The sequence below is a fragment of the Eubacterium ramulus ATCC 29099 genome (assembly GCF_000469345.1).
Classification (GTDB): domain Bacteria; phylum Bacillota; class Clostridia; order Lachnospirales; family Lachnospiraceae; genus Eubacterium_I; species Eubacterium_I ramulus.
The window spans coordinates 1-46,020 of record NZ_KI271082.1; the positions used below are offsets into that span (position 1 = coordinate 1).

40 protein-coding genes and 1 riboswitch are annotated in these 46,020 nt (G+C 41.5%); of the genes, 10 read left to right on the forward strand and 30 right to left on the reverse strand.

Going from position 1 to position 46,020, the window contains the following annotated elements:
- Positions 1-442 precede the first annotated feature (442 nt).
- Complete coding sequence (locus tag HMPREF0373_RS01370; protein WP_021737752.1) at positions 443-1,942, forward strand: sigma-54 interaction domain-containing protein; 1,500 nt, start codon at positions 443-445, stop codon at positions 1,940-1,942.
- A gap of 141 nt (positions 1,943-2,083) precedes the next feature.
- Positions 2,084-3,691 (forward strand): AAA family ATPase, encoded by a 1,608-nt coding sequence (locus HMPREF0373_RS01375; RefSeq protein WP_044962548.1) that lies wholly within the window; start codon positions 2,084-2,086, stop codon positions 3,689-3,691.
- A gap of 171 nt (positions 3,692-3,862) precedes the next feature.
- On the opposite strand, the gene HMPREF0373_RS01380 is transcribed toward HMPREF0373_RS01375, so the two are convergent.
- Positions 3,863-5,275 (reverse strand): alanine/glycine:cation symporter family protein, encoded by a 1,413-nt coding sequence (locus tag HMPREF0373_RS01380; RefSeq protein WP_021737754.1) that lies wholly within the window; start codon positions 5,273-5,275, stop codon positions 3,863-3,865.
- A 76-nt stretch (positions 5,276-5,351) separates the two neighbouring features.
- A riboswitch (glycine riboswitch) is annotated at positions 5,352-5,495 on the reverse strand.
- A 283-nt stretch (positions 5,496-5,778) separates the two neighbouring features.
- On the opposite strand from HMPREF0373_RS01380, the gene HMPREF0373_RS01385 reads away from it, so the two are divergent.
- Both HMPREF0373_RS01385 and HMPREF0373_RS01390 read left to right on the forward strand, forming a co-directional pair.
- Positions 5,779-6,807 carry an aldo/keto reductase gene (locus HMPREF0373_RS01385; RefSeq protein ID WP_021737755.1) on the forward strand — a complete coding sequence of 343 codons (1,029 nt, stop codon included), beginning with the start codon at positions 5,779-5,781 and terminating at the stop codon, positions 6,805-6,807.
- A 281-nt stretch (positions 6,808-7,088) separates the two neighbouring features.
- Positions 7,089-8,465 carry an alanine/glycine:cation symporter family protein gene (locus HMPREF0373_RS01390; protein WP_154301493.1) on the forward strand — a complete coding sequence of 459 codons (1,377 nt, stop codon included), beginning with the start codon at positions 7,089-7,091 and terminating at the stop codon, positions 8,463-8,465.
- 293 nt (positions 8,466-8,758) lie between these two features.
- On the opposite strand, the gene HMPREF0373_RS01395 is transcribed toward HMPREF0373_RS01390, so the two are convergent.
- Genes HMPREF0373_RS01395 through HMPREF0373_RS01410 form a run of 4 tightly spaced genes read right to left on the reverse strand, consistent with a single transcriptional unit; the run spans position 8,759 to position 12,723 of the window.
- Complete coding sequence (locus tag HMPREF0373_RS01395; protein ID WP_044962555.1) at positions 8,759-10,105, reverse strand: LVIVD repeat-containing protein; 1,347 nt, start codon at positions 10,103-10,105, stop codon at positions 8,759-8,761.
- Positions 10,106-10,128: 23 nt separating this feature from the next.
- A complete protein-coding gene (locus HMPREF0373_RS01400) occupies positions 10,129-11,424 on the reverse strand; it encodes an MFS transporter (protein ID WP_021737758.1) in 1,296 nt (431 codons plus the stop codon).
- A 22-nt stretch (positions 11,425-11,446) separates the two neighbouring features.
- On the reverse strand, positions 11,447-12,205 hold the full coding sequence (locus tag HMPREF0373_RS01405) for an SDR family NAD(P)-dependent oxidoreductase (RefSeq protein WP_021737759.1): 759 nt from the start codon (positions 12,203-12,205) through the stop codon (positions 11,447-11,449).
- Between the two features lie 17 nt (positions 12,206-12,222).
- Positions 12,223-12,723: a VOC family protein gene (locus HMPREF0373_RS01410; protein ID WP_044962549.1), complete on the reverse strand. Its 501-nt coding sequence runs from the start codon at positions 12,721-12,723 to the stop codon at positions 12,223-12,225.
- Positions 12,724-12,827: 104 nt separating this feature from the next.
- Between HMPREF0373_RS01410 and HMPREF0373_RS01415 the strand changes: the two genes are divergently transcribed.
- Positions 12,828-13,784 (forward strand): LysR family transcriptional regulator, encoded by a 957-nt coding sequence (locus HMPREF0373_RS01415; RefSeq protein WP_081695169.1) that lies wholly within the window; start codon positions 12,828-12,830, stop codon positions 13,782-13,784.
- A gap of 181 nt (positions 13,785-13,965) precedes the next feature.
- Here the strand turns inward: HMPREF0373_RS01415 and HMPREF0373_RS01420 are convergent, their stop codons facing one another.
- Positions 13,966-15,555: a DEAD/DEAH box helicase gene (locus tag HMPREF0373_RS01420; RefSeq protein ID WP_021737762.1), complete on the reverse strand. Its 1,590-nt coding sequence runs from the start codon at positions 15,553-15,555 to the stop codon at positions 13,966-13,968.
- A 303-nt stretch (positions 15,556-15,858) separates the two neighbouring features.
- Complete coding sequence (locus HMPREF0373_RS01425; protein ID WP_044962556.1) at positions 15,859-17,211, reverse strand: MATE family efflux transporter; 1,353 nt, start codon at positions 17,209-17,211, stop codon at positions 15,859-15,861.
- Positions 17,212-17,530: 319 nt separating this feature from the next.
- Here HMPREF0373_RS01425 and HMPREF0373_RS01430 point away from each other — a divergent pair, with 319 nt between their 5' ends.
- The 3 genes from HMPREF0373_RS01430 (at position 17,531) to HMPREF0373_RS01440 (ending at position 20,118) form a co-directional block, all read left to right on the forward strand.
- Positions 17,531-18,256 carry a hypothetical protein gene (locus HMPREF0373_RS01430; RefSeq protein ID WP_021737764.1) on the forward strand — a complete coding sequence of 242 codons (726 nt, stop codon included), beginning with the start codon at positions 17,531-17,533 and terminating at the stop codon, positions 18,254-18,256.
- A 115-nt stretch (positions 18,257-18,371) separates the two neighbouring features.
- Positions 18,372-19,277, forward strand: a complete 906-nt coding sequence (locus tag HMPREF0373_RS01435) for a PocR ligand-binding domain-containing protein (protein ID WP_021737765.1) — start codon at positions 18,372-18,374, stop codon at positions 19,275-19,277.
- A gap of 169 nt (positions 19,278-19,446) precedes the next feature.
- Positions 19,447-20,118 (forward strand): helix-turn-helix domain-containing protein, encoded by a 672-nt coding sequence (locus HMPREF0373_RS01440; RefSeq protein WP_081695170.1) that lies wholly within the window; start codon positions 19,447-19,449, stop codon positions 20,116-20,118.
- A 608-nt stretch (positions 20,119-20,726) separates the two neighbouring features.
- On the opposite strand, the gene atpC is transcribed toward HMPREF0373_RS01440, so the two are convergent.
- From atpC to HMPREF0373_RS01480, 8 genes are read right to left on the reverse strand one after another with little or no spacing between them, the layout of a single operon-like run.
- Positions 20,727-21,140 carry an ATP synthase F1 subunit epsilon gene (gene atpC / locus HMPREF0373_RS01445; RefSeq protein ID WP_021737767.1) on the reverse strand — a complete coding sequence of 138 codons (414 nt, stop codon included), beginning with the start codon at positions 21,138-21,140 and terminating at the stop codon, positions 20,727-20,729.
- Positions 21,141-21,152: 12 nt separating this feature from the next.
- Positions 21,153-22,544 (reverse strand): F0F1 ATP synthase subunit beta, encoded by a 1,392-nt coding sequence (atpD, locus tag HMPREF0373_RS01450; RefSeq protein ID WP_021737768.1) that lies wholly within the window; start codon positions 22,542-22,544, stop codon positions 21,153-21,155.
- Positions 22,545-22,559: 15 nt separating this feature from the next.
- Positions 22,560-23,441 carry an ATP synthase F1 subunit gamma gene (atpG, locus tag HMPREF0373_RS01455; RefSeq protein WP_021737769.1) on the reverse strand — a complete coding sequence of 294 codons (882 nt, stop codon included), beginning with the start codon at positions 23,439-23,441 and terminating at the stop codon, positions 22,560-22,562.
- A 10-nt stretch (positions 23,442-23,451) separates the two neighbouring features.
- Entirely contained in the window at positions 23,452-24,951 is a 1,500-nt protein-coding gene (gene atpA, locus HMPREF0373_RS01460) for a F0F1 ATP synthase subunit alpha (RefSeq protein WP_021737770.1), read from the reverse strand.
- A gap of 46 nt (positions 24,952-24,997) precedes the next feature.
- Complete coding sequence (atpH, locus tag HMPREF0373_RS01465; protein ID WP_021737771.1) at positions 24,998-25,522, reverse strand: ATP synthase F1 subunit delta; 525 nt, start codon at positions 25,520-25,522, stop codon at positions 24,998-25,000.
- Positions 25,503-26,003 (reverse strand): F0F1 ATP synthase subunit B, encoded by a 501-nt coding sequence (atpF, locus tag HMPREF0373_RS01470; RefSeq protein WP_021737772.1) that lies wholly within the window; start codon positions 26,001-26,003, stop codon positions 25,503-25,505. The genes atpH and atpF overlap by 20 nt, the downstream gene beginning before the upstream one ends.
- 44 nt (positions 26,004-26,047) lie before the next feature.
- Positions 26,048-26,266, reverse strand: a complete 219-nt coding sequence (gene atpE / locus HMPREF0373_RS01475) for an ATP synthase F0 subunit C (protein ID WP_021737773.1) — start codon at positions 26,264-26,266, stop codon at positions 26,048-26,050.
- A 32-nt stretch (positions 26,267-26,298) separates the two neighbouring features.
- Complete coding sequence (locus HMPREF0373_RS01480; RefSeq protein ID WP_044962558.1) at positions 26,299-27,006, reverse strand: F0F1 ATP synthase subunit A; 708 nt, start codon at positions 27,004-27,006, stop codon at positions 26,299-26,301.
- Between the two features lie 604 nt (positions 27,007-27,610).
- On the opposite strand from HMPREF0373_RS01480, the gene HMPREF0373_RS01485 reads away from it, so the two are divergent.
- Positions 27,611-28,966, forward strand: coding sequence for an ArsB/NhaD family transporter (locus HMPREF0373_RS01485; RefSeq protein ID WP_044962550.1), 1,356 nt, complete (start codon positions 27,611-27,613; stop codon positions 28,964-28,966).
- Between the two features lie 223 nt (positions 28,967-29,189).
- On the opposite strand, the gene HMPREF0373_RS01490 is transcribed toward HMPREF0373_RS01485, so the two are convergent.
- The 6 genes from HMPREF0373_RS01490 to HMPREF0373_RS01515 all read right to left on the reverse strand — a co-directional run bounded on the left by HMPREF0373_RS01490 (position 29,190) and on the right by HMPREF0373_RS01515 (position 34,502).
- Positions 29,190-29,477 carry a helix-turn-helix domain-containing protein gene (locus tag HMPREF0373_RS01490; protein ID WP_021737778.1) on the reverse strand — a complete coding sequence of 96 codons (288 nt, stop codon included), beginning with the start codon at positions 29,475-29,477 and terminating at the stop codon, positions 29,190-29,192.
- Complete coding sequence (locus HMPREF0373_RS01495; RefSeq protein ID WP_021737779.1) at positions 29,474-29,656, reverse strand: hypothetical protein; 183 nt, start codon at positions 29,654-29,656, stop codon at positions 29,474-29,476. The genes HMPREF0373_RS01490 and HMPREF0373_RS01495 overlap by 4 nt, the downstream gene beginning before the upstream one ends.
- A gap of 306 nt (positions 29,657-29,962) precedes the next feature.
- Entirely contained in the window at positions 29,963-30,154 is a 192-nt protein-coding gene (locus tag HMPREF0373_RS01500) for a ferredoxin (protein WP_021737781.1), read from the reverse strand.
- Positions 30,155-30,287: 133 nt separating this feature from the next.
- Positions 30,288-31,817, reverse strand: a complete 1,530-nt coding sequence (locus HMPREF0373_RS01505) for an FAD-dependent oxidoreductase (protein ID WP_022035292.1) — start codon at positions 31,815-31,817, stop codon at positions 30,288-30,290.
- 223 nt (positions 31,818-32,040) lie between these two features.
- Positions 32,041-33,621, reverse strand: a complete 1,581-nt coding sequence (locus HMPREF0373_RS01510) for a PucR family transcriptional regulator (protein WP_021737783.1) — start codon at positions 33,619-33,621, stop codon at positions 32,041-32,043.
- Positions 33,618-34,502, reverse strand: a complete 885-nt coding sequence (locus tag HMPREF0373_RS01515) for a LysR family transcriptional regulator (RefSeq protein WP_022035290.1) — start codon at positions 34,500-34,502, stop codon at positions 33,618-33,620. The genes HMPREF0373_RS01510 and HMPREF0373_RS01515 overlap by 4 nt, the downstream gene beginning before the upstream one ends.
- A gap of 942 nt (positions 34,503-35,444) precedes the next feature.
- Between HMPREF0373_RS01515 and HMPREF0373_RS01520 the strand changes: the two genes are divergently transcribed.
- Positions 35,445-36,251, forward strand: a complete 807-nt coding sequence (locus HMPREF0373_RS01520) for a DAPG hydrolase family protein (RefSeq protein WP_044962551.1) — start codon at positions 35,445-35,447, stop codon at positions 36,249-36,251.
- 98 nt (positions 36,252-36,349) lie between these two features.
- On the opposite strand, the gene HMPREF0373_RS15850 is transcribed toward HMPREF0373_RS01520, so the two are convergent.
- The 9 genes from HMPREF0373_RS15850 to HMPREF0373_RS01565 all read right to left on the reverse strand — a co-directional run bounded on the left by HMPREF0373_RS15850 (position 36,350) and on the right by HMPREF0373_RS01565 (position 45,896).
- A complete protein-coding gene (locus HMPREF0373_RS15850) occupies positions 36,350-37,378 on the reverse strand; it encodes a DUF4825 domain-containing protein (protein WP_021737786.1) in 1,029 nt (342 codons plus the stop codon).
- Positions 37,368-37,868: an RNA polymerase sigma factor gene (locus tag HMPREF0373_RS01530; RefSeq protein ID WP_081695173.1), complete on the reverse strand. Its 501-nt coding sequence runs from the start codon at positions 37,866-37,868 to the stop codon at positions 37,368-37,370. Before HMPREF0373_RS01530 ends, HMPREF0373_RS15850 begins: the two co-directional genes overlap by 11 nt.
- A gap of 119 nt (positions 37,869-37,987) precedes the next feature.
- Positions 37,988-38,314 (reverse strand): helix-turn-helix domain-containing protein, encoded by a 327-nt coding sequence (locus tag HMPREF0373_RS01535; protein WP_021737788.1) that lies wholly within the window; start codon positions 38,312-38,314, stop codon positions 37,988-37,990.
- Positions 38,315-38,468: 154 nt separating this feature from the next.
- Complete coding sequence (locus tag HMPREF0373_RS01540) at positions 38,469-39,815, reverse strand: GntP family permease (RefSeq protein ID WP_021737789.1); 1,347 nt, start codon at positions 39,813-39,815, stop codon at positions 38,469-38,471.
- Between the two features lie 141 nt (positions 39,816-39,956).
- The gene (locus tag HMPREF0373_RS01545) at positions 39,957-41,180 is read right to left on the reverse strand and encodes an ABC transporter substrate-binding protein (protein ID WP_021737790.1); all 1,224 of its coding nucleotides are present in this window, start codon (positions 41,178-41,180) and stop codon (positions 39,957-39,959) included.
- Positions 41,170-42,582, reverse strand: coding sequence for a HAMP domain-containing sensor histidine kinase (locus HMPREF0373_RS01550; protein WP_021737791.1), 1,413 nt, complete (start codon positions 42,580-42,582; stop codon positions 41,170-41,172). Before HMPREF0373_RS01550 ends, HMPREF0373_RS01545 begins: the two co-directional genes overlap by 11 nt.
- Positions 42,560-43,249, reverse strand: a complete 690-nt coding sequence (locus tag HMPREF0373_RS01555) for a response regulator transcription factor (protein WP_022035280.1) — start codon at positions 43,247-43,249, stop codon at positions 42,560-42,562. Before HMPREF0373_RS01555 ends, HMPREF0373_RS01550 begins: the two co-directional genes overlap by 23 nt.
- 113 nt (positions 43,250-43,362) lie before the next feature.
- On the reverse strand, positions 43,363-44,262 hold the full coding sequence (locus HMPREF0373_RS01560; RefSeq protein WP_021737793.1) for a LysR family transcriptional regulator: 900 nt from the start codon (positions 44,260-44,262) through the stop codon (positions 43,363-43,365).
- A gap of 155 nt (positions 44,263-44,417) precedes the next feature.
- Positions 44,418-45,896: a sensor domain-containing diguanylate cyclase gene (locus HMPREF0373_RS01565; RefSeq protein ID WP_021737794.1), complete on the reverse strand. Its 1,479-nt coding sequence runs from the start codon at positions 45,894-45,896 to the stop codon at positions 44,418-44,420.
- Between the last annotated feature and the right edge of the window lie 124 nt (positions 45,897-46,020).

A 46,020-nucleotide genomic window follows, 5' to 3' on the forward strand; every position in this document is an offset into this window, starting at 1 on the left:
TCGTGTTTCTTACTTAATCCGAAATCCATTTTTTACTTTTCCTCCATAGTTATTATAGTTTCGTGATCGTCTCTTAGAATTACGTCCTGCATTCATGCGGAGCTTTATCATAGTACCCAAACCCCCATTTGAGCTTAAAAAAAGCCCGATGAATCGCTTAGGTTTCCAAGAGGTTACCTAATACATTGCAATAATCGTGCCAACTTTTAAAAGCCTTGATTTATGCGGTTTACGCAAAAACACTGTTTATTTTTTAACACAATCAGCGTTTATACATGTTTAATTTTCCTACACTTTTCTACATTTTATTTGCTTTTTCCACACATATGTGTCATACTGATTCTGAAAAACATGTCATGCATTGCATGACTTGCATCTCACAGCAAGAATGCCAATGCATTCTTGAATTTAACCTTTCTCACTACCCAAAAGAGGATTTTAAATGAAACTTTCAAGATTATTATTAGACGCATTGGAAACTTTTCCAAATTTTATCATTATAGATAAAAATGCAACCATTGTTTATCTGAATGAATCCTATGCCAGTCTCCTTGGTATTCCGCGGGAACAGGCCATCGGACAGCCTGTCACCGATGTGATTCCCAAAACCCGCATGGTTGAAGTATTGAAATCCGGCAAACCGGACATCGGACACCTGATGACTCTTTATGACCATTCCCAGAAGAAAAATGTGACAGTTGCCTGCAATCGCATGCCGATTTTTCAAAATGGCCAGGTCATTGGTGCTGCTGCCGTAACAATCATGCAGGATGTCCTTCCCACAGTCACACAACTGAATCGTGAACTTTCTGCTGTCCGCAAAGAAAATGAATTCTACCGGCACGAATTAAACATGCTGCAGAATCATTTTGACAGCCTGAACCGCATCATCGGTCACTCTCCTGCTTTGCTTGAGATCAAACAGACCATTTCGGATTATGCTGCATCAGATCTGCCAATCCTGATCACAGGAGAAACCGGTGTCGGCAAGGAATTATTTGCAAAAGCCATTCACGAAATGAGTCCGCGCAAATTCCATCCTTATATAAAAATCAACTGTGCCGCTATTCCTACCGAACTGCTGGAATCAGAATTATTCGGATACGAACCGGGTGCTTTTTCCGGTGCATCCAAAAACGGAAAACCCGGTAAATTCGAGTTAGCCAACCACGGTACGATCCTGTTGGATGAAATCGGTGAAATGCCACAGACACTCCAGAGCAAATTGCTGCGCGTCCTTCAGGAACAGGAGTTTGAACGAATCGGCGGTATCAATACGATCAAGGTCAATGTAAGAATCATCTGCTGTACAAACCAGGATCTGCAACAGCTGATACAGACAAAACATTTTCGCAGCGACCTTTATTATCGTATCAACACCGTAGAATTAAAAATCCCGCCACTCCGAAACCGAAAAAAAGATATTGCTGAACTGACCGATTATTTTATTCAAAAATATAATGCCGAACATGATACACACGTCATTTCCATTGACACGGATGTTCTGCAACTCTTCCAGACTTACGACTGGCCGGGAAATGTCCGGGAACTGGAGCACATTGTAGAACGCCTGTGCACCATCAACAACAACCGTACCATTACGATGAAAAGCTGCGGTTTCTTAAAAGAGCTGGTTCAGCAGTCTGTTCATGCAAATGCAGATGTTCCCTCATCCATTGCTTCAGATCAGTCCAGCTCACACGCCTTGTGGAATGCAAACCCTGCTGATTCTGCTGCGCAGCACGATTCCACTGCTTCTGCCCCGACAACCGGTGAAGTATCCTGGAAGGATCTGTCCCGTAAAATCCAGAACACAGAAAAAGAGGCTATCATCCAGGCACTGCTGCAGACAAACGGAAACAAGGCAAAGGCCGCACGGCTGCTGAATATTGACCGGTCATCACTGTACTATAAATTAAAAAAATACAATATTACGGAATAAAACTACTTCAAAACCATATTTATATGGTATCATGTAAATGAAATCTATGTGTTATTCATATATGTTTGATGTAGATGTAACATATATTTGCGTTTAATGTTAACGCATAAGTATGTTTGTTTTTACTGGAAGGAGGCTCCCATGGGCGTCTATTTAAACAGCACATCACCTTTTTATTTATACAAAAGTGAAACGAAAAAGACATATTTTATAGACAAAAGTCTGCTTCTGGAGCAATTATTTCCATTGGTAAAAACCGGGAATTCCCATATCTGTATTACCAGACCCCGCAGATTCGGAAAAACCATTATGGCAAATATGATAGGTACATTTTTCGGAAAAGGATGTTCCGCCGATACCATTTTCAATGGCTCTAAAATTGCTGCCAATACAGAATATAACGCACATATAAATCAGTATAATACCATTTTCATTGATTTCAGTGAGATGCCGGAAGACTGTAACAACTATCAGCAGTACATTCACCGTATCCGTAAAAATCTAAAAGACGATTTATGTATTGCATATGCCAATTTAAATCTGGATTCTCAGGATGCTGTCTGGGATCTGCTGCGCAAAATTTTTGAACGTACCGGAGAACGTTTTATTTTTGTTTTGGATGAATGGGATTGTATTTTCCATAAAGCGTTTATTACCGACACAGACAAGCAACAGTATATTTCTTTTCTGAGCAATCTGTTAAAAGACCGCCCTTATGTTTTGCTTTCCTATATGACAGGTATTCTACCGATAGCAAAATACTCCAGCGGTTCTGAATTGAACATGTTTCTGGAATATACAATGGCTTCTGAAGAACGTTTTTCTGCGGATTTTGGTTTTACAGAAACGGAAACGGATCTTTTATATAACCGATATATTAATTGTACCGAAAATCCACAGATCACCCGGGAGGGCTTGCGTTTCTGGTATGATGGATATCAGACAAAATCCGGTGAAAAACTGTACAATCCACGATCTGTTGTCGCTGCCCTTTCCAATAATAATCTTGGAAATTACTGGACAAGTTCGGGACCATATGACGAAATTTATTATTACATTGAAAATAATATTGATGATGTGCGCACCGATCTGGCACTTATGGTTTCCGGTGAAAAAGTTCCCGCAAAAATACGGGAATATGCTGCCACATCCATGAATCTCTCAACCCGTGATGAGATTTTTTCTGCCATGGTTGTTTATGGATTTTTAAGTTATGCAGACGGACAGATCTGTATTCCAAACAAAGAATTGATGGATAAATTTGATGATATGCTGATGAAAGAATCCTCTTTCGGTTATGTGTATCGACTGGCAAAAGAATCTGCCCGGATGTTATCCGCGACATTATCCGGAGACACCGACACGATGACTTCTATTTTGGAATATGCACATAACACGGAAAGTCCACTGCTGGCTTATAACCATGAAACAGAACTGACTGCTGTTATAAATCTAATTTACCTCGCTGCCAGGGACAAATATCGGGTAGAACGCGAAGACAAAGCCGGTATCGGATATGTAGATTTTATCTTTTATCCTTACAATCCAAAAGATACCTGTCTGATCCTTGAATTGAAAGTAGATCATTCTGCAGATGATGCTATTCAGCAGATCATTGACCGCAAATATGCACTCCGGTTTTTGGGGAAAACTGCTGAAAAGCAGAAATACACCGGCGATATATTGGCAGTTGGAATTGGCTATGATAAAGAAACAAAAAAGCACGAGTGTAAAGTTATGAAATTGTAAATTCCGTATATTGATAAAGAAAATGTGGTATTTTTCCTAAGCGGACGATTGTTAGCCGCGAAAGTAAAATACCACATTTTCGTGTAAAGCGGACATTCGCAATCCGCTTTCGCTACTTGCTCATGAACGCAGTCGCTTTGCTTATTCTGCGTTCATATATTAAAGTAATTTTTATGACACTTTTCCAATACGTTTCAGATAAATCTTTGTCTCACTGACAACCACACCACTCAGTGCCACCAGTGCGATCAGGTTCGGGATCGCCATCAGTCCATTAAAGATATCCGCAATGGTCCATACAGCAGAAACTGTCATGTACGGTCCGATAAATACTGCCAAAATGTATAACCAACGATAACCTTTGACTACTTTCTGATTTCCATTGGATAAATACTCCAGACATTTTTCACTGTAATAATCCCATCCGAGAATCGTCGTAAATGCAAAGAACACCAGACAGATCATCAGAATAAAAGATGAAAGCTGTTCCGGGAACGGTAATGTCATCTGGAATGCTTTTGTAGTAACTGCCACACCTTCCAGACCGATATTCCATGTACCTGCAATTACGATAGAAAGACCAGTCATTGTACAGATTACGATTGTATCGATGAATGTTCCCAGCATAGAAATCAGACCCTGCTGTCCCGGAGAATCGGTCAGTGCTGCTGCTGCTGCGATCGGTGCACTACCAAGACCTGCCTCATTGGAGAAAATACCACGGGCAATACCTTTCTGCATTGCCATCAATACAGCTCCCAGTGCTCCACCTGCTGCTGCCCGCAGACCAAACGCACTCTCAATAATTGTCCTGAACGCTCCCGGAATCTCTCCGAGATGTGTCAACAGAATGATTAATACAACAACTACATATGCAACTGCCATAAACGGCACAACAACCTGTGAAACACTGGAAATACGTTTGATGCCACCGATAACTACCAGTGCGACACAGATAGATAACAATACACCTGCGATTACAACTGTCCAGGAATAATTCATTCCAAACATATGCACAGTCCATGTTTTATCCGGATCAAAAAATGTCTGTACGGCATTTGTGATACCATTGATCTGTGTAAATGTTCCGATACCAAACAAACCTACACAGACACCGAAAAACGCAAAAATCTTTGCCAGCCATCTCCACTTTGGTCCCATACCTTTTTCAATGTAGTAGAACGGGCCACCCACAATATGACCATCCTCTGCAACGGTACGATATTTCACTGCCAGCAGACACTCCGCATATTTGGTAGCCATACCTACAAATGCAGCTACCCACATCCAAAATAACGCACCCGGACCTCCGGCTACCAGCGCGGTTGCAACACCGACGATATTACCGGTACCGATGGTTGCGGACAATGCAGTACATAATGCTGCGAAACTGGATACTTCTCCGCTGTCACCACTTTTTTCATTTACAAAAAGTTCCTTGATTGCACGTGGCAGAAGCCGGATCTGCAGACCTTTGACTCTTATGGTCAAAAATACACCGACTGCCAGAATGAGGACGATCAGGGGAACGCCCCATACAAAACCGTCGATTGATGTAAGAATTTGATTAAATAATTTTGCCATTTTCTTCTCTCCCTTTTTATATAAAAAATAAGGCTGATAAACTATCAGCCTCTAAAGAGTAGAACATGCATATATTGTGGTATGCTCTGTCCTTTTGCCTGAGAGATAAGCGGTTATAACCTGAAAGGAGCGATCCATACGATACGCACAGATCATCCGATCACTTAACCGCGACACCTTCGGCGCTTCGCATATGCGAAGACTCTCCAGAGTGAACTTGTCTGCGATGCCAAAAATATGCATCTGATTGCAACAACAAATCCGTATAAGAGCATATCACAGGTTTTTGCAATATGCAAGCTTTTTTCTTTATACAACGTACATTTGTCTTTGCTTGATGAGCATTCGATACATCTTATGCTTTTCAGATCTTATAAACAGGTTCGACTTGAACTTGCATCATGCTTCCTGTCAGTATACAATATCTGTAACTGATAATATCTTCTGAATAAAATAATAAAAAATTTCAGAATAAAAAATAGTTATTTATGAGGTGAAACATTATGAAACAAATTACATTAGGATCCACCGGCATCCAGACACCACAAAATGCCTTTGGTGCATTACCAATCCAGCGTGTATCCACGGAAGAAGCAGTCAAAATCCTGCATCGTGCTTACGAAGGTGGCATGACATTTTTTGACACTGCCCGTGCCTACAGCGACAGCGAAGAAAAAATGGGAGAAGCGTTCGGACACATGCGCAATAAAATTTATATTGCCACCAAAACAGCCGCAACGACTCCGGATGAATTCTGGCGTCAGTTAGAAACATCCCTGCACTTACTTCGGACAGACTATCTGGATCTGTACCAGTTCCACTGTGTCAACCAGTGTTACCGCCCGGAAGACGGAACAGGAATGTATGAATGTATGCTGAAAGCAAAAGAACAAGGGATGATCCGCCACATCGGTGTCACTGCACACAAGATCGGTATCGCAGAAGAATGTGTCGCTTCCGGTCTGTACGAAACCATGCAGTTCCCGTTCAGCTATCTTTCCTCTGTACAGGAACTTCATCTGGTAGAAGCCTGTTCCAGACAGAACATGGGATTTATTGCCATGAAAGGACTGGCTGGAGGGCTGATCCACAACTCCAAAGCTGCCATGGCTTACATGACACAGTTTGATAATGTTCTGCCAATCTGGGGAATCCAGAAAATATCCGAACTGGAAGAATGGCTCTCTTATATGGAAAATACCCCTTCCATGGATGAAGAAATTTCTGCTTATATCGAAAAAGAAAAACTGGAACTGACCGGTGATTTCTGCCGTGGCTGCGGTTACTGTATGCCATGTCCTGCTGGCATTATGATCAATCAGTGTGCCCGCATGTCCCTCATGCTGCGCCGCGCACCGAGTGCCGGCTGGCTGACTCCGCAGATGCAGGAAGAAATGAAAAAAATTGAGAACTGTCTGGAATGTGGCCAGTGCATAAAAAAATGTCCATATGAACTGAATACCCCGGAACTTCTGAAGAAGAATTATGAGGATTACAAAAAAGTCCTTGCCGGAGAAGTATCTGTAAATTAGGAAATGAGATTCCGAATGTAAACCGCATTCGGAATCTCGTTTTTTATCTCCGGCAGGATTGCAGAGACATTCTTGAATTTGCGAATGGCACGAGTAAACTATAGCATATAGTTTTTTGCTTTAAAGTTTCGCGCTTTAAAGTGTTGATGTTTTCAGAGATATATGCTATACTTGCCTTTATCATTTACTAATTACAGATATGAAACAAAATCTGAACAGCTGATTTTCCGATGAAATACAAAACCGATTCATTATTTATCTGTAAAACTAAGGGGGACATTATGACAACAATTATTGAACTTGTGTACAACTTTTTATGGGGTGATCTGGTCACTCTTCCATTGCCCGGAGGCGGAACATTAGGTCTTCCGCTTCTCGTTATTTTACTGATTCCAACCGGAATCTACTTTACCATTCGGACAAAATTTCTGCCGATCCGCCTTTTTCCGGATATGGTTCGTGCCTTAAATGAAAAAAAAGACAAACACGGCGGTCTGTCTTCATTTCAGACACTGATCGTCTCCACGGCTACCCGCGTCGGCATGGGTAATCTGGTAGGTGTTGTGGCAGCTATCTCAGCCGGAGGTGCCGGTGCTGTATTCTGGATGTGGATCACCGCACTGCTTGGTTCTTCTACTGCTTTTATTGAAGGTACCCTGGCACAACTCCACAAAGAAAAAGATCCGCTCTATGGTGGATACCATGGCGGACCTGCTTATTATATGCATCATTTTTTTGCAAAAAGAAAAGACGGTACTTATCGCAAATACTCCGTACTTGCTGTACTTTTTGCAATTTCCGGCCTTATCTGCTGGTGCGGCATCAGTCAGGTGATCAGCAATTCTGTTACCTCTGCCTTTGAAAATGCATTTTCCATCCCGCCACTGGCAACGACCATCATCCTTGTTGTTCTTGCTGCAATTATTGTACTTCGGAAAAATGCAACCGTAAAGGTTTTGGACATCATGGTTCCGATCATGGCATGTGCATACTTTATTTTTACTGTCATTATCATTCTTACACATCTCGGACAGATGCCGGACGTTTTTGCACGTATTTTCCAGGAAGCATTTGGTTTCCGCCAGGTTGCAGCCGGCGGTTTCGGTGCTGTATTAATGAATGGTGTAAAACGAGGACTGTTTTCCAATGAAGCCGGTTCCGGTTCTGCACCATGTGCGGCAGCTGCTGCCAAAAGCGATGACGCTGTTAAAATTGGTCTGGTACAGTCACTGGGCGTATTTATTGATACCATTGTGATTTGTACTTGTACTGCAATGATCCTGCTTCTCGTACCACAGGAACTCACCAACGGACTTGTCGGCATGGATCTGCTGCAGTCTGCTATGCAGTACCACCTTGGAACATTTGGAACGATTTTTATCGCAGCTACCCTGGCAATGTTCAGTTTTTCCACCTTCATCGGAATTCTGTTCTATGCCCGCTCTAACGTAGCCTACCTGTTCGGAAATAAGTGGTGTTACCAGACTGCCTACAAAATCGTGGCTCTTGTAATGCTCTTCATCGGAGGACTTGCAGCCTACACCACAGTATGGGATCTCGGTGACGTAGGTGTTGGCCTTATGACCATCTTCAACCTGATCGCACTCTACCCGATGGGAGGACAGGCACTGAACGCCCTTCGGGACGCCGAAAAATAATAAATGGCTGTTGTACTTTTATTTTAAACGAAAGGTGTCGTATTTTGTCTCCCCCGCTAACAATCGCTTGGGAAGAAAAAATACGACACCTTTCGCTATTTACATATCATATGTTGTACAACAAACAATCGTTCATTCTGCGTGATACAGCCCACAAGGTCTATCTGCGGCTGCTCATTAACTGACATTAAAAAAAGAGTGAGAATTTCATCAAAGCGAACGTCTTAGTTCGCGTGATGCAATTCTCACTCTTTTTTTATTCGCAGCCTACATGCAGCCGCTTCATCGCCACCTTAATGCAGCCCTTCTTCCCCGGTATACCGCAAAATATATAATCCGTCCTGTTGTGTTGAAATATATATATTTTCTCTGTCATCTACCAGAACATCTTCTGTAATTGCGATTGGCGATCCCGGCATCAGATTGTGTTCTTTATTGTCAAACAACATTTTCTCTGGATCCGGCGGTAGAAAATATGCCACTTCTTTTGGTACAAACGGATCTGACACATCGAAAATACGCAATCCAGCATGAAAATAACAGCACAGCACTTTCTGATCCAGTTTCTGATATACATCTACCCCAAATGCATCAAATAAATTATGCGGTCCAAATGGAACTCTTACACTATCTACAAAATTGAAATTCGTTCCATGTGTGTATCCTTCCGGAACTTCCGGATATGGAAATACCGCAATCACACGGGGTTGTTTCACCACACCTGTTTCAACCATCAGGATCGTATTCATTGCCTGATATTCTACTTTTTTTCCAAATCCATTTTCCTTGATACCATCAAAGTAGCGGCTTCTTTCCCCTTCTGTCGACACGATTGCAAAAGGACGGTCTCCCAGAGGATAAGCGGTATGAACCGGTGCACCACCCGCATCTCCGCCAAATACAGGATTTATTGGCAATTTGCTGATCATTTTCGGATTACTTTTATCATGGACATCCACCATTACAAAACCAACATTTGAATATGCAAGATACGCAATATCATCTTTTACGGTTACCGCATGAACAAATGGATGAAACAGATGATCCCCGAATTTTACATCATCCGCGTCTTTTTCAATCTGTTCCGGTACATAAAAGTGGCCTGCCTCCACCGGATTGGTCGGATCCTGTAAATCAATAATTCGCAAAAAGAAACTTGCAAATCCTTCATCGCATCCGGTAATGTATGCATACCGTCCGCCACTGTAAAAAGATCTGTGTACGCCCTGCCCTCCCGGACATTCAAATTTCCCCAGATATTTTGGTGTTTCCGGATCTGTTTTCACATCCCAGATCATAATTCCACCCCAGCTCGGACAGTTTTCCTCACATCCCATCAGGAAACTTGCCTGACTTCCATGCGCAGTAATCATCAATCCATCTGCCACCTGAATTTTCATGGTAGCCTGTCCATCCTTAATATCATAAAACCAGGGGCCTTCGATCCATTTCACATTCCTTGGATTTTCCGGATCTGTAACTTCTACAATATTCCAACCATTATGTGCAAAGGATGCCGTATATAAATAATACCTGTCATCAACTTTTTGCATTGCCATCTGGAATGCCGGCTTCCCGTTTAAATCATCAAATCCGATCTGCCTGATGTTCTTCATCAATGGTTCTTTTCTTAAAATCACAAATATGTCCTCCTCCCTCAGGATCATTCTGTCTCTCTCAAAATATCATGACCTAAAAATTTATCATAATCAATCTGACTTACAAAAATCATAGAAATTACACAGGCAATGATCAAACCGATATAAGCTCCTGCATATTTCTGTCCGAAAATATCATTTACATATTTTGTAAAGAATCCTACAAATGCAAATGCCATGGTACGAATCACACTGAAAATCGGATAAATAATACCGTATGCAGCATCAAAATCCCGTCGTCCGAAAATTCTTGTGGTCATAGACACCAAGAAGTTTGCAGTACCGCCAAGATCTCCACCGATCATAACAATAGATATCCAGAGTGTGATCGTATTATTTGGAATCAGATTCATAACAACGGAAATAATAAACCAGATCAGCATAACAAATGACGCTTTTTTTGTTCCGATTTTTGTATCCAACCAGCCCCAGGCAATACTCAGTACAATACCGCATAAGGAAGCAACGGAAAACATGACCGTAGCCATTCCGGCTGTATACCCTTTGTCCACTGTGATCCTTGGTACCAGCTGACTGATCACACCCGTATTCGCCAACATCATGAAACCATATGCGCATGCGATGCACCATACGACTTTATTTTTAAGTAATTTTTTTGCAGTCCATGGACTTACATAATTTTCACTCTCTTCTTTTAAAGCCTTCTTTGCTTCTTCTGTCATCGGCATATTATCCGGAAGCATTCCGGCTTCCTCCGGTGTATTTTTAATAGAGAACATACCAATGATGCCTAAAACGATTGTCATAATACCGGTAATTGCGATACCATTCTGAAAACCGAAGGTAGCGATCAGCCAGTTTAACAGATACAGGAATGTAGCTGATGCCAGTGGCATAAACGCAGTCACATATCCCATAACGATTCCACGTTTTCTCGGGAACCATTTTGCAATGACCGGACCGGTTGCCTGAAAACTGTATACATACGCAAAACCACAGGCAAAACAAATCGTAACCAGATACATTGCCATAGAAGATGAATATCCATATAAAATGAATGCTGCACCAGCGATAATACAGGATAAAACAATCACAAATTTTGCACCTTTTTTCGTAATTAACCGCGCTGTCAGAAATGCAATTATCATTCCAACCAGACCGGCAATGGTAGAAAACGAAAGCAGCGTAGAATAGTCCCATCCCTTTAACTCACAAAAACCCGGTACCATAACATTCAGACCATCAGCCGACGTACCCGTCATCATATAGTACAGCAGGCCACAGAAAATAATCGTCCACCAGCCCTTAATCCCAAAACTGTGTTTTTCTTTTTTCTTCATATCAGATTTCCTCCCTTATCTGTCAGAAATGACTTCCCCCATTTGCGGTAATTCGCTGTCCGTTGATCCATTCTGCCTTTGGTGAACACAACAATACAACCGCCTGTGCCACATCCTTCGGTAATCCAACTTTCTTTAACGGAGTGCCCTCTTTTACCTCCTGAATAAATTCCGGAGATAAAACATCTTTTGCCATATGCGTCAGAGTAACTCCAGGAGCCACACTGTTTACAGTAATTCCTCTCACACCATATTCCAGCGCTGCATCATGCGCCAGCATCTCTACCGCAGCTTTTGTCGGTGAATATACAGAATGTCCATCTACCGGATATGGTACCGAACTGGATGAGATCAATACAATCCGACCATTATCATTCATGCGAAGACCACATTCCTTTACGCAGAAATAAGTACCCTTAAAGTTTACTCCGCAGACACGGTCAAAATCGGCCTCTGAATGCTCGAAAATTGGTTTTCTCGGAATATTTGCCCCTGCATTTGCAATAAAAATATCCAATTTTCCTAATTCTTTTTCACAATAATCAAACAGTCTTTCAATTTCAGCGACTTTGGAAATATCTACATGCAAACCCTCTATCCGGACCTGATATTCCTCTGCTTTCTGACGCAGTTCTTTCATTGCCAGAACCGCTTCCTCTTCTGCCTCAAAATACGCTGCCAGAACGGAAGCTCCTTCCTGCATTAATTCTTCCGTGATACCTCTTCCGATTCCCCGTATTCCACCTGTTACAATTGCAATTTTTCCTTCAAGTTCTCTCATGTATCGTATCTCCCCTCTTATTTTTCCGGATACTGTTCTTCCGGTGGTAATGGATGAAAATCATCCGGTCTGTCATTCAGTTCTATAAAGCATCCCAATTGCTTACACAGATTATAATATGCAAATTCCTGCCCCATAGGATCTTTTCCGCCCTGCGCATGTTCGATTCCTTTTCTCTCAAGCATTTCTTTAGCAACATTAAACGTTCCGTGCGGTGTCACAAAAGCAATGTGATGTATTCCCGGACCATGCTCTCTCAAAAATTCTGCATAAATACTCCGGTCATCTTTCGGTGCGATCAATTCAATTTCAATATTCGGATACATATTACATAATGCAATGTCCATAGCATATGGAACATTTTTTCCGTGAACTGACATTGATGTCATATTTTCTTCTGTAAAATGAAGAAATCCCCAGGGACCGATACCATACTCGTCATTCCAGATTTTTGCAGTTTCCATCACATCTTCTACAACCATACTGATCTGTCCCAGCTGCTTAAATACCGATGCCATTTTTACTTCCCTCCTCTTATAATTCCTGTTATATTTGATAAATTTATTATAAAAATTTATGCATTTTTTGTCCAATTCTTATAATTGCATCATTTCATAGCCAAATGGCTATAAAAAGGTTATATACATTACGCTATAAAGCTGTTACACTAATTTTAAGAAGGAGGTCTCTATCCATGAACACATTACAGATGCAATGCTTTTTATCCATTGCCGAGAACAGATCATTTTCCAGAACCGCCAGAGAACTGTATGTCTCACAACCTACTTTAACGAAACATATCCAGCATCTGGAAAATGAATTACAGGTTTTACTCTTTGACCGCTCCAAACATCCCATTGAACTTACCGGTTACGGAGAATTATACTATCAGGCATTTTCTGACTTTTTCGGAGAGCTGAAACGCATCCGTCAGATTTCACTGAAACATAATGACTCTTTTAAAGGCACTTTAAATATCGGTATTTTATCCGGTTGGAAGCTTCCTGCCATTGTCCAGCAAACCCTTACCGCATTTTGTGAAATATATCCGGATATTCAGCTTACATTTGAAAACCACAATATAAAACGGATTTTATCTCTCCTACACAAAGAAAAACTGGATGCCTGTTTTATCATGAAAGATTTTATTCCGGAATCTGAAGACACCAACTATTTACCTTTATTTGATGTACCCAAATATTTAATATATTCACCAAAACTATTTCCATCAGAAAAACAAGATATCACAGTTGCAGACATGAAAAATGAAGTCTTTTTTTCTTTATATGAAGATGACACAGACTATACCAGACCTCTGATTCAAAAATACTGCCAGCAATATAACTTTACCCCAATTACCAGAAGTCTCCCGAACATTGAATCCGTTATATCAAACATTGAATTTGGAAAAGGCATCGCCATACTGGATGGATTGACAACTTTAACGACAGCCGAAAAAATCGAAAAACTCACACTGTCTCCGCCACATACCCTTTGCCTTGCATGGCAGAAAACACCAAAATCCTCCTTATTACCTTTACTGGCCCAGGAATTTCAACTTACTTTTGCCAAGGAATAAATTTCATTCGAACGGGCGTCTTAACTCGAAGGATGTGGCTCATAGGGTTCTTCCTTGCGGCTGCTCAAAAACTGACATTGAAAAAAGAGTGAGAATTTCATCTGAACGGGCGTCTTAGCCCGAAGGATGCAATTCTCACTCTTTTTTTACTCATAGCCTACATGCAGCCGCTCAAAAAACCCTATTTCGCATTGGCCGGCTCCACATTAATGCTCTTTCCTTTGATCTTAGCATTTTTCATTGCTTTCAATACAGCTGCGCCATACTCTCTCGGAACTTCCACAAATGTATAGCTGTCAAACATATCAATAGCTCCTACCAGATCACCCGGCATTCCGGATTCTCCGGCAACGGCTCCAAGGATATCTCCCGGACGCACGCGCTGCTTTTTACCAATATTGATAAAGAGACGAACCATACCATCTTCTGCACCGGTATCAGAGAAATCGAAATTATCCTGTTTTACGCCTTCACGCTCTGCTTTTCCAAGTGCCTGATATAAAAAGGCTGCTGCCAGATCCATTGCTGTATAATCACCGTTATTGATCTGAGATTCGATCATATTTACCATCTTGGTCAGATCTTCATTTTCGATGATCTGGTCTAACTGATCCATGATTTTTTCGCATTTGGCTTCCTCTACGTCACGCATGGACGGAATCGGCTGTGCATAGATCTTGGTCTTGCAATAACGCATGATCTCTTTTAACTTGTAAACTTCTTTTCCTTTTACAAAAGAAAATGCTCTACCCGTTCTGCCTGCACGGCCGGTACGACCGATACGATGAACATAATACTCGTCATCCTGCGGCAGATCGTAGTTAAACACTGCCTCAACGTCATCCACGTCGATACCACGGGCAGCGACATCCGTTGCCACCAGAATCTCTGTCTTGCCATTACGGAAGTTTCTCATAACACGGTCACGCTGCTGCTGTTTCATATCACCATGCAGTCCTTCTGCAAAATAACCGCGGTTCTGAAGCTCGTTTGCCAGCTCATCTACCATATGTTTTGTATTACAGAATACAAGGGAAAGCTTCGGATCATAAACATCCAGAAGTCTTGTTAAAATATCCAGTTTATCTTTTCTTCTGACATCATAGTAATACTGCTCAATATTTTTCACCGTCAGTTCTTTTTTTACAACTTTGATGGTCAGTGCATCTTTCTGATACTGTTTTGTGATCTCCATGATCTCTTTCGGCATCGTTGCGGAAAAAAGAACGGTCTGGCGATCTTCCGGAAGATATTTTAACACTTCTTCGATATCCTCACGGAATCCCATATTCAGCATTTCATCTGCTTCATCCAGAATGATCGTATGGATGAAATCACAGCGGATGGTTTTTCTTCTTAAATGGTCCATCACACGGCCCGGAGTACCAACGATAATCTGTACGCCGCCTTTTAAAGAACGGATCTGTTTTCCGATCTCCTGTCCGCCGTAGATTGGAAGAATTTTAATACCATGCATGTATTTTGCCAGGTTGTGTAACTCATTGGATACCTGGATTGCAAGCTCACGGGTCGGGCATAAGATCAGTGCCTGTGTCTTCTTCAGCTTCGGATCCACTTTGTGAAGCAGCGGAATACCGAAGGATGCCGTTTTTCCTGTTCCTGTCTGCGCCTGTCCGATGACATCTCTGCCACTCATAACAGCCGGAATGGACTGTGCCTGGATTGGGGTTGCCTCCTCAAATCCCATTTCTTTGATGGCCCGCAGAATCTGCGGATTTAAATCTAAATCTTCAAATAAAACTGTACTCATATAGTTCCTTTCCAAATAAAAAGTTGTTATTCAGAGTTTTCTATATTTATCTTATTTATAGCAACTCTATACGGATCTGCTTTTTTAAGTATTCCAAAAATTTTATAAAATACGTTTCAATATATGCTCTGAATAAATTTGCAGAAAAAAAGTGTGCTTTGCACACTGAATTCAATGATAACAAAGCACACTTTAAAAGTCAATGCAGAGATTTCTACAAAACATGTATTTACTCTTTTATGAGCGAATTATTCCTATGTAATTACACTTTTATGAGGGAATTATTACCATGTAGTTACACTTTTATGAGGGAATCGTCGGTTCGATCTTCTTTTTCCAAACTCCGCTCAGATATCGCAAACCGCCCAGACCTGCTGCACACCACCAGGTGATCGGAGATACCCACCAGAGTCCCCAATATCCCCACAGACAGGAAAACAAAAATGCAAAACCAATACGGGTAATGACCTCACTGATGCCCATCCAGATCGTGATTTTTACGTCTCCCACTGCACGAAGCATGTTATGAAACAGATTTAATGTTCCGACACCGATCAAAAACGGTGCAAAGATATGCATATACTCCACACCATAACCAATCGCTTCCTGACTTTCAGTAAACATCCGCATGATCACTGGTGCCAGCAGGAAGATCAATGGTGATACAACCGCATATCCAATGGCATTCAACAAAAACGTAGTGCGAAATCCGGCTTTGATCCGCTCGATGTTCTTCGCCCCCGTATTTTGCCCGGTAAAGGTTCCCAGTGCCGTTCCGAGAGCATCGCCCACCTGCATCCCAAGCCCTTCCACTTTGATACACACACCATACGCTACAACCAATGTCGTTCCATATGTATTTACCACTGCCTGTAATGTCATGTCTGAAATAGAAATAATACTCATCTGCAATGCAGCCGGCAGACCATACACCAGCATTTGTTTTCCGATATAAGTATCCAGTTTCAGTTTATCTCTGCGGATCCGCAGCATCGGCAAAATCTTCCATGCATAAAGCAGGCAGGCCACGCCGGATATAACCTGCGCCAGTACGGTTGCAAACGCAGCACCGCCAACTCCCATAGGAATCACAGCCACAAATAAAATATCAAATACAATATTCAACAAACTGGAGATACCAAGAAAAATCAGCGGAACTACCGAATTACCCAGAGACCGCAATACCGCAGAAATCCAGTTGTACAGCATTGTTCCGACAGAACCGGCACAAATGATCCGCAAGTACAAAACAGCCGCATCCAGCACCTCTGCCGGAGTCTGCAGCACGATCAGCAACGGCCTTGTCATAAGCAATCCGATCACCGTCACAAGTATCGTCATGCCTAGTGCAATAAAAATAGAGGAAAAGAATGTCTTTACTACTTTATCCTCTTCCTTTGCGCCATAATATTGTGACATAACAACCGTTACACCCGTCGTCAGACCGATGATCAACGAAAATACCAGATACATACCGACGCCTGCCACACTGACCGCTGCCAGCGCATTATCCCCTAAAAAATGCCCTACAATATATGAATCTGCAAAATTGTAGATTCTCTGAAAAACCAGCCCCAGCAACACAGGCATCGCAAATCTCAAAATCTGCGGTGCGATACGTCCGGAAGTCATATCCACCATTACTTCTTTTTTCATACTCATTTCTTCCCCTTTCGCTTCTTGTTTTTCTATACTTCCGCATCGAATGAACGTCAAATCAAATGCACATGAAACCAAATCTATGTTTTCGCTCAACTCTTTCATGGCACTTCTTAACTATGTTTGTATTGTATCTCATACCATTTTGAAAAAATAGTCATTTTCTTCCCCAAAACTGTAAAATCGTATCAAAAACAGTATCTTTTTCACATGATATAAAAGGAACAAATGGTTTGGGGAAAACATTGATTTATTATTAATTTTTAAGTATAATATCTCTATTATTACTAATTTATAGAGATATAGGTGTTAATTAATGAAATTATTAATTGAAAAATCCGATTTAGAACTGTTGCTTGAAAAAAAACGAGATTTGATTGGTAATAAAGTTACTATAGATACTATTATTGCAGGAATTTCTTTTTTATTATCTGTTTTTACAGCAAGTTATAGCGATATATTTGGGATTTCAGGAACGGTATTGAAAACAGTATTTTGCCTGATTGGAATTGGATATACAGTCAAAATTATTTATGATTTGTTTCAGGCAAACAGGCATCCTTACAATCATGAATTACTCTTAAATGATATAGAAAATTTAGATAAAATACAGCATGATCACTCTCTGGTTATAATTTATAATAGAGATATGGTTGGAACTAAACGATTTTTAGTTTATGACGATGAACGTTGGGACTGCAAATTATTTTTGAACTACAAAACACAGGCACGAAATAATGAAGCTGCATTGCTCGAAAAAGTTTCGGCTGATTTGCAGATTGATAAAAGTCAAATACATTGCAGATATATTACTTCACGGATTCAGGAAAAGTATTCTGTCAGCCATAAAGAAAATCGGGTATATAATCATAGATTATACGAAATCTGTATTGATAATTTATCAGAGATTTCTCAAAAAAATGATTTTCTCAAAAATGGGAAACATTTTTATTGGATGACCTTGGGTGAAATGGCGAAAGATGACAACATTGCAAAAAAGAATTTAGATGTTATTGATTTTGTAAAAGAAGTGTTTGGATAAAATTTGGTTAATACCATGTTAAAGTAACGGAAGGAAGCTGCAAAAGCTTCCTTCTTTCACATTATGATACAACACCATTAATACAAAACCAGAGAAAAAATAAAAGGAAACCGCTATGAAACTAAACTATAATGAAAAAGAACTGCATCAACTTCTACAGGACTTCCACGACTTAACAAAGCTGACACTGACCCTCTACGATCCCGAAGGAGAATGGATTCTCAGTTATCCGACAAAAGAAAACTGTTTCTGCCATTATATCAAAACTTCCCCGGAAGGAGCCGCCCTCTGTGACGCTTCCGACCGTGCTTCCTTTGAAGCAGCAAAAGCATCCGGCGAATGTGTCATTTACAAATGTCATGCCGGTTTGATCGAAGCCACCGCCCCCATCGTCAGCGACGGATTTACCATCGGCTACCTCATGATGGGGCAGGTTGCAAATGCAACCTCCCCGGAGCAGTTACAGCCACTAATTGAACATGCATTACATAAATATCACCTGAGTAACACAGAAACCAATATTGCTAACTCAACCTCACCCGATACAAACGAAGCAAACAAATTCGTCGAATATGACAATTGGAAACAATATGCTAATGCAATCCCTTGCATCTCCGACACACAGATTCACGCCGCCGCAAGCATCATGGAAGCATGTATTTCTTCCATCCTGTACAAAAAATTGATTTCTATCGAAAAACAACAGTTTGAACAAAACATCAACACTTACATTCTAAATCACCTGACCGAAGATCTATCCGTAGACCGCCTCTGCGAACACCTGCATTTAAGCCGCCGCAAGATCTACGAATACTCGGAAGAATTTTTACATTGCAGCATCGCCAAATACATAAAAAAAATGCGCCTGCAGCATGCGCAGACACTATTAACCAAAACAAATTTACCAATTTCTACCATTTCCGAACAATGCGGATTTTCCGACTACAACTATTTCTGTCGGGTTTTCAAGCAGGAAAATGGCATGTCCGCACGAAGCTATCGCACAGCACAACAGACATAATTTTTCTGTGATACTATATTTTCATTTACAAAACACACACTTTATATAACACATTATATGGTAGACACACATAATGTATTTACCATTTGTAGCAACTCTCGCTTTGTGTCGTGGTGATTTCACACACTTTTTGTTATCGTTTTTCCTGAAAGGAGGCAAAGGCAACAACATGGATCAGAAAAAGATCGGTCTTTTTTTAAAAGAACTCAGAAAAGAAAAAGAACTTACGCAAAGTCAGCTTGCAGAACAGCTCAACGTATCTGACCGAACCGTATCCCGCTGGGAAACCGGAACGAATTTACCAGATCTGTCTGTACTGGTTGAACTTGCAGATTTTTATGATGTTGATATCCGTGAAATCATTGACGGAGAAAGGAAAAGCGAGAATATGAATGTAGAAATGAAAGATACTTTAATGAAAGCGGCACAATACGCCACAGAAGACAAACATATGCAGATGAAAAAACTGACCGGATACATCTTGTCAGCATTTGGATGTTTTCTGATTTTGTCCGGATTTACCGTATTTCCAAGTGAAAGCGGCTGGGCAGCAAAATTTGCCATCCTGGGAGCCATTATCGTAACCGTTGGAATCTTCCAGTTACTGAAAAAACGGAAATTACTAAAATCCATAATCATCTTTATTGCGATCCTATTTGGCATGATCTGGCTGGACTTCGCCAGCGTATGCTATATCCGACAGGCCCCACGGTTCGCCTATTCCGTAGAATACAGCGATGAAACTGTCATCTATCATGCTCCGTTTTATTCCGTATACAAATACGGCCGGGACACCTTGGGCGAATACTATCAAGTTTATATTGGATTTGATAATTTATAAAATTGATTTTCATAATTTACCAGTACAATACATATATTTAAAAGAACTCTGAAAATGCCAGTTTCCAGAGTTCTAAAGTTCATTCCGGAGAACTACACCGTCAGGCTAGTGCTGCCGTTTGTCTCTGTCTAACCATTTGCAAATATAATAACCCGCTATAGATGCCAATACAGAGATAAGAAAAGCAAGTATGTATTCCATTAGGCTCACCTCCTTCCTACTGGAAAGAGTCGACAGCAATAACATAATAGCGCGAAACTTTGTTCGATTCAACTAAAAATATTGTTCATTTAGATATTGATTTTTTCAAAGGAAAGGTTTATTATAGTGGTGAGTAAGAAAAGTATGTATTCCATTAGAATACAAAAACCCTCGAAGTGCCAGCTTCGGGGGTTTTATTTCATTCATATTATTTTTGCGTACAAACAAACGAATGTTTTAACATTACTTATGTGCACGCACGGCTGGAGCCACCGTGTAAATGGAACAAAACTGAAAATGAAATCCAAGACAAGACGATAGGGTGATTTTCGTTACCGAAGTGAGCATAGCCCGCCTCCTTCCGTGTCTGTCTGGATTTCATTTTCAGTTTGTTCTTTTCACCACACCTAGTGGCGATATTTATTTGCTTCTTTCAGACGTGCCATCGCTCTTGCCAGCGATGTGGTATTACGATAATATTCCATCCGGCTCTTATGCTGCAGTAACCGTTCTTCTGCACGCTCTTTTGCCTCTTTCGCACGACGTATATCGATTTCCTCCGGGCGTTCGATCGTATCCACCAGAATTTCCACCTGATTATCAGAAGTAACTTCTGCAAAGCCACTTCCGCAAACTGCCGGAATCATTTCACCTTTCGGTGTTCCGATACGGACCTCACCCGTCTTCAATGCAACGACACATTCCTCATGATTTGTCAGGATCTGAACTTCCCCGTCAATTGCAGGTAATACAACAGATGCTGCCTCGTCATCATAAAAGATCTTATCATATGCAATAATTTTTAAATGAAATGTACTCATAGTCACACCTCACTAATGATTGCCGTTCTTTGCTTTTTCAATGACATCGTCAATGGTTCCCACATTGAAAAATGCCCATTCCGGATACTCATCCATCTCACCGTCAATAATTTTTTTGAAACCTTTGACGGTCTCTTCCAACGGTACATATTTACCTGGAATTCCGGTAAATGTCTCAGCCACATGGAACGGCTGTGACAGGAAACGTTGGATTTTTCTTGCACGGTATACCGTTGTCTTATCCTCTTCGGAAAGTTCTTCCATACCAAGGATAGCAATGATATCCTGCAGTTCTTTGTAACTTTGCAGGATTTCCTGTACACGACGTGCAACCTCATAATGCTCTTCACCGACGATATCCGGCTCCAGAATACGTGAATTCGACTCCAGCGGATCAACGGCCGGATAAATACCTTGTTCAACAATCTTTCTGGAAAGTACCGTTGTTGCATCCAGATGCGCGAATGTGGTTGCCGGAGCCGGGTCAGTTAAGTCATCCGCCGGTACATAAATTGCCTGTACCGAGGTAACGGAACCTTCTTTTGTGGAAGCGATACGCTCCTGCAATTCACCGACTTCATTTGCCAGAGTCGGCTGATAACCTACAGCAGATGGCATACGTCCAAGCAATGCGGAAACCTCTGAACCAGCCTGTACATAACGGAAAATGTTATCGATAAATAACAGTACATCCTGGTGTTCTTTGTCACGGAAATACTCTGCCATAGTCAGACCGGTCTCAGCTACACGCATACGAGCTCCTGGTGGCTCATTCATCTGTCCGAACACTAAGGCTGTTTTTTCCAAAACGCCGGATTCTTTCATCTCTGTCCACAGATCATTACCCTCACGGGAACGCTCTCCGACACCGGTGAAAATAGAATATCCACCGTGCTCTGTTGCAATATTACGGATCAGCTCCTGGATCAGAACGGTTTTACCGACACCTGCACCACCGAACAGACCGATCTTACCACCTTTGGAGTATGGAGCCAGAAGGTCAATAACTTTGATACCCGTCTCCAGAACTTCGACAACCGGACTCTGCTCTTCAAAGGATGGCGGTTCTCTGTGGATACACCAGTTTTCTTTTGACTCTACCGGTTTTCCATCATCGATCGCCTCACCCAGAACATTGAACAGTCGTCCCAGCGTTGCTTTTCCTACCGGAACTGTGATACCTGCGCCGGTTGCTGTTACTTCCATATCACGATGAAGCCCTTCACTGGAAGCAAGCATGATACATCTTACGGTATCATTTCCAATATGCTGTGCCACTTCCATGACACATGTTTTTCCATTATTATCAACTTCGAGTGCATCTTTGATGCATGGAAGGTTATGGTCGGAAAACTCTACGTCTACAACAGGCCCCATGACCTGAACGATTTTTCCTTTATTCATATCGCTTCACCTCTCTTACTTTTTCTTACTCTTCTGTGCCTTGGCACCTGCAATGACCTCAGTGATTTCCTGGGTGATCGCTGCCTGACGCACACGGTTGTATTCAATTTCCAGATCATGCAGCATCTGCTTTGCACTATCGGTAGCGGTCTGCATCGCCATCATTCTGGAATTATGTTCACTGGCATAAGATTCTACCAGCGCACCATATACAAAACCACACACAACATTTGGAATCAGGCTGTTCAGCACCGATTCCACAGAAGGATGAAAGGTCATTCTCTCACTGTATCCTTTCAGATTTTTGTGTGTATATTCTTCTCTCTGCAACGGAAGCAATTGAAACATATCCGCTTCCATCTTGAATGCATTGATCATTTTGGTATAGATGATATAAACCTCATCCAGTTCCTCACGTATATATTCATCAATCAGTTGAAGACCAATGTGACGCGCCCTGTAAAGGGTCGGATTCTGCACGGTATAACTGAATTCTCCGTCAATATTTACATCTTTTTTCATGAAATACTGCCGGCCTAACTCACCGACCACAAACAGTTTGTTCTGTCCGCCCTTTTCCAGCTGTTCCGATGCAAGCTTCAGAACATTGTGGTTGTAAGCTCCTGCCAGACCCTTGTCGGCAGTGATCACAAGGTAACCGCGCTTTTTCCGGTCATCCGGGATATCTCTTCCGAAAAAAATATTGTTTGTGTCCGGAACGGACTTCATAAAACGCGCGACTGCATTCTGCTGCGCAAAGAAAAACGGCTCCGTATCTGCCAGACTTTTCTTTGCCTTCTGCATCTTTGACGAAGAAATCATATACATGGCACTGGTGATTTTCATCGTATCTTTGATACTCTGCATTCTGCTCTGTATCTCTCTAGCACTTGCCATGATAGACCTCCTATTTTACATACTCCCTGGCGGCAGCGAGGATCTTTTCTCCAAGTTCATCGGACAGAGCTTTTGTCTCATTCAGCTCAGCGATGATCTCAGGATGTGCATTTTTGAAATATTCCAGCATACCCTTCTGGGTCTCTTTGATTTTTTTAACTTCCACATTCAGAAAAATCTTGTGTGTAGCGGTCCACAGTGTAATAACCTGCTCTGCCATATCCAACGGCTGGCAAAGCGGCTGTTTTAACAGTTCCATCAGGCCTTTTCCGTACTGTAACTGCTCTTTGGTATCATCATCCAGGTCAGAACTGAACTGGGTAAATACTTCCATCTCACGATACTGCGCCAGATCGATACGGATACTTCCTGCTGCCTTTTTCATCGCTTTTGTCTGTGCGGCACCACCGACACGGGATACAGACAGACCTACGTTTACCGCCGGTCTCATACCGGAGAAGAATAAGTTACTCTCCAGGAAGATCTGACCGTCTGTGATGGAAATTACGTTGGTCGGAATATATGCAGATACATCGCCGGCCTGTGTCTCGATAATTGGCAGGGCTGTGATGGAACCGCCACCCAGTTTGTCACTCAGACGACTGGAACGCTCCAGCAGTCTGGAATGCAGGTAAAAAACATCACCCGGATAAGCCTCACGTCCCGGAGAACGCTCCAGCAACAGGGACAATGCACGATAAGCTACCGCATGTTTTGACAAATCATCATAAACGATAAGCACGTCTTTTCCCTGATACATAAAATACTCTGCCATGGCAGTTCCCGCATACGGTGCAATATATTGCAGCGGAGCCGGATCACTGGCTGTTGCTGCTACAATGATGGAATAATCCATTGCGCCGTGCTTTTTCAATGTGGATACAATTTTTGCAATTGTTGATGCTTTCTGTCCAATTGCGACATAAATACAGATGACATCTTTTCCCTTCTGGTTGATCATTGCATCCGTTGCAATGGATGTCTTACCTGTCTGACGATCACCGATGATCAGCTCTCTCTGTCCACGTCCGATCGGGAACATAGAATCAATGGAAAGAATTCCTGTCTCCATTGGTACGCTGACCGATTTACGATCCACGATGCCCGGTGCTTCATTTTCAATCGGCCGGTAATCATCTTCTTCAATATCGCCCTCTCCATCAATTGGAGCACCCAGGGCATTGATGATTCTTCCGACAAATTTATCTCCAACCGGAATTCCGGCTTTCTTTTTGGTTCTTGTTACTTTGGTTCCTTCCTTGATCCCTGTATCACGGCCAAACAGAATGACACCGATCTCATTTCTTCTGACATCCTGTACCATACCTTTTACGCCGTTCTCAAAGACAACGATCTCACCATACATGGCCTGGTCAATTCCATAGACAGTGGCAATTCCGTCACCAACCCAGATGACATGACCAATTTCCCGATCCTTCGCCTCAAAATCGTAATTTTCGATTTCTTCTTTCAGGATGGAAATAATATCCTGTGAACTGATAGCGCTCATTGTCCTATCACCTCTTTCTTTTACCTTTTACTTCTTACTCTGCCAGTTATAATTCAGCCTGATTCTGAATCATACCGAGCTGCTCCTGCATGCCGCGGATCCGTCCGCTGATGCTCCAGTCCCATTCACGGCCATTGGCAGCGAGGACAAAACCTCCCACCAGACGCTCATCCCGGATCATCTCAAGCTCAACCTGATGCGCATCAAACTCTTCCATCAAGAATTTTTTAATTCCTTCCAGCTGATTATCAGCCGGTGCTGTCACATAACGTAATGTTGCGTTTACGATTGACTGATGTTCATTTGCATACATTTTGTATTCCTCCACGATCTCATTCAGATATTCCACGTCAGAATAATCACAGAGAATCTTCATAAAATTCTGTAACTTTTTTCCCGGGAAAATACGGTCAACCACCGCATGTTTTTCCTCTTTGTAAACACTTGGGTCTGTCAGCACACGCTGTAATTCGGGACTCTCCCGATAAATCTGTACTGCAGTTTCAAGATCTTCTACCGGAGCCTTCAACTCCCACAAAACTCTTACATATTTAGCCGTTGTTGCTGTCATGTTTGTCACCCGTTTTACTTAAAAACTCATTGTAAAGCTGTTCATCCGTGACTTTACTGCTATTCTCTCCGATAATCTTGATCGCTGCAGCCATAGCCAGCGTACTGATCTCTTTCTGTACACTCTGCAGTGCTCTGTCACGTTCTTTTTCCATATCCTGATTTGTTTTCTCAAGCAAAGCTTCGGATCGTTTTTCCGCATCGGAAACAATCTGCTTGTACTGCACATCTGCCCGTTCTCTGGCATCTGCCACAATCTGGACTGCCTCCTCTTTTGCGCCCTGCAAAGATGCCTCATACTGAGTTTTCAACTCTAAAGCCTCTGCATTTACCGTATCTGCTTTTTCAAACTGTTCCGTTACCATCTGTTTTCTCTTTTCGATGATATTTAAAACCGGTTTGAACAGAAACTTTCTGATCAGGAAATAGAAGATCAACAGGTTCACAATGATCCATATAAGGTTTGAATCAATTCTCAGCATCCTGAAATCCTCCTTCTAAAAACAAAATCTCACGTCTTTGTTTTTTATTTGCAAAGGAAAATGATCAGAATAGCGACAACCATACCATAAATAGCAGTTGCCTCTGCCAATGCACAACCAAGTAATAAGTTCTTGCTGATCTTGCTGTCAGCTTCCGGCTGTCTTGCTACGGCATCTACTGCTTTACCTGTTGCGATACCAATACCTACACCTGCTCCAATTCCTGCTAATGCTGCGATACCAGCTCCGAGTGCGATCATCATAATAATTATCTCCTTTTCTCACTTCAAATTTTTTATTCTGCCTGTAATTCAATAGCTTCCTTGATGTATAACGATGTCAGGAACACAAATACATATGCCTGGATCAATCCATCAAAAATATCAAAATAGAAACTAAATACCAGCGGTACAACCATCGGCACAACCGCCTTGATCAGCTCCATGATAACGAACGCTCCGAGTACATTTCCGAACAGTCGTAAACATAACGAAAACGGTCGGATAAAAATCTCCAGAATGTTGATCGGTGTAATGATCGCGACAGGCTGTGTAAATCCTTTCGCCCACTTCTTTACACCTTTTGCACGGATACCGGCGGCTTCCACCAGTATGATACTCATCAACGCAAGAGCGATCGTACAATTCAGGTCCTTTGTCGGAGGCTTAAATCCAAATAAGCCAATTACATTTGCAATACCGATAAACAGACCGACGCTCATCAGATAAGGGATATAACATTTTCCTTCCTCTCCGAGCAGCCCTTCGAAAAATCCATAAAATTTTCCGACACATACTTCCAAAAACAACTGCCTCTTTCCCGGATTCTCCACGCTCAATTTCCGCGTCAGGAAAATCGATGCCACTATGACAATTGCCATAATGATCCACATAACGACAACTGATTCCGCGATTTTGATTCCACCAAAAATGGGTATCGTGAACACCGTCTTGACACTCAATTGGTCGATCAACTCATCTACCAGTCCGTTCGTAGCGGTCACCTCCTTCTTTTCTCTTTCTTCTGTTTTTTGAACGCAGATCACGAAGCGACTGCGTTCATGAGCAAGGAGCGAAGCGGATTGCGAATGTCCGCTTTATTTCTCCTGAAACATGTTTCCCAATCATCACAGTTTCAGCATCGTTGTTGCATCTCGTAATTGATACTGTTTTCTCATAATTGGTACTACCATTACCAAGGAAAAATAAAAGACCGGTGGTTGTCCCAAAACTCCTTACCCCCGTTGGTCTTTTCGTGTATTCATATTAATACAATTTCCAAATTTTGCAATCGGCAAATTTTCCTAAATTGTTTTTTTATAAAAATATTTTTTCAGCAAAATCACGATTGACAATTTTCCATTTAACAGATTATTTCCTGATTATGTACTTTATGACTTCTTTTTTCGGCAATTTTGCCTGCTTTACGAAAAACGAATCTTGCAAATGAGCTGGTCTGGAACATTTATAAGAACAGTGCCATCTGGATTTTTCCCCTTGATGTCTGTAACCGGAAAAATCAGAAATATGTCTGACTTCTATTTGACTTGTCAGTCTTTTTACCACATAATAAATGCAGGGGCTTTTTATATTGGAGGAGGTTTTTTTATGGCAGCACAAATCACGGCCGTCATTATTTTCCTGGTTATGTTTGCATTCATTATCACGGAAAAAATTCCACGGCACATTGCGACAACACTCTGCAGTGTTGCAACGCTCATTCTCGTGTTTGGTGTCTGTATGCACAGTTCCACTGCGTTATTCGAGACACTGAACTTTCAGTCTTTTACATCTGTTGATTTCTGGCGTGCAGGCGCCGAAGCCACAGAAAGTACAAAAGGAATCAACTGGCAGACAATTATTTTCATCTTTGGCATGATGATCATGGTCGAAGGAATGGCAATTTCCGGATTTTTCTCCTGGCTTTGCCTGACCATTGCAAAAGCAGTCAGATATAATACCACAAAAATTTTTGTGATGTTTATGGTTCTGGCATTCGTACTGTCTATGTTTATCGACAGTATCACCGTTATTCTGTTTCTGGCCGCAATCACCATCACACAAGGCAAACTGTTGAAATTTGATCCGATTCCGGTAATCATTGCAGAAATATTCTGTTCGAACCTTGGAGGTTCTTCCACAATGTGTGGTGATCCGCCAAATATCATTATCGGAACCGCATTGCACTACACATTTACCGATTTTCTGTTCAATACCGGCGTGATCGCCATCCTGAGTCTGCTGCTGATGATCTTTTTCTTCTATCTATGTTTCCGCAAAAAACTGAACACAAATAATCTTTCAAAAGAAGATATTGCAAAAATGCCATCACCGGGCAGTGCGATTACCAGCAAACGTTCTTTTATCATCAGCTGCATTATTTTTCTCTGTGCAGTTGTACTGCTGGTGACACATGGACAGACTGAATTGACAGTTTCCACCATTGGCATAATTGCCGCTATCGCAACCTGCGCAACCGCAGGGAAAAAGGCAAAACACATTTTACGTCGTATTGATTATCCGACCCTTATTTTCTTCATCGGATTATTCGTCGTAGTCGGCGGTCTGGAAGAGACAGGAATTTTGGAACTGATTGCGAACTTTATCCACAGGATCAGCGGAGGAAATGTAACCTTTATTATAATCATTATTATATGGGTATCTGCAGTGGCCAGCGCCATTATAGACAATATCCCATTTTCCGCTACGATGATTCCGATCATCAAAAGCCTTGCAACGGCATCCGGAGCAGATTTATCCGTTCTGGCATGGACACTGGCACTGGGCACCGATATCGGTGGAAGTGCTACCCCGATCGGTGCATCTGCCAACGTAGTTGGTATCGCCGTTGCATCAAAAAACGGTCATCATATTTCCTGGAAACAGTATTGTACCTACGCGATTCCGGCAACACTGATCGTAATTGCAGTATCAATGCTATATATCATTTTCAGATATATATAATTCAGAACTCAGAATTGATTTCTGATGCGAAATCCGGGTCTGCATTGCAGACATATACTTATCTGGATTTCTGCTAAAATAAAAAAGATGCCTTTTGCACAATCAAATAGGACAATCCCATCCCTTATACAAAAGGCATCTTTTACTCCTGCTGCCTCTCCCGACTTTTCTCATTCTTTCGGGAGAGGCGTTTTTATTTGGTAATTTTCTTTGTCCAAAACCATCAAACTTTCTGTTTTGGTATAAATTCAATCTTTAACACCATCCCCATTCCTTCTGCTAATCTTTTTAGTAAGCTAACAGATGGATTCCTTGTTCCATTTTCCAGTTTGCTGATATCTGCCTGATTAATTCCTGTACGTTCTGACAATTCCTTCTGAGTCAAATTCTGAGAAGTACGCGCATCTACAATTGCTCTAATCACATCAAACTCTGGTTGCATTTCTTCATATTCTTTGCGGAACTTTTCATCCTGCATCTGATTTTCTAACATTTCATTTAATGTCTTCATAGCTTCTTCATCCTTTCCATATAGTCAGCTCGTCGTGCTTTTGCTAATTGTTTTTCCTGTAAAATGACCAACGTTCCAAATATCTTGGCTCTCATTTTAGGATTAAGTTTATCTAAAAATTTTTCTACAGGATTATCGCCATTTTCTGTTTCATATGCAATGACTTCAAATTTTGTCATATGTATTCTCCCTTATTATATGGTATATATACCATATTATCAATTTTGTTATTTTCTTTCCGTTCATTTTTGAGAATGCATTCGTCATAATATTTATAAAGTGCAGCCAGTATATAACGCCCTTTTCCACTCGTCAATGCCCTTTTTTATCTCCAAATTTTACCTAAGCAAATTGCACAATACCAGTCAAGTTCTCTGTCGATCCCGTATTTTCTGATCATACAAAAAATCAAGAGTTGAAAAACTCATTTTTCAACTCCTGAAATAATATCATTTTTGTTTATTTTGCCATATATCAATTCTACCCTATTTCTTCAAATAAATCGCCGTCACCGCACAGTCTCGGGCTGCATTTTTTGCAGTCTCTTCCAGTTCCGCCGGAATCTCATCATATTTGACATCAATACAGTCTTTTTCAAAATTGTGGGCAAATAACTGCGGATATAATCCCACACAAATGCCACAACGAATACAATACTCTTTGATTTCTGCTTTCATTTTACTTTTCCTCCTGTTTTCGAATAAACCTCATCCAAATCAGATGTGTGTTTTTTAACAATTTCACCATCTGTAAACCAGATTTACGGTATATGGGTATATCTTACCTTCATTTTTATTTCGCAAACATCAGTTATGCATGTTTCTCCATATAATCACACGCACTGTCTCCTGCTGCAAACCCAAACGGCATCGCAAAATAAGCACCGGCGCTGCCGCCTGTCGGAGGATTTCCATAAAACTCGCTCATCATATTATCCCCGGCTGCATAAAGTCCCGGAATTGCTTTTCCATCTTCTTTCACGACCTGCATTTTTCCATTAACTTTGATACCACCGATAGTATCATAACCGGCACAGAATACACGCATTGCATAAAATGGTCCTTTTCGCACAGGACGGAGATATTTTGCATTTTTTCCAAACTCTTCGTCCTCACCATTATCGCAATATCCATTGTAACGATCCAGTGTTTCCTCCAAACCTGCCTGATCAATTCCGGACTGTGCGCACAGCTCTTCAATGGTATCTTTCATAAATACATGTTTGTTTCCTTTTTCCTCAATCAGTGTCCTGAACTGTCCCGGAATATCTGTCAGTTTCTCCACCGGGAAGATAAAGTACATGTAATCCACACCCTCTTCTTCCAAATGGCGTCTAGTATCTTCATCGAATACGATATAACTTTCCCCATTTGGCTGATTTGCGATACCTGTGCTGATTGCCATATGGTTATTGGAAATGCTCTCGTCAATAAAACGCTCACCATTTTTGTTTACCCACAGATATGGCTGCTCCTGAATGGTACGTGTCTCGTTGTATACAATCCACGGAGAACTTGCCACGATTCCCGGTCCCGGAACCAGATTGTGACCAGATACTGCGATGGCACTCTGGGCACCGCCAAGCTTCCATGCCAGTTTCTGTCCATCTCCGGTCTGATCGGAATTCGGATAACAGTTAAACAGTACGTTTCCGTCTCCGGAACAATTATAATCCGTAAAAGTAAAGCCGGTATATTTTTTCATCATTTCACGATCTTCCATAATACCGCCGCTGGCAATGATCACTGCTTCACATTCCACTTCGATTTCTTCTTTTGTTTCATTGTTGACAGCTTTTACACCAGTTACTTTTCCATTTTCGTCCACCAGAATATCTGTGATCGGTGTATTCAGCATATACTGTCCACCACGTTTGATAATATCCTTCATGGCATTCAGACAGATCAGTGCACCGCCATGGCCTTTGCCTCGTCCCGGAACCAGATAAAAATCTCCATGTGCCATTACTGCAGGGGGAAATCCATCCGCATATTTCGGATCTCCGATATCCTCCAGCTCCAACTGCTGTGTCGGAATCATTTTAATGCCAAGACGCTCAATATATTCTTTTGTTCTCCAGGAATTGTTTACATACTGACGAATTACAGACGGATTTGCATTGTAATTCGAATACTCATATAACAAATGAAATGCTGCGTTCTGAAATGCCCTGTCTTTTCGAATGCTGACATATGCGATCGGGCAGTTGGAAACTGCTCCACCCTGATATGGTTTCTTTTCAAATACGATGACTTTCTTTCCACGGGCAAGTGCTGCATCTGCCGCCGAAATACCTGCCATGCCACTTCCCATAATTACCAGATCTGTTTTTAACTTCATAAAAAATAAAACCTCCTTCACCTGTTGCTCTTTTTCAAACACCTGTTGAGGAGATTTTATCAATATTTCTATGTACTTTAACCTTTCATCTGGCCTAAATCGCATGTATTTTACTGCATATAATTGTGCAGAATGCACTTTGACTTACGATTGTATTTATCAAAATTTCAAAACACCGCAGACTTCTCTGATTCGTTTTTCTACATTAACTTTGGAATCAACATTATTCTATACACCTTATATACTCCTGAATCTGTTCCGATAAAATATAACGCATTTTTTCTTCGGAATCATCCAGCGAAACCGCATACCGTTCTTCCACCATCGAAATTATATTTCGCACGGTATTTCGATGAATTCCAAGCTCTGCTGCTGTGCGCGTTGCACTGCAGTCATTTTTCAGGTAACAAAGTACTGTCCTGCCATACGAAGTGTGATGCTCTCTGTCATATACGGCCAGTTCCCTGTAAAATTCCGACTGCATCGAAACCGGTTCCATCTCTGACTCCATTCTGGAAAACAAATGATACATCACCACATCTTTGTACTGACACAATACCTCTGTATTCTGCTCCGTTTTCTGATTCCACTGTAACGTAAACACTGCCTGTGCATAAGCATCTTTCATTCGTTTCAGCTCCGTAAAAATATTGCTGACTCCAATCCGATACTCATATTGTTCTAACAACTGCTCTAAAATATGCAGTTCCTTTTCATCAAATGACAAATTCTGATGTATCGCTGTTTTACTATACTTCAACAGGCAGATATGATTTTCATATAAAAACGGTTTCATTTTCCATGACTGCCGCTCCAACAGACGCGCCAGAAATTTCAGCGGCACATGCTCCTGATTGGCAAAATCAAGAATTCCCAGTACCAGATATCCCGTCTTTTCCAGTCCGTCAATCATATTTACCTGCTCCGTAATCCGGTCTTCCGGAATTTCAGCGCTTCCAAGCAGGTTTGCCAGAAATGTTTCATACATCATACGCCCGTGCCTTCGATTTTCATAATTGCGCTGCAGACAGAAAGACATATTTTTCATAAACATATGAATCAGATCCAAATATCCGCTTTCCGGTGTTTCTTCTCCACAGAAAATGGACGTATATCCAAGTAACGTCTGTCCACTGAAAAACTGCAGGTAAATATTTGTTCCGGATTTTTCATCTGCTGCCGGTGCAATCAGAAGTTCTCCTTCTTTGATCTGGGAAAAAATCTGCTTCTTTTTCAGTTGTTCCATGGTATGCGCATCCGTATATCCCTGCGCCACTGTTTCCTGAAAAATCTTGTAATGAGAAGAACTGTGCCTTGTGTAAGCCAACACATCAAAACTTGCATCAAAGGCAATCATTGGATGTTCCAGAATTTCTTCGCTGATATCGATCAGATCCTGCACATCTTTTCCCTCCAATGCCGCGATATGCATGTTTTTATCCCATTCCACCAGACGACAAAAAATTTCCACCAGGTCATTCATCACTTCCGGTACCGTTTTTTCTGTCTGCATAAAAATCAGATTTTCGTGAAAAGCTTTCCATTTCCGAATCATGTTCTGACGGATTTCCGTATCCTGATCATTTGGAAAAATAACAAGCAGACAGATATCTTTATCTAATTTTTCTTCTATATCCGGCACACGGTTGCCATCACAGAGATACAGATACTCTCTTTTTAATTTCCGGACATCTGCTATCCAGTGCTGAATTCCGGAAAACTCCTGTTTCTGCGTGATTTCCGACTGCTCATCCAATTTCCTGTCTCTGATAAAATATAATAAAAGATCTTTTGTAATCGTCATGACAATTCCCCCATCATTTTCTGCAATTTTTTCAACTGCTCAGATATATGTTTTGGGTTATATACCAGATTTAACGAAATCGGCATTGCATCCGTGATTGGAATCAGTGTGATATTTTCCAGCGATGCTGCACAATAATCCCGCGCGATAAAAGCCACTCCCCGGTTCGCCCGCACCAGAGAAACTACCGTCTCCATATTTGGCAGATACTCAATCCTGTTATTATAATCCCTGTGATTTCCATGCAGGAAAAACGGTAGTAAGGCATGCTGCACCGGTGCTTCCTGCTCACTGAGATACAAAAGTGTCTCATCCGATATATCATGGAATGAAATCTCACGGTAATCCTCATATTTATGGCCCTTTGGAACTGCCAAGGACAGCTGAGCTTCATGTAATGTCTGCATTTTCAAAGGCTCCGGACATGTAGTCGTCGTTGCCAGAATAAATCCTGCATCGATTTTTCCATTCAGTAAATTTGAAAAAATCTGACTTGGAAGGCTTCCGATCAGATTTAGCCTGATTTCCGGATACTTCTCCTGAAACTGTGCCAAGATATCAGCCACATGATAATTCAACGCTCCCGGCATATGACACAAGCGCAGCGCATCTTCCGATACGTTACCTGCTGCCCGCACCCGCTGCCGCAGTTCATCCTGCTTTTTAAACAATTCATTTGTCTCGGACAACAGCACTTCCCCCGCATGTGTCAATTTCAAAGAATGTTTTGTACGATCAAACAGGCTGACTCCAAGTTCTGCTTCCAGCTGACTGATCTGTTTACTCAAGGCCGGCTGACTGATAAAAAGCTCCTTTGCTGCCTTTGAAATATTTAAATGTTTTACAACTACCAGAAAGTATTCTAATGATTTTGTGGTCATATTCTTCTCCTTTTGTTCCCTGTCACATACTATATATACCATACTTGGGGAACATTTAGGAAGTCTCTGTAAAATTGTATAAAGCAATAACCCAAACAAGCTTTTTACATTAATTTTACCTAAAAGTGGTGTTTATAAATTATAATATATGTTATATTTTCAGCACAAGATCTTGAAAACTATACAAGGAGATATATTTTAATGAAAAAAAGAAACATTTTCTATCAATGATTTTAGGTTTAGCATTAAGTTTAACAATACTATTTCCATCTTTCGCACAAGCTTCAGAAATTCCTAACCAATTACTCTCATCTTACGAATACGATGATACTGTAAATGAGATAGTTCGTAAGCACCTTAATTTCGATAGCATAGATTTCAAAAGGAACAATCATATAACAATATAATTGTTCCTTTTGAGACAAATATTTTATTTTGAGTATGTTAGAACAATCTTTTTACATTAGGCTATGTATTTACTATATTCTGTTATTTTGTACAAATGGTTTTAAAACGAAATTAAAAATAGGGCTTTGGGCATGGCGAATAGGGATTTTCTATATCATTTTTGATACCTTAGCATCCTTTTTCTACTCAGAAAATATTGCAAATAAATTGTTTCTTCTATTGTCACTTATACATTGTTTGATTATAATGCCCTTTTTTTCACAAAACAGTACCTGTCGTAACTGCGGACAACGCAATTATTATCAGCCATTACTTTTTAACAAATGTTGTCATTGTAACATGAAATATTAATTATCACTCTATCTTCTTTAAGATTACACTAAACTATAGCACACTTTTGCATAACATAAAAGTTATACTTATATCCAATAAAATAGTGTCTTTTCTTTTTCCTATCGGTTAAAATAAAATCATCAAATACACGAAGGTTCCCATTCAGGTCGAACCTTACCTATTATGGAGGAGGATTTTAATATGAGCACACCAGGTGTTAAAGTCGGAGTTTCCGAAGAAGAGAAAAAACTTTCTTACTACAAATATTATGAGCAGGATTTAGCTCCGGTACCGGCTGAAAAAATCGCTGTTTTACAGGGCGGACCGATCGCTCCAGAAAAATGTATCCCGTTTGATGAAAGAAATAAATTCCTGAAAGGTGAAGATGATGAATATGCAAATATCGGTTTCGGCGTAGCTGCAGACGGAACTGCGCTTGTATGTAATACAACTTACATGCCGGGTGTTACAGGCGAAATGCTTGACTGGTGGTTCCCATGGCATTCTGTAGGATCTGATCTGCGTTACAAAATCTGGGACCCGGAAGATCACTATTTTGCAAGAGCATATCCGGCATCTTATGTCGTAGACCCGAACGTACCAATGAACCAGAAAACATGGGGCGTTGATCACTACATCATGGAAGACGTCGGACCGGGACCGGAATTCTTAAAACTCTGCTTCAAGAGACCAGCCGATTTTGGTTATGATGAAAGCATTATCGGTACTGAAAAATGTGAATCTCTCGTATGTGCAATCGGCGAAAGCAGCTGTGCGGCAGCAATGACTCACAAATGGCATCCATACAAAGACGGCGTATTGTTTGAGTCCCGTTTCTGGATTGGATACCGCATCGATGAAGAAGGAAACATCGTAAAAGCAATTCCGGAAGGCGTATCTATCCCACCATTCGTACCACAGGGATTATTCGCACACAACATCAAAGAGTTTACAAACCTGGCAGCAATTCTGCCAACCTTATATGCAGAAGAGAAAGATACTTTCTAAATACATATAGTATAAATACTTTCAACTTCAGACTAATATAAAAATACACGTGGACTGATTGTAATTAATCAATTCACGTGTACTTTTCTTTTATTAAGTTACTTTATCAATTCCACTAATTTCTGCAATCCTGCCGGTGTTTGTGACATTGCCTTCACCGACTGTCCTGCCAGCGCATCCGCATCTGCTTCCGTTACCGTCAATGTTGTACTTCCATCCGAATTTTCTGTTCCATCCACACAATACTCAAAGCTGACATAGCCCAGATTGTCCGTTACTGCGATGAGCAGACACCCAAGCTGTTTCATCTCCTGCTGCAACCGTTCCACATTATCAGACGAAGAAATTTGTACATTCAAAAATGTCCATCCGTAAGGTTCCTCTGACGTCTGCAGCTGTGTACCATAACAAAGTAGCGCCTCGTCGTTGATTCCAAGTACCGCCCGGGCAGCCTGCACAGACCGCCCATCCGCAGAAATATCCCCCACATATGGATTTCTGCTCTGATACAGATCCGAAACCGTTCCATCAATCAAAATCCCATCATCCCACAAAATCCGATTTTCCAGAACAACCCTCTTTACCTCTCCGGAACTTTCATACTCCGCCTGAAACTCATTTGTGTGAAACGATGACTTTCGCGTTTCCCGCAGAGATACCGTCACAATTCCATCCTGCTCCTGAAACGCCACATCTGCCACACCTTTTGTCTGATCCAGCAACACCCCCTGCACCGACACTTTATGATCTTTCATTACCACATCTGCCTGCACAAACTCTGCCTGCTCCACCTTCTGCCCAATGAGATATGCCTTGCACCAGATTCCTACGCCGGCTGCAATCACAACGGTCAGTACCGCTGCCAGAATCCGCATCCTGTTTTTCTTTCGAATCTTTTTCAGATAATCTATTTCAGATGGCACTTTGAAATTGGCCTTTTGTTCATTATTTATCTCAGACACCTCATCCCCATTCATCGGTTCTCTCATCTCACGATATAATTTTCGACAATTCTCGCAAGTCTTCATATGCTGTTCCACCGCCTGATTGCTCACATCATTTGTCAGTCCATCCACATAAGATGGAAGCAGATCTCGCACAACTTCACACGTCAGATCATTTTTCATCCTTTTCCAACTCCTTCCTAAGATTCGTGCGCGCCCGGAAAAAAGTCACCCGCGCCCAGTTCTCGGTCTTTCCCATAACCTCACCGATTTCCCGGAAAGACAGATTTCCAAACATTCTCAAATAAAGCACTTCTCTGCCCGGTTCGGGAAACACATGCAGTTTCTTCAACAGTTCCATCTGCCCGACCTGCTGCATCACTTCCTGCTCTGCCGACATCGCGGCTTCTGTTATTCCTGCATCGGCAACCATTCGGTCCACGTCTGAACCAGCTTGCATCCGCACATGTTTTTTCATATAGGAAAAATACTGATTTTTTGCAATGGCACACAGCCACGTCGTGATCTTGCAGCTTTCATCAAACCGGTCAATGCTTCGTACCGCCTGATAAAACGTCTCCTGCGTCAGTTCTTCCGCCAGATCCGCATCATGTGTCAACAACATCAGATATTTAAACACCGTCTGCGCATGCTGGCGGTATACAGCATCCATATCCTGCACCTGCGTTTTTCCCTCCTTTCCGTTCAAAGTTATTTTATTTGTTAAAAAGCTCACTCAAACAATCTGTATTTTTGTTGTTCTATCTATTAATAGCCATTTTTCCACTTTCGTTACAGCAACTTCTGAATTTCCTGCAAAAAACATGAAAATGCCGGATTTTTATTCTCGTTCCGCCATGCCAGAACCGCCTCATTACAGGAATCCAACACAATATGTTGTAGCGAAGTATTTTTCATTTCTGCCAGTTTTACCCAGTAAAACGGACATTCGCAATCCGCTTTCGCTACTTGCTCATGAACGCAGTCGCTTTGCGACTTGCGTTCAAACTTTACATTTTTTACAGAATCTCTGATTGTAAAAATCAGATCTAACTTTCCCGATTCCGCCGCTTTTGTAAAATTTCCTGTTTCCGCCACTGCCAGAAAACTCTCAATCATTTCACATCTGATATATTTACATTTTATTATAATTTTCTACCTATTGACCATAAAACCTAAATCTGCCGCATGGATTCAAATATATGAATTCCATGCGGCAGATTTATTTGTATAAGAAAATATGTTATCACATAATCTTTTGCCTTTGTTCTCTTTATGCAAGACCTGGGAAAATTGTCAGGATCAAAGCAACGATCAAAGCTGTAATGGTTGTATTTAATACGGTTGTAATAAATACATATTTGTAAGAATCTTTGATCTCAACTTCTGCAATACCTGTTGCAATGATAAATCCAGGGTTTGTCGGTAATGTATCCAGTGTCTGGGAAGCAAATACAGATACACGGTGCAAAGCACTCATATTAATACCCATGCTTGCAAATGTCTCAGACATGTACGGTAAGGTTGCGGACAGACCGGCAGGACCAGATCCGGAAGCACCTGTCAGTAATGCGATTGCAAGTACTACCTTGAATAATGCAGGACCGCCCATATGTAACAATCCGTTTGTCAGTACCGGGAAAGCCGGAGATGCTGCTACGACACCACCGATAGCTCCAAGCAAACCAACCTGAAGAACCAGCATAGTTGCCTGCTCTCCAACCGGTTTGATCAGTTCTTTCAGACCTGAGAATTTTCCATAATATGGGAAGAAGAAAATCAGGGAAAGGATGATATTGAGCATCATACTTACCAAAATGTTCCATCCAAGACCATTGAAGCAGATCAGTGTAACAGCGATTGGGATAATAGACATTACCCAATGTGGTGTCTTCTGTCCTTCCGGGCGTTTTGGTGCGTTTGGTGCAGCGTCATATACATGTCCTTTTGCAATCTCTTTTTTAGAGATAACATTCATCATCACGATGTTCATGATCAGAACAACGGCACCGCCGATAAATCCAGGAACAGCTGCTGCCATCGGAGATGTACCAAGCATCTGAACAGCGATAACGTTCTGATCGGAAGTTGTACCCGGCATGGAACATGCAGCGGTTGCAAGTGCTCCTAATACAACACCCGGTCCCATTGCTCTTGGCATTTTTGCTTTTTCAAATAAGTCCATAGCAATCGGGAATAAAATAAACATAAGTACAACCGGGTTCATTCCACTGTAAGCAAGTACAGTACCAATTACATAAATTGTAAGAATTGCAAGAACCGGTTTCATAACAACTTGCTGACCTGCGGCAGCCTGTTTTCTTGCTTTGATTGTGAATAAATCATATAATGCGTTTGCGATGGATAATGCCGCACCACTTGCATTGTACAATGCAGCGATGACACATCCCATCAATACTGGTCCAAGCATTGCAGTTACATAATTGCATACGCTTGGTAACATTGTGTCTGTAAATGTTGTCAGCAGATTCATTCCGTTGAACAACGCGATCAGCAATGCACACAACGGTGCAAGAATAATTGTGCTGATTCCTTTGTATGCGCCGTAGATCAGTACAGCGACACCAACGATAATGCCTATAATACCTAATGCAGCCATTTTTCTTTCTCCTCCTTCAATATTTGAAATTCTCTTTATGACTGCTTATATTATATTTTATAAACTTTTTATAATCCAATACTTAATTTTTTATAAAATCATATCAAAACTGATATATGACTTCCAAAATAAAAATTCACTTTACGGTCTGACCTTCCGGTTCACCGGCGTCTCACCTTCAAATACAAAAAATTGATAATCCGTGATTTTCTGACCTTTCTGCCATCGAAAATCACTCTGGATACCTTCCAGAAATTCAGAGTTATAAAACCACTGCACCACATCCGCATTTCCGATAAATTCTTCATAGTTTTCGCTTGTAATCCCAAACTCCTCATAACACTTGCAGATTGCCTGGACCGCATCATAATAATCCGCCACCGGACTTGGCATCTGTTCCGCACTTCCGGCATTTAATGTGTCTGTTTCATAATCTTTCAACAGCTGCTGCCACTCTGTTCCTGAATAAAAGGGATCAAATTTATTCCAGATAGACACTCCATCCAGCATATTCCCTGCAATTTCAAAAAATTCACTTCCATAAGCAGAAAAAGAAACAGATATTCTTCGGCCTTCCTCTATGCCATGCTGTCGCAGCTTTACCAGAATATTGGCACACTCCCGGCCACGGATCAGAAATACATAGCCGTCTGCATTCTCATTCAGCCCCTGGATTGCATAATAGGAATCATCCATTTCATCCGCTCCGGGCTTCACATCCACGATTTTCAAAATATTCAGACCAAGATCCGACAGCGTATCCTCAAACATCTTTGTGGTATTTTTCTTGGATTCATCCTGTGACATGGTATACAGTACAATATTTTTGATATCAGGGTTCTGCTGTCCCCACATCCGCACTTCCTCCAGCTCACCATCCTCTGAATCACTCATATAAGAAATTCCATACGGTGCCATAAGTTGTCGGGATTCCTCATATGAATAAGCGGCCAGATGGACCGTCCCATTTTTTTCTGCATTTTGTGCAATATACACTGTCTCCGGTGCATCCACCGGGCCAAGCACTGCAAAAGCAGTCCTGCTGGCACCCTGGTACAGACTCAATGCTTTGCTGTTGTCCGAACCGGTATTTTCTGACACGATCCGCACATTACAGCCGTTTACCCCACCATTTTTATTAACCTGAGCTGCAGCATATTCTGCCGCCCAAAGTGCTGATTTTCCAATAGATTCATACTCGCCACTCTCCTGTGAAAGCACCACGATCGGAAGTTCTCCTGCTTTCAGACACTGCTCAATTTTTTCCTGAAATGCACTCGCCTGCAGATCCCGCTGCACTGCAGTCCTCGAAAGAAACAGCAGCAGCCCCGCCACAACAAATGCCTGCCATATTTTACGTTTCATCTTCACAAGCCTCCAACATGAACCAGAAACAGGTTCCTTCATTTGGTGTACTTTCTGCCCCAAACGGTGCATGATGCAGCCGCAGGATCTCACTTGCGATATTCAGTCCCACACCCATGCCTGATTTCTGCCGGTCATTCGGTTTTGCCTGATAAAACCGGTTCCATATATACGGCAGCTTATCCTTTTCAATTCCGATGCCATAATCAATGACTTCCACACGGACACTGCCCTGATACCGCCGTACCAGAATACGTGCCTCCTGTCTTTCCCCGGAAAATTTTACCGCATTGGATGCAAAATTATAAATGACCCGATAAATCAGTTTGCGGTCCGCATATACCAACATAGACTCAGGACAATCCATCTTAAATTGAAACTCCGGCTTGTTTGCACACACACTGGACAATACTTCCTCTGCCACATCTTGAATCGCAAATACAGATGGATGCATTTCCATAGTTCCCGACTGCAGTTTTGCCAGATCCAGTGTGTCACTGATAAAATTCGTCAGCCGGTCTGTCTCATCCAGGATCATCCGTACGTGTTCTTCCCGCTTTTCCGGAATTTCCCCGGAAAATGCCTCCAGCATCTCCGCATACATTCGGATTACGGTCAACGGAGTCTTCATATCGTGACTTACATTTGCTACAAAATCCCGGCGCAAAGCCTCTGTCTTGTTAAACTCCTGTTCCGCCAGCTCTAACGTATCTGCCAGCTGTCGGGCTTCCAGCGGGCCTTCTCGCATGAACTCTGTCTCATAATCTCCTGCTGCCATCTGTAATGCGCTTTTATTCAGATGACGAAATGGCCGTGCAAAATATTCTGCCAGGCAAACCGATAGAATCAATGCCAGGATCAGCACAGTCACCGTTACCAGCAGATAACGGCTGGTGAGCAGCTTCATCAATGCATCCATGTTTGCCTGGGATCTGCTTACCACCAGTACCTGCCGGGAACCGTTGAGATTTGCCAGTACCACCGCCTGCACCGCCCAGCGGGACGCATGCACCTGATCCTCCACATAATACTGACAAATACCATCGGAATCGTTTAACCGTTCAAACATCGTTTCATCTGCAATATCCGCCTGTTGCGGTGCTGTCCTCTCTCCCTGATTATTAACAGAAAAGACCACCTGCATCGAATTTTCCGACACGATCTGCACAAAATAATCATTCGACTTTGCCAAAAGTGCGATATTCGCCTCAAAATCCGCATCTCCATACATATCCCAGATAGACTGTGCTGCCATTTTCAGATCATTTTCCGTCTGTTCCTGATATTTATTTTTTACAGAAAAATGAAGCACCATCCAAAACAACAGCGCCATCGCCCCTGCAAGTCCCATAAATCCAAGCCAGAGGCCAAACATCATTTTATGCCTTTTCTTCTGCTTCAAATTTGTACCCCGCTCCTCTGTATGTCACAATATATGTCCGATAATCTCCCAGCACATGCCGCAGCATCTTAATCTGTGCATCCACCGTGCGGTCATCTCCCATAAAATCAAAGCCCCATACTTTTTCCAGCAGGGCATCCCTTGAAAACACAATGCCTCTATTCCGCACCAGAAAAAACAGCAGATCATACTCCTTAGGGCGCAATTCCACATGCACTCCGTCTACAAAAACTTCCCTGGCGGAAATATTTACCGTCAGTCCCTGAAATTCATAAATTTCACCCTGTGTTTTCTCTTCCCTTGGTTCATGTCTCATCAGGATTACATTTACCCGGGCCATCAGTTCCTTAATAGAAAAAGGTTTTACCACATAATCATCAATGCCAGCTTCAAATCCCTGGAGTTTGTCATATTCTTCTCCTTTTGCAGACAGCATCAGCGCCGGAATATCCTTTATCTCCCGTATTCTCCGATATGCTTCATAACCATCCATCTCCGGCATCATAATGTCCATAATAATCAGGTCAAAATCCTGCTGCCGGCACAATTCCAGTGCCTCCCGCCCATTAGCTGCACCTGTCACATCATACCCCTGATATTCCGCAAATTCCCGGATCCCCATCCGGATTGATATTTCATCATCCACAACCAGTATTCTCTTTTTCATATCTCCTATCCACCTAAATAAAAGCAGTCGACTGTTTTCCAGCCAACTGCCTCTGATTTTCACAGTAGCACACGGCTTGTTCACTGCCATATCTGCTATCTGTACTATATCGTTTATGCGCTGATTTTGCAACTGTTCAAGTTCTTTTCTGTCATATATCCGAGTAAAATCTGAAGCGCAGAATTCTCCTGTCCCTGCTTCCATGCCGCTGCAATTTCTGTGGAATGTTCTAACGGACAGCACTGAAATCCAGGTGCATACACGTTTCGTACCCATGAATTGCACACAGTTACACCCAGTCCATTTTCCACATTCATCAAAATGGATTCCATACTGTTCACACTGCACATATTCGGCACAAATCCATACTTGCTGCCGATGGCACGCACACAATCCAACTGCATTTCTTCTCTGTCATCTGCCAGAACGAAAAACGTTTCCTGACGAAATTCCTCTGGTTTCCAGTTTTTCTTTCTTGTCCGAAATAAAGTATTGGAAAAAAGAATCATTTCCTGCGCTGTGTCGATGAGCATCGACTCCGCATCATACATTTTTGCAATACGATCCTGCAGTGTAATGATCAAATCCATCTGCCCCATCTGAAAACGTGCAGACAGCTCCTGCAGCGTATATGCTTCCAGAGAAATCCTAATACCCGGGTATTCCAGACGCATTTCTCTCAGCACTGGCTGCATATAAGTACCGATATTCCATCCATTCACATATCCGATACGGATCATTCCCCTATCCATATCATTCAGCTGCTGTACCTGCTCTTTCGCTTCTGCAAAACACTGTTTCATCTTCTGAAATGCTTTTTCATAAATCTGGCCAGCTTCCGTCAATGCAATATGTTTTCCGCTTCTGTCAAAAAGCTGCGTATCCAGTTCCTTTTCCAAGCGTGCGATATTCCGGCTCAGATTAGGCTGAGAAATATAGATTTTCTCTGCCGCTTTACAAAAACTTCCTTCTTCTGCTACCGACAAAAAACTCTGTATTAACGTATCATTCATCCTATTTCTCCTATGTTATCCAGTGCTGATATCCGTGTACCTTTTTTTCTATATTGATAACATAACAGAGAAATATGATAGCTACATGAAATCTGCTTTCACAAATCCTGTCTTTTCATCTATTCCGGCAAAAAATACGTAAAACGTTCTCACTGTCAAACTTTCTCCCATTGATACAGGGAATATCCGTTTTTACCCGCACGTTTCGTCTGATACAATGCATGATCCGCCTTTCGATAAAGATCCATAAAAGAACTTCCATGCTGGGGTGCAAAAGCAATCCCCACACTGATTGTCATCTTCTGCTCTCCCATCTCCTCCACGCGTATACTGCCAACCTGTTTCAAAAGATTTTGAATCTTTATTTCAACCACATCTGTATTCGCTAAATTGCACATTAAAATAACAAACTCGTCTCCACCAATACGTCCTACTACATCATACTCCCGAAATTGAGACTGTAAAAATCTGCCAAATGTCTGCAGTACTTTATCTCCTACGATATGTCCAAAATTATCATTCACAGACTTAAAATAATCGATATCTAAAATGATAAAAGCATGCTGCCCGGCTTCTTCCTGTACAATATTTTGAATCAACCTCTGTGTAGTATCTTTATTATACAATCCGGTCAGTGCATCTCTCTGTGTATAACGTAATAATTCCGCTTTGTCTGCACTATTTTTGCGGACAATATATATTATAAGCACTGTTACCAGAACACAGAATGCCAGCATAAATATCGCCTCATATTTTCTGATAAAAGAATAGGATTTCTGCGCTGCTTTCATCGGTACAATATAACAGATCATCCAGTCATTCATTCCAAGCGGTGTATATGCCAGATAATAATCTGATTTGCTAGTATCATCCAGGCCAAGCTGTACCAATCCTTCCTTTCCCTCTTTAAAGTCTGATTTCAGCATATTCAATGTCTGTGTTTGATTTATATTTTTCTCTTCATAGTAATTAAGTAAATTTCCTCCATACGAAATTTCCCTTTTCTGCTGCGAATCTCCCTCTTCCTGAGCAATAATCGTACCATCTTGTTTTACCACAAGTGTATCACCTTCTCCATAAAACAAATCATCAAACAGCATATGGCTTAGTAATGTTACATTACAAGACCCACCAAGAATTCCGATTATTTCATTATCAGAATTATAAATAGGTACTCCCAAAACCACACGTGTCTGCTGATCCACACTGCTTTCCAATGGATCACTCAACGTCTCTTTCCCACTCATGGCTTCCTTAAAATATCTTCGGTAAGCCAAATCCTTTACTACACCATTATCATAGTGTGCGGTTCCATCAGGTTCAATCAATGCAACACGTTCTAAATCCGTCTTTTCTACAATAGCTTCTAAACGATCTATACTATTCTGCGAAATCAATGGTTCTGATTTTCCAATCTGACATGCAATTTCATTCAGGTACTGATAATTAATATTAAATATTGTCCGCAAATGTTCACTCTGGCGTGACACATTTGTAGAAATTCGCTCCTGAGAATTTTTTGCGATCGAATGCTGTACACCGGAATAAAAAATAAAAATACCAACAACTAATGCAATTAGAAATATGCTGATCGCCATAATATAATCTTTTAACGTAACTGTCTTTTTTTTCATATTTAATATCCTCTTTGCCTGATCTAATTGCTTCTGCGGTTGTAATACAAATTATTTTAAGTTTTATATCACATCGCCAACTTTTCATTTATATTATATCATGAACAAAAACAGTTCATGATTG

Excerpts from the sequence above, each read along its gene's own strand:
- atpC (WP_021737767.1), bottom strand. The coding sequence starts at position 21,140 with ATGAGTACATTTCATTTAAAAATTATTGCATATGATAAGATCTTTTAT.
- HMPREF0373_RS01400 (WP_021737758.1), bottom strand. The coding sequence starts at position 11,424 with ATGAAGAAAAAAGAAAAACACAGTTTTGGGATTAAGGGCTGGTGGACG.
- HMPREF0373_RS01560 (WP_021737793.1), bottom strand. The coding sequence starts at position 44,262 with ATGAATGATACGTTAATACAGAGTTTTTTGTCGGTAGCAGAAGAAGGA.
- HMPREF0373_RS01520 (WP_044962551.1), top strand. The coding sequence starts at position 35,445 with ATGAGCACACCAGGTGTTAAAGTCGGAGTTTCCGAAGAAGAGAAAAAA.
- atpE (WP_021737773.1), bottom strand. The coding sequence starts at position 26,266 with ATGATGATCGCACTCGGAGCTGGTATCGCAGCATTAGCAGGAATTGGA.
- HMPREF0373_RS01530 (WP_081695173.1), bottom strand. The coding sequence starts at position 37,868 with ATGGATGCTGTATACCGCCAGCATGCGCAGACGGTGTTTAAATATCTG.
- HMPREF0373_RS01405 (WP_021737759.1), bottom strand. The coding sequence starts at position 12,205 with ATGAGAGAACTTGAAGGAAAAATTGCAATTGTAACAGGTGGAATACGG.
- HMPREF0373_RS01425 (WP_044962556.1), bottom strand. The coding sequence starts at position 17,211 with ATGAAAAAAGAAGTAATGGTGGATATGACTTCCGGACGTATCGCACCG.
- HMPREF0373_RS01440 (WP_081695170.1), top strand. The coding sequence starts at position 19,447 with ATGGATCAGAAAAAGATCGGTCTTTTTTTAAAAGAACTCAGAAAAGAA.
- HMPREF0373_RS01370 (WP_021737752.1), top strand. The coding sequence starts at position 443 with ATGAAACTTTCAAGATTATTATTAGACGCATTGGAAACTTTTCCAAAT.
- HMPREF0373_RS01420 (WP_021737762.1), bottom strand. The coding sequence starts at position 15,555 with ATGAGTACAGTTTTATTTGAAGATTTAGATTTAAATCCGCAGATTCTG.
- HMPREF0373_RS01545 (WP_021737790.1), bottom strand. The coding sequence starts at position 41,180 with ATGAAACGTAAAATATGGCAGGCATTTGTTGTGGCGGGGCTGCTGCTG.
- atpG (WP_021737769.1), bottom strand. The coding sequence starts at position 23,441 with ATGGCAAGTGCTAGAGAGATACAGAGCAGAATGCAGAGTATCAAAGAT.
- HMPREF0373_RS01390 (WP_154301493.1), top strand. The coding sequence starts at position 7,089 with ATGACAACAATTATTGAACTTGTGTACAACTTTTTATGGGGTGATCTG.
- atpA (WP_021737770.1), bottom strand. The coding sequence starts at position 24,951 with ATGAGCGCTATCAGTTCACAGGATATTATTTCCATCCTGAAAGAAGAA.
- HMPREF0373_RS01415 (WP_081695169.1), top strand. The coding sequence starts at position 12,828 with ATGGCTATAAAAAGGTTATATACATTACGCTATAAAGCTGTTACACTA.
- HMPREF0373_RS01505 (WP_022035292.1), bottom strand. The coding sequence starts at position 31,817 with ATGAAGTTAAAAACAGATCTGGTAATTATGGGAAGTGGCATGGCAGGT.
- HMPREF0373_RS01380 (WP_021737754.1), bottom strand. The coding sequence starts at position 5,275 with ATGGCAAAATTATTTAATCAAATTCTTACATCAATCGACGGTTTTGTA.
- HMPREF0373_RS01495 (WP_021737779.1), bottom strand. The coding sequence starts at position 29,656 with ATGACAAAATTTGAAGTCATTGCATATGAAACAGAAAATGGCGATAAT.
- HMPREF0373_RS01435 (WP_021737765.1), top strand. The coding sequence starts at position 18,372 with ATGAAACTAAACTATAATGAAAAAGAACTGCATCAACTTCTACAGGAC.
- HMPREF0373_RS01490 (WP_021737778.1), bottom strand. The coding sequence starts at position 29,477 with ATGAAGACATTAAATGAAATGTTAGAAAATCAGATGCAGGATGAAAAG.
- HMPREF0373_RS01515 (WP_022035290.1), bottom strand. The coding sequence starts at position 34,502 with ATGACCACAAAATCATTAGAATACTTTCTGGTAGTTGTAAAACATTTA.
- atpF (WP_021737772.1), bottom strand. The coding sequence starts at position 26,003 with ATGCTGAGAATTGATTCAAACCTTATATGGATCATTGTGAACCTGTTG.
- HMPREF0373_RS01540 (WP_021737789.1), bottom strand. The coding sequence starts at position 39,815 with ATGGCTGCATTAGGTATTATAGGCATTATCGTTGGTGTCGCTGTACTG.
- HMPREF0373_RS01535 (WP_021737788.1), bottom strand. The coding sequence starts at position 38,314 with ATGATTGAGAGTTTTCTGGCAGTGGCGGAAACAGGAAATTTTACAAAA.
- HMPREF0373_RS01555 (WP_022035280.1), bottom strand. The coding sequence starts at position 43,249 with ATGAAAAAGAGAATACTGGTTGTGGATGATGAAATATCAATCCGGATG.
- HMPREF0373_RS01565 (WP_021737794.1), bottom strand. The coding sequence starts at position 45,896 with ATGAAAAAAAAGACAGTTACGTTAAAAGATTATATTATGGCGATCAGC.
- atpH (WP_021737771.1), bottom strand. The coding sequence starts at position 25,522 with ATGACAGCAACAACGGCTAAATATGTAAGAGTTTTGTGGGAGTTGAAG.
- HMPREF0373_RS01385 (WP_021737755.1), top strand. The coding sequence starts at position 5,779 with ATGAAACAAATTACATTAGGATCCACCGGCATCCAGACACCACAAAAT.
- HMPREF0373_RS01430 (WP_021737764.1), top strand. The coding sequence starts at position 17,531 with ATGAAATTATTAATTGAAAAATCCGATTTAGAACTGTTGCTTGAAAAA.
- atpD (WP_021737768.1), bottom strand. The coding sequence starts at position 22,544 with ATGAATAAAGGAAAAATCGTTCAGGTCATGGGGCCTGTTGTAGACGTA.
- HMPREF0373_RS01485 (WP_044962550.1), top strand. The coding sequence starts at position 27,611 with ATGGCAGCACAAATCACGGCCGTCATTATTTTCCTGGTTATGTTTGCA.
- HMPREF0373_RS01410 (WP_044962549.1), bottom strand. The coding sequence starts at position 12,723 with ATGGCATCGGTATTTAAGCAGCTGGGACAGATCAGTATGGTTGTAGAA.
- HMPREF0373_RS01510 (WP_021737783.1), bottom strand. The coding sequence starts at position 33,621 with ATGACGATTACAAAAGATCTTTTATTATATTTTATCAGAGACAGGAAA.
- HMPREF0373_RS01375 (WP_044962548.1), top strand. The coding sequence starts at position 2,084 with ATGGGCGTCTATTTAAACAGCACATCACCTTTTTATTTATACAAAAGT.
- HMPREF0373_RS01500 (WP_021737781.1), bottom strand. The coding sequence starts at position 30,154 with ATGAAAGCAGAAATCAAAGAGTATTGTATTCGTTGTGGCATTTGTGTG.
- HMPREF0373_RS15850 (WP_021737786.1), bottom strand. The coding sequence starts at position 37,378 with ATGAAAAATGATCTGACGTGTGAAGTTGTGCGAGATCTGCTTCCATCT.